Consider the following 57,199-nt stretch of genomic DNA (forward strand, 5'->3'; position numbering starts at 1 on the left):
CGCCCTTCTTAATGCGTGCGAGCAGCTCATTCTCATAAGTGACGATAACATCGCCAACCCCGTATTCAAAGGCGGCCATCGATGCGCGTCCGCTTTTGTCGAGCGATTCCACGTTCGCGTGAACGGCTTTTAGGAAGCTTTTGGCGTAAGCCTCATCCTTCGTGCCGTTTTTTTCCTCCGATTGCTTCAGACCCGCGCCATAAATGGCATTGATGTCCCACTGCGCCCCGCCGGAGGTTTTCGGATTGGGATAAAGCACCTTAACGCCCTCCCGCGTCAAATCATCCCAATCTTTAATAGCGAGCGGATTACCCTTACGGGTACCTAATACAACGATGGAGTTCGTAATGTTCCCGCCGTTACTCTGAGCCTTCCAATCATGCGTGATGAAGCCGGCATCCGCGATTTTATCCAGATCGCCTTCCATCGCAAGAATAGCGACATCCGCTTCAAATCCGCCGGCAATCGCGCGTGCCTGTGTCCCTGAAGCCTCATACGATTCCTGAAAGGTTACCTTCTGTCCCGTCTCCTGCAGCCAATAATCTTGGAATGCGGGGAGTACGTCAGCAAAAGCGTCCTTCACCACCGAATATGCACCGATTACAAGTGTTACATCGCCGTCCTGTACGGTAGACCCAGCCGCATTGCCGTTCGTCTGCTCTTCTGTGCCGCAGCCTGCTGCGGTGAGCAGCAGGACGGAGGCTAGCAGGAGAATGAACATGCGCTGACTTGTTGCTCGATTGATTTTCATGTTCGCATACAACTCTTTCTACGTAGCTTTTGGTTAGATATGGATAGGCATCGGATCAACCTTCAATTTATTTTCCTCAATCCAGCTTTCGTTGTCATTGAATAAGTAGGCACGGTGCACAAGCACGCTGACCTGATCCCCCGGATGAAGCACTTCCTTCTCGAGCGATCGGTACGTAATCAGCTTTGTATCGCCGACAAGCAGCTCAACCATCCACTCGCTGCCGCGGAAATGCAGATGCTTCACTTTACCTGGGAGCGTTGCGGAGGCAAGCTTGATTTCCCCCGGCTTGCCGATCTCAATATATTCCGGACGGATAAGCGCTTTGGTTCCAGGACGGCTTCCCGCATCTTCAAAGCCCTTAAGCTCCGAGATATTGTCCACGATCGTGGATTCGCCGATAAAGCTGGCGACGAACGGCGTCTCGGGATTTTTGTAAATATCCCAAGGGCTGCCCTTCTGTTCAAGCTTGCCTTTGCTGATGATCATGATCTCATCGGCGACTTCAATCGCTTCCTCTTGGTCATGCGTAACGAAAATGGAAGTGATGCCGACACGCTCGATCATTTCCTTAAGCCAAGTGCGAAGCTCTGTCCGGATCTTTGCATCGATGGCCGCGAAGGGCTCATCGAGCAGCAGCAGCTGCGGCTCCGGCGCAAGCGCACGGGCGAAGGCAACGCGTTGGCGCTGTCCGCCGGACAGCTGATGCGCATACCGATGCTCGAAGCCCTTCAAGCCGGTCAGTTCGACCAGATACATGACACGCTCGCGAATTTGCTCCTTGGATTGCTTCTTCACCTTTAAACCGAAAGCAATGTTGTCAAAAACGGTCATATGCTTGAACAACGCGTAGTTTTGGAAGACAAACCCGATCCCGCGCTCCTGCGGCGGAAGATCGTTAACGCGTTTGCCATGGAAAATAATATCGCCCGAGGAAGGAGACTCAAGCCCCGCCAGCATACGAAGTATGGACGTTTTACCGCCGCCGCTCGGTCCGAGCAAGCCGATCAGATGACCTTTTTCGATTTCAAAGCTAACATCTTTCACTGCATGAAAATCGCCAAAGTTTTTGTTTAAGTTCCGTACTTCAATATGCATGGCTTAATGCACTTCCTTTCGTTTTTTCGCCCATTCCATTAGCAGCAGCAGTCCGACGGAAAATGCCGCAAGAACGAGCGCCACGCCGTTGGCGGCAACCACGTTGAAATTTTCTACATCCTGATACACAAGCGTTGTTGCCGTTTGCGTTTTATTCATAATATTTCCGGACACGACGAGCACCGCGCCAAATTCCCCCAGCGAGCGTGCTACCGTCAGAACAACGCCATAGATAACTCCCCATCGGATCGAGGGCCAGGTTACCTTCCAAAACGTATACCAAGAGTAGGCGCCAAGGGTGGATGCCGCTTCCTCCTGCTGTGCTCCGATCTCCTGAAGCACCGGCATCACCTCGCGCACCATAAGCGGGAACGTTACGAACAAGGTCGCAAGAATCATCCCCGGCAGCGCGTATACGATTTTGAAGCCCGCATCTTCAAACAACGTGCCAATCACCGTATTCGGTCCTAGAATAAGCACGATCATCAGACCGCCAATAACCGGCGATACCGCGAACGGCAAATCGACCAAGCTGTTGAGCAGGCGCTTCATCCGCCGACCGATCCACACGGCACGGACAAGATACATCGCCAGCATAATGCCAAATACCGTGTTCAAGCCTGTAACGACCACGACGATAATTCCTGTCATCATGAGCGCGTGCAGCGACTGAGGTCTTGTAATCCCCTCGATAAATCCGCTCCAGCCGTCAGCCCAAGAGCCGGTAAAAATCTTGATCAGCGGGGCGATCAGCAATAAACCAAAAACGATATACGTTAATGTAATCCACAATCTTCTCATCATTGGTCGCTCCTCCTGCCTTGAATGAGGTTAACCGTCCAGAGGATGAGGAAGGATAGCGTCAGCAGCAGCACTGATACGGCAGCCGCTCCCTGCGGATTACTGCTTTCGATTTCTCCAAAAATATAAACCGATGCGATAAGCGTCTTTCCCGGAATATTACCGGCTACGAGCACGACTGCGCCAAACTCCGCTAGTCCGCGGGAGAAGGCCAGCATCGCGCCGCTTAAAATACCTGGCAGCATAGTAGGAAATATAACGCTGAAAAATGTTTTCGCACGCGTTGCGCCTAAAGTATAGGCCGCTTCTTCCTCCGATTTGTCCATTTCCTCAAGCAGCGGTTGAATGGCCCGGATTACGAAGGGAAACGTAACGAACAGCATCGCTACGATAATCGCAGGTTCATGAAACACGATCTCGATGCCTATTTTCTCCGCCAAGCCCCCAACGAAGCTATTTGGGCCAAGCAGCAGCAAAATCATCAGTCCGCCGACCGCTGTCGGCAATGCAAACGGCAAATCGACTAAGCTATTGAGCAGGCGCCGTCCCGGAAAACGATAACGAATAAGCACCCATCCGATCATCGTGCCCAAGAATACGTTTAGAATCGTTGCGATGACGGCCAGCTTCACCGTAAGAAGCACGGCCTTCCAAGCTAGTGGATCAGTGACGCTTTCCCAGAAAGGAGTCCATCCAAGCGAAAAGGATTGCGTATAAATACCGAGAATTGGTAATACGATTAGAATGACAAAATAAAGCATAATGGCGCTTCGAAAACCGAAGCTCCACCCTTTTCCGCGAAACAAAGCATTCACTGTGACTTTACCTCCCAGACCATCGGCTCGTGCCGCAGGTGTAGCAAAACAAGTAAAAACATAATTCCTATTAAGTTACTAGGTATTAATAATGTAGCATCCAAACTGGGATTAAGTCAATAAAAAATTTAGAAAAACTAATCGCTTTCATAGCCATTTCTTATGAACCCCCGAGCTGCAAGCACCCCTATCTACAAAAAGAGAGGAGACCAGCTTCCGCTGATGCTCCTCGTCTTCTTATTCGCCTTCAATATAGTAAGCATTCTCGCCTTCTGAAACGATCGCCTGCCCCTGCGTCAGATCGGTTATCCAAGCGATAAACGCCTCTGCCTCGGGCGCTTCAGGCAGGCAGCGCACGATGACGCGGTCCGTAAAATCCGTTCCGCCTACGCGCGTCCCCTTACCGTGCAGCTCGTTCTCCAGCTTGCCGTACCATGTATAATCCACATCCACGAACACTTCGCGATGAAGCACGTTTACGATTTCATCAGCCGCCTCGATGCCGGCAACCGCGCCGTCCGTGTACGCACGGACGAGCCCGCCTGCTCCAAGCATAATGCCTCCGAAATACCGCGTCACGACGACGGCGATATTTTTCAGCCCTTTATGCTTAATGACCTCTAGAATCGGCTTACCCGCCGTACCGCTTGGCTCCCCGTCATCTGACGCCTTCTGGAACTGATCGCGCTCGCCCACCATATAAGCAGAACAGTTATGCGTCGCCTGTTTATGCAGCTGCTTGATTTCGTTAATAAACGCGACGGCTTCCTCTTCCGATTCCACTGGCTTCGCGTATCCGATGAATCGCGATTTCTTGATCACGATCTCGGCGCTGGCCTGCTGCCTGACCGTTTTGTATTTCTCCAGCATAGGCTATGGCTCCCGTATCCCGATCAAGCGGGCCTGTTACAGCCTTGCTTCCAGCTCGGCTTTTTCTTTCTCAAAGCCCGGCTTGCCAAGCAATGCGAACATATTCTTCTTATAAGCCTCAACGCCCGGTTGGTCGAACGGATTAACGCCAAGCAGGTAACCGCTGATTCCGCATGCTTTTTCGAAGAAATAGACAAGGTAACCAAATGTGTAAGGCGTCATATCGGCAATGTTCACGATAAAGTTCGGAACTTGTCCGTCCGTATGCGCAAGAAGCGTTCCTTCGAAAGCTTTCTTGTTAACGAAGTCCATCGTTTTGCCGGTCAGGAAGTTCAGACCGTCAAGATCCGCATCGTCATGCTCGATGGAGATGTGCTCTGCCACTTCTCTTACTTGAATGACGGTTTCGAAAATGTTCCGGTTACCCTCTTGGATAAACTGGCCCATCGAGTGCAAATCCGTCGAGAAATCTACCGCTGCCGGGAAAATGCCTTTAAAATCCTTGCCTTCGCTTTCGCCGAAGAGCTGTTTCCACCACTCCGATACAAAGTGCAGCGACGGCTCGTAGTTCACGAGAATTTCGGTTGCTTTGCCTTTGCGGTACAGCGCGTTGCGGGCTGCGGCGTACTGGTAAGCTTCATTCTCGGCAAGGTTAGGGTTGCTGTATTCTTTGGATGCGTCAGCCGCGCCCTGCATGATGGATTCGATATTGATTCCGGCAGCTGCGATAGGCAGCAAGCCTACAGCCGTAAGCACGGAGTAACGGCCGCCGACATCGTCTGGAATGATAAACGATTCGTAGCCTTCCTCGGACGATAGCTTTTTAAGCGCGCCCTTCTCGCTGTCTGTTGTTGCATAGATGCGCTTGCGTGCTTCTTCTTTGCCGTATTGCTTCTCAAGCGCTGCGCGGAATACGCGGAAGGCGATAGCCGGCTCTGTCGTTGTTCCTGATTTGGAGATGACGTTGATCGACCAATCGCGGCCTTCAACCAGTTGCAATAGGTGAGTAACGTAAGTGGAGCTGATGTTGTTGCCGGCGAACAATACCTGCGGCGTCTTGCGCTGTTCTTTTGGCAAGATATTATAGAAAGAGTGCGACAACGCTTCGATAGCGGCCCGAGCGCCAAGATAAGAACCGCCGATACCGATTACGATCAGCACCTCCGAGTCCGATTTGATCTTGTCGGCAGCCTTCTGAATGCGGGCAAACTCTTCTTTATCGTAGTTTGTAGGAAGGTCGATCCAGCCCAGGTAATCCGAACCCGTGCCTGTACCGTTATGTAATTGCTCATGCGCTAGGCGAACGGATTCCGCCATATAATCGATTTCATGCTGGCCAATAAATGTCAGCGCTTTGCTGTAGTCAAACTGTACTGTTTTGCTCATGTAAATTTAAACCTCCTAAAATTTTGTGAAACAAAAATACTTCGTAAGCAAAAGCCAAACGCCTGCGAAGCCATAATGCTTCTTATAGGGAACGCTTAAAATAAATCCATTCCTTGATAATGCTTTTCAACTTAGCCTCTACAATATCGGATTTACCTTATAAAAACAAGCAACGAACCATGAAAAATAAATGAAGAATCTGTATAATCATACAAGTATACACGGTTGTTCGCGTCTTCTGCGGCAAAAGCAGCTGTTTTGCGGAGATATATAAGAATAACTATATGAGAGAACATATAAATTCTTATATATTAAAATACGTTATGGAGCGGAGGAAATCGATATGAACAAAGTCGGATTTATCGGCTTGGGCGTTATGGGAGTCGGAATGGCGTCGAATTTATTGCGAAAGGGCTACGAGGTGGCGGTATACAACCGAACGCCGGGTAAAGCAGAGAGCTTGCTGGCGCTTGGCGCCAAGGAACTGGATTCGCCTGCCTCCGTTGCAGCGGCCTCGGATGTCGTCATTACGATGATAAGCAACGATGCGGCCATACGCGAGGTATATTGGGGGGAAAACGGTATTTTTGCCGGCACCCGGAGCGGCATTACCCTGATCGACAGCAGCACGATTTCTCCAACGTTAGCCAAAGAGCTTGCTGCAGAAGCAGAAGCGCACGGGGCAGCCTTCCTCGACGCGCCCGTAACCGGAAGCAAGCCGGCGGCCGAGGGCGGAACGCTTGTATTTATGGTTGGCGGGGATACGGATAAAATCAGCGAGGTCGAGAATATATTGCTTGCTATGGGCCGCAAGGTCATCCCCATGGGCGCAAACGGCAGCGGCTCGATTGCCAAGCTTGCCCATAATACGATTGTCGGCATCAATGTGGTTGCCCTGGCAGAAGGAATGGCCATCGCAGCAAGCGGCGGAATTGACGGCAGCGCGTTCGTTGAGCTCGTTCAATCCGGCGGAGCAGCCAGCAAGGCAGCCGAAATGAAAGGTCCAAAGCTGCTCGAAGGAAATTACGACGTCCAATTTTCGCTGGAGCTGATGCTGAAGGACCTGAGGCTTTCATCCGTTTTATCGGACAGCTTAAACGTGCCTTCGCCGCTTCTTGAAGCGTCTAAAAGTATCTTTCAAGTGGGCGAATCAATGGGACTTGGCGCACTTGACATGAGCAGCGTCGGTCAAGCCTATGAGCAATGGATCGGACGCAAGCTAAGCGGCCGCTCAGATAATTTGCACTAGCGGCGGAACGGAAAAAGCGGTGCAAACGATCGTCCGAGAACGATCGTTTGCCCCGCTTTTTTTGGAGTTTCTTAGTAGTAAGGAGAGATCATCAGATAAACGACTACGCCTGTAATGCTTACATAAAGCCATATCGGCATCGTCCATCTGGCAATTTTGCGGTGCTTGTCCACCTTCATTTGCAGGCCGCGGACCGCAGACAGCAGAGCAAGAGGAACAACCGCAATCGCGAGCAAGATATGACTCAGCAAAATAAAGAAATAGATCGGGCGCAGGATGCCTTCTCCGCCGTATTTCGTTGATTCTGTCAGATAGTGATACGTAACGTAAGAAACAAGAAATAGGGTTGTCGACGTAAAAGCAGCCCCGATAAACGCACGGTGGAGACGGACGTTCTTTTTCATAATCGCAGCCAAAGCAACAACGAGCGCGATAAAAGTGAAGCAATTGAAAATCGCGTTTAGCAGCGGCAATATCGTAACATCGAATCCAATTTCTCCATCGTAAGCTGGCAGAAAGAACAGAATCGTGATGATCGCTACCAGGACCAGCGACAAAATCGCAACCAAGGGCCCAACGTTTTTTTCCTTCAAGTGCATAACCTCCCAATAAACGCACCATACCATAGCATTACTTATGGGCGCTTCCTTCTCCATTAACCTTATCCGATTTGCGCGGCCCAATCAATTTGATTTCAGGCATAGATGTCACGAAAAATCGAATTTTGATTTTTCCCTGCAAACAAATGCCGCCGCGGATAAGCCCTGAGTCGGCTCTCCTGCGGCGGCATTTTATTCCAGGCTGCTTTATGCTTAATAAACGTTCAATATCTCGAATCGCTGCGGATCGCGTCCTTTTCTCGGGTCATGCTCGGCCGCTTGGGTTACAAACACGTATGCATGTTTACGGTCTTTTCCTTCGCCATAACCCGCACTCAGCACTTTTCCGGTCGTGCGGTTTCGAATCCATACGCCGCTTTCGGCATCCGTATCGTAGTCCAGCGACCATTCCGTACAGCACGGAACGTCGCTTCGCTCCAGTATGGCTGGCTCATCGCTCGAGCGGTCTGAAGATAAATTCACAGCAATGCAGCGGCTGTCCGCCTTGCTTCTGATACGAACATATCCTTCATCCCCCGCAGGCTCCACGGTCCATTTCTGCTCTTCCGAAGCGTAAGACAGAACACCGCCGATTACTTCGGCAGCCCCTTCTCTCTCCAGCGCGATGGCCATATACCGCTCTGCTCCGCAGCTTTTGATCCGGTGCAAGCCGCTCGGCTCCAATTGCGGTTCAAGCAGGCCGTTAGAGAGATCCATGGTCAACCGATCCGCCCATTCCAGCTTCAGCTCTTTATCCGATGGAAAGCTTAAAGGCAGAAATACATAGGTGGAATGATGATAATTGGACGGATCCCAACGATCTCCCACATATAAATAAGCAGTTTCGCCCTGCGATTGCAGCGGCACAATGAATGCCGGCTGCGTATCGTAGGTCGTTGCATCACCGAATGGCATAAGCTGCGACCATCTGCCTGTCAAGCTGTCGGAATAGGCATACGCACCCTGGTTCGGAAGCCAGCCCGTACAAGCCGAAGTTACGAGGAAATAGATCCCGTTCCGCTTGAGGACGGCCGGCGCCTCCCGGTACTGCCCGGGCCATAATGTTTTGACATTCTCCTCAATGCTTAAATAATCATCCGATAGCCGATAAACGAGAAGATCGGCATTATCCCTTGCGGCTGAAATGAAATACGCGCTGCCGTCGGTATCCTGAAATACCGTGCAATCCCTCGACATATAGCCAACCGGGTTAAAGCTCCCATGATAGACGTATTCGCCGTCAATCGTATCGCAGGTCGCAACCGCGCAGCGGGCATCGTTATAATTGCGGCCGTTTTCCCAATGCATCCACATGACATATTTGCCTGTCCGCTCGTTGCGAAGCACCTTAGGACGTTCAATTACGGCTCCTTGTCTGAAGCCAATGTCTTCCTTGTCTGACGGAAACAGCTCCAGCGACGTCCTGTAATATATCGGGCGTGCCTTGGATTCAAGCGTAAGCACCGCGCCTCTGCTCTCCCAATGGCATAAATCGCTTGAGCGGTAGCAGGACACCTTCCTGCCCTCTGTCCGATCCTCGCCGAACCAATAAAAATAACCGTTCTGCTGCAGCATCCAGCCGCCGTGTGCCCTTATCGGCTCGCCGTCTTTGTCCATCCATGCCGCTGCGTTGCGAATCGTTGCCCCGTTTTCCATCCCCATCATCCTCCCGGTTAGATCGAATGCTGATCCTTGTATTCCTGCGGCGTCATCCCGTACACCTTTTTGAACTGCTTAATGAAATACGCTGCGTTCTGATAGCTGAATTTCATTCCGATTTCATATATTTTAAGATTCGTAGTTTTCAATAAATAGGCTGATTTCTCCATTCGAATGCGAAGCATATAATCGGTCAAGCTTTCTCCTGTTACCGTTTTATACATTTGAGATACATAAACGGGATGCAGGTGAACGCGGTCCGCTATCATCTGCAGCGAGATCGGCCTATCCAAATGCTCTTCGATAAATCGCTGAACCTTGTAGATCAGCTTGGTATGGCCGTCGGCCGCCTCTCTTTCAAGCGATGAGCGCATAAGCGCCGTCAGACGGAACAGACCGTCCCGAAGCTGCCCGAACGTCTCGAACGATTCGAAGTTCAACGATGCCCGCTCGCTCGGCTTAAGAAATTCGAATAATCCGTATCCGCTCTTGTGGGCAATAAAGGTCAATGCGCCCGTCACGGCGCAGAACGACTCGAAGGCATGCTCGGCAGAGTCACCGAATTCCGTCTCGAGCTCCTCGAATATGAGACCAAGCTTTTCTTCAAACGCGTCCCAGCGTCCCGCTTCCAGCAAATCCTGAAGCATCGGGGGCTCATAGAGCCGCCTGAGCGTTTGCACAGCCGCTTTCTCCTGATGCTCGCCCAGTGAAAGCAGGTAGCCTTTTCCTCTTCCGATATGCTTGCGGAATGCGGCCAGCGCGCTGCTGTAAGAAGCAGCCAAATGCTCGGGAAAGGCGCCTTCTTCACCGATGACAACCGAGACTGCGCCCTTTAAATACGTTTCTACCTGCCGCTGAATCAGCTCGCCAAGTCGCATAAGCTGCTCATTTACTGCGGATTTCGTCCATTCTCGCGATTTGGATTGATTTATTCTTTTTACCGCAAAGGCCAAATATCCATGCGCTTCCTTGCAGGCCCATACCTGGCAGCGCTCGCGCAGCACTTCTTCAGCTACGTTGCTGACCGCGTATTCAAGAAGTGTGCGGTCCTTATAGCCATAATGTACGAACGGCTCCTCCAGACGAATAAGCAGCAAAGCGACCGCGTCATCCGGAGAGAAAGGAATCATAAGCTGAGACAGCTTATCTGCCAGCGCGTCTGCAGGAATCGAATGCCCTTGCAGCAGCTCGATCAATAAATCCCTTCGCAGCAGCGGCAAGTTTTCTCTCATCGTCTTCATGGTATTGTCGCGGGATACGAGCTCCTCCCACTCTCTCCGAACGGTGCCCAGCGCCTTATCGACAGCTTGGATCAAGTCTTCGTCATTTACAGGCTTCAGCAAATAGTCGGAAGCGCCGCCAGTGATTGCCCGCTTGGCATATTCGAATTCAGCGTGGCCTGTAAGCAAAATACATTGCGTGGACGGGGAAGCCTCGTGAACCTTATCCATCAGCTCCAGCCCAGAAATACCGGGCATCCGGATATCCGTAATCACAAGATCAACAGGATGCTGCCTCATAATGGCAAGCGCATCCGTTGCGGAGAATGCCTTGTGTACCGTGCCTATTTTCAGCTCGTCGCATGGCAGCGTCGCGGCAACGCCTTCGACAACCGATCTCTCATCATCGACGATTAAGATCTCATGCATGCTCGTCATCCTCCTTCCACCGTACAATCACTCTTAAGCCGCCGGCAGGTGAATGCTCAAGCTCAAGCCCCGACCGGCTGCCGTATTTATGAATAAGCCGTTGATGCACGTTGCGCATGCCGCAGCTTCCGCTTGCTTCACCCGGCATGTCGATCGTTTCTCTCAGCTCCGCAAGGGATTCCTCGCCCATGCCGATCCCGTCATCATCAATGATAATAATATATTCATCCGCTAAAGCCAGCCCTTTGATGGTTATCGCCCCGGCATCCTCCTTCTGCTCGATGCCGTGAATAATCGCATTCTCAACGATCGGCTGAAGCAGCAGGCGAGGCAGCGATAGTTCTTCCATCGCCTCTGGAATATCAATATCGAATTGGATTCGGTTCATGCGCATGTTTTGGATCGATAAATAATTGCGGATCAGCTTAATCTCGTCTCCGACCGTCGTTTCCTGTTGGTCCACATGCGTAGTGTAGCGGTAATATTCGCCCAGCTTAACCGCCATAGCCATAACGGCCTCTTGCTCGCCAAGCCGCGTCATATTTTTCATGAAAAACAAACAATTATATAAAAAATGCGGATTAATCTGTGATTGAAGCTGCTTAAGCGTTGCTTCCCTGGAGCGCAGCTTCTCCTCGTATACGCGGTCGATAAGATCTTCGATCTGCTCGCTCATCAAGTTAAACTGATCGAATAAATAACCAAATTCATCACGCTTGCCGCTGTCTACTCGAACCGTATAATCGCCCTTCCTCAGACGCTTAACGGCTAGGAAAAGCTCGCGTATAGGCACCTGCACATGTTTATAAAGCAGAAAAGCAGCCAGCACGCTGACGATGGCTATCACGCTCATCGATAACCAAAACCAATTGCGGCTTGACGTGATCGGATCCAAGATGCTTTCAAGCGGCACGTATTCGATTAAATACCAGCCGATTGTATCCGATTTGATAAAATTGACCATATAACGCGCGTCTTGCAGCGATGTGATAAACGTACCTTGCTCCTCTTTCGAATGGCTTCTTGCCGCGATTGATGGAATAAGCTCATCAATTCGGTCCATGTTCGCCGTCCGGGTCACGATTGGCGCATAATCCGGATGGTAAAGAAACGGATCGCCTGAGCTGTCCGACTTGAATGAGGTCAGCATATCCCCGATATTTTTGGCATCCACCCTTATTTCCCCGACAAGGTCCGCTTCCTCCGTGTGATCGTAAGCCGACAAAGGCTCTATCGTCCGAAATGTGAACGAGTCGGGCACGCGGGAATTATCCATAGGCTCGAATTTCCAAATAAAAGGATCAACAGGCTTGCCGACGATTTCATCCCGAAACAGCTTTTTGAACGTGATCGAGCCGTGGGTGCTCACAACCTGATCCGACATAGGTGCGTAAAGCGTATACGAATGGGACCAACCGCCTGTTTTGCCTCGTCTTTCGAGCTCTTCCTGCAGCTCCAGCTTTAGCTCAAAGGAAGCATAGCTGCTCGACTGCGGGTCCATCGCGATAAAAGATTTGACTCTCGGCTCAATGCCCAAGTTGTTGACGGAGGTCATGAATTGGTTGAATTCGTCATCGATCTGCTGGACAAGAAAAGAGAGCTTGTTTCGGTTGTTTTGCTGAATCTCCTCCTGCACGACCTGAACGCTGACTTGATTGGAGTAGGAGTAAAGCGCCACGAACGGAATGAGCAGCAATCCCAGAATGGCCAATATTTTTTTGAAAATATTCGATTTTTCCATTAGGTATGCCGCCCTCTCCGACAAGGAAAAGCACCGATTCCCCCCTTAGGAGGAAAGGGTGCCAGCCTTGAACCCGATGTCACTTATTCATTGGTATTTACTGAATCGTACCATTCATTAATTTCATCCGTAATCGTATCCCCGCCGGATGATTTCCACTGGGCTACATACGTATCGAAGGCATCGATCGGGCTCTCGCCGTAGATGATCTTGTTGAAGGTTTCCTTCTCGCTTTTGCTCAGGAAATCCCAACGCTTCTTATACGTCTTCGTAGGGGAGCCGTTGTATAGGTTCGGCATCGCGTATTGAATCTGGCTAAAGTTTACGGCGCCGCCATGAATGTTTTTGTCCATATCCATCGATGATCTTTTCTCGAATGCGGTTTCCGGCTCCTTGCCGCCGTCCAAATCATTCATCGTCTTCATAACGAGTGAAGGAATCCGCGCGCCGTCAAACAGCAGCGTATATTTGCCTATATTCATGGTAGGCTTGTCTTCCGGGAATTGTGCGGGATCCCAAGTTGGCTGACCGTCTTTGATCAAGTAATCATAACCCTCTTCAAACCCGTATTCAAGCGGGCTTCCAGCCTGCGGGTCGCCTTGATTGTCATAGAGATAGTTGGCATAAAGGAAGAACGCTTCCGGATGCTCGAAATTTTTGTTGATCAAAACAACCCCGTTGCTCACGCCCGATTGGCTGCGGCCAATATGGCCGTCTGGTCCCGCTGGCAGCGGATATGCGCTGTAGTCCGCATTTTTGTCCACTTCCTTAACTGCCGGAAGCGGCCAGCCCCCAGCCCAATAAGGAGCAGCAACAATGCCTGCTTTGCCTGATGAGAACAGCTCTGCTGCTTTGCCTTCATCGTGAAGCCCAGCTTCTTTATGGATGTAGCCCTTATCCATCCAATCCTTCAGCTTGCCGAGCACCGTCTTCACCGCCGGTTGAATGGACCCGTAAGCGAGCTTCCCTTCGCTATCGGCATTCCACTGCGCCGGCATTACGCCATATGCGCCAAAGATGAAGTCGGCATCCGCAAGGCCCCATGTGTTCATACCGTTTTTCAAGCCGACCGCGAGACCTACCGTATCCTTCTTGCCGTTTCCGTCAGGATCTTCGTTCGCGAAAATCTCCATCATTTTCTCCATGTCTTCAATCGTGGCAGGCGCCTGCAAATTATACTTCTTCATCCAGTCGTCCCGGATCCAGAGAACCGTATCGTTATTATTGGAGTAGTCCAATACCGGAATCGCATATTTTTTGCCGTCGCGCACGTACGGATTCCAGACGCTCGCATCCTCCGCCATCGCTGACTTATACGACTCGCTGGCATACTGCTCAAACAAATCGCCAACCTCGACGAATTTTCCCGAATCGATCAACGCATCGACAACATCCTGCGAGCCGCGGTATTGAACGATATCCGGCAGGTCTTCATTGGCAGACAGCAGAAGCCTGATTTTTGTATCGATGGAGCTGCTGTCAGCCGTCCACACGTAATTCAAATCGATATTAAACGTTTCTTTCGCCCAGGTTACATGCGGGTTATTGTTGATATCCTCCCCGCTCCGGAACTTAACGTCGCTGGTCATTTGACGCACGATATCCATTTTTACCGGCTCGCTGAATTTCCCCGTCTCCAGCACGTTTTTCACCTCGGCCTGCTTCTCGGGATCAGCCGAAGCTTCCCCTGCGCTGCCGTTGTTTCCGTTCGAACTTGCGCATGCGCCCAGCAGGCCCATGCAAATGACGAGCGACGTCATTAGAGCAACCAGCTTCATCCATCTTTTATTCAAAATGAGTTCCCCCTTAGTATTCTTTTATTCATAGCATGCCTTATTCCTTTACGGAACCCAGCACGATCCCTTTCACGAAAAACTTTTGCAAAAAAGGATAAACCGCGATAATCGGCAGCGTTGCGATAAAAATTTGAGCCGTCTTGACCGTCCGGTTGGACAGCTCCTTCATCTCTTCCGCATTTACATTCATGCTGCTCAAATCGCGCTGCACAACCAGCGTCTGCAGCAATGTGGACATGGGGTACTTTTCCGTTTGCGTCATGTAAATGAGGCCGTCAAACCATGCGTTCCAATGTCCAACCATCGTGAACAACCCGATCGTGGCAAGCGAAGGCAGCGAGATCGGCAGGTAAATGCTCCACAAGGCCCGAAAATGGCCCGCTCCGTCAATAAATGCGGCTTCCTCCAACGCCTTCGGCACCGAGGTCCGAAAAAAATTCATCAACAAGATCGTATTATACACGCTAACCGCGCCCGGAAGCACCAGCGCCCAAATCGAATTCAGCAAGCCCAGCTTCTGAACGACCATATACCCGGGAATGAGGCCGCCGCTGAACAGCATCGTGAAGACAAAAAACCAAGCATACATATTGCGGCCCTTGAACTCATTCGTTTCCTTGGACAACGAATAACCGATTAGAACGGACAAGCCGACAGCAATGGCTGTACCGATTACCGTACGCAGCACAGAATTCGCAAACGAGCCTACGAAATGCTCATTTGAGAGCGTCACCTTATAGGCCTCGAGCGAAAATCCGATCGGCCACAGCTTCACGATATTCGCATCCGCGGCCGCCGACGAGCTGAATGATACCGCAAGCACGTGAAGTAGAGGAGCAATACACAAGAATGACAAAAGTGCTAGAAACACTCCGTTTCCCACGGAGAAAATACGATAAGTTAACGAACGATGATGCATGTGGCTCCCCCCTTTCAGAAAATGCGGTAATTGGCCAGCTTATAGGCGAGCCGGTATGAAATAACGATCAGAACAAAGCTGACAAGCGACTTGAACACGCCTACTGCGGTACCGAAACCAAAGTCTCCGCCGATTAGGCCAACGCGGTAGACATAGGTATCGATAATGTCGCCTTTTTCATACACCAATGGATTGTACAGATTGAAAATTTGGTCAAAGCCTGCGTTTAAAATATTTCCGAGTGAAAGCGTCGCAACGACGATCGTTATCGGAATCAGCGACGGAAGCGTGATCTTCAGCACTTGCTGCCAGCGATTAGCCCCGTCAATGAGCGCAGCCTCGTAAAAATCAGGATTAATGCCGGACAGAGCGGCTAGAAAAATGATTGTCGAAAATCCGAAATCCTTCCAAACATCGCTGACGATTACCGTAAACCGGAACCAATCCCCGTTGCCGAGGAAAAAAATCGGCTCGATGCCAAGCCAGCCGAGCGCTTGATTCACCAGTCCGCCGTCGGTCGACAGCATGTCCAGCAAAATCCCTCCGAGAATAACCCAGGATAGAAAATGCGGCAGGTAAACGAACGTCTGCACGAACCGTTTAAACACCATTTTCCGCACCTCGTTAAGCAAAAGCGCGAACACCAGCGGGACGATGAGATGAGCAACGATCTTGATGACCGCAATAAGCAAGGTGTTCCATATCACTTGCCTGGCATCCGGATATTCAAACATCAGCTTAAAGTTTTCAAATCCGATCCATTCCGATCGAAAAAAACCAAGCTGCGGCTGGAAGTCCTGAAAAGCCATGACAAGTCCCAGCATCGGCAAATACGAGAAGATAAGGACGAGCGCTATACCAGGCACCAGCATGACATGCAGCGGCCAGGTAAGCTTAAAATTCCACCTCCGTGCAATCCGTTGTTTCAATAGGTTCTCCCCCTTTCACCCTTTTCGTTCTGTCTATGTTAGCGATTACAGAACTAATTGTAGCCCCGAGCACCTCATTCCTTATATAACAATGTTTTAAGATTGGTAGCACGATATTAGGGGATTAGGGCATTGCCATCCTATTCGGCACAAACAGCAAAAAAAAAGAGGCCTTCCCGAAGGCGATTGCTCGACAATTCGGGAAAACCTCTTCTTCATTTGATCAGAAATGTTTTACTCGTAGATATACGAGCAGCAATAGTCTGTAAGTTCAGCAACCTGAAGCTTGAATTTCGTGTTCGCTGGCACTTGGAATTCGCCTTCGCCTTGAATGTGCAGCCATTCTGTTTCGCCAGGTAGGAGCACTTTCAAATCGCCGGCCAAAATCTCCATGATTTCAACGCAGTCTGTTCCAAACTCATAATCGCCCGGCAGCATGATGCCGAGTGTTTTTTTGGTTCCGTCCGCGAACAATACAGCGCGGCTCGTTACTTTGCCGTCGAAGTAGACGTTAGCCTTCTTGACGATGGATACATTATCGAATTGAGACATGGTAGCCGTAATCTCCCTTATCTGTCGGATGTTAAGCTTTGAGGCGTTATTACAGCAATGCTTTCACTTTGCTAACAACGTTCTCAACCGTGAAGCCATACTCTTTGATTACGCGGTCGCCAGGCGCGGATGCGCCGAAACGGTCGATAGCAAGGATATCGCCTTGGTCTCCCGTGTAACGCTCCCAGCCGAATGGATGAGCCATTTCGATCGCAAGGCGAGCTTTAACCTCTGGAAGGATAACGGAATTTTTGTATTCCTTCGATTGTTTCTCAAAGAGATCCCAGCTCGGCATGCTGATGACACGAACTTGAATGCCTTCCTCTGCCAAAGCTTTTTGAGCTGCAACCGCCAGTTGAACCTCGGAGCCTGTTGCAAGAATTTGAGCTTGCGGCTTGCCGTTAGCAGCATCAGATACAACATAAGCGCCGCGGCGAAGATTCTCATGAACGCCGTCTACTGTGCCTTCAAGGATAGGCAGGTTTTGACGAGTAAGCACAAGCGCAACCGGGTTGCCTGTGTTCTCAACCGCATATGCCCAAGCAGCAGAAGTTTCGTTAGCGTCAGCCGGACGGATAACCGTAAGATCAGGGATGATACGGATCGAAGCAAGCTGCTCGATCGGCTCATGCGTAGGACCGTCTTCGCCGACTGCGATACTGTCATGCGTAAGCACGTATACGACTGGCAGCTTCATCAATGCAGCAAGACGAACGGCAGGACGAAGGTAATCCGTAAATACGAAGAACGTACCGCCGAATACTTTCAAACCGCTGTGAAGGGCAATCCCGTTCATTGCAGCAGCCATACCGAATTCGCGAACGCCGTAATAAAGGTTGCGGCCGTCATAGCTGCCTGGTTTGAACTGCGTCAAACCTTTCAGATGCGTCATCGTTGAGCTTTCAAGGTCAGCAGAGCCGCCGAAGATAGTCGGAACGTTTTTCGCAAGTCCGTTTAACGCGTTGCCGGAAGCTACGCGAGTCGATACTGCGCTGTCTCCTACTTTGTAAGCAGGAAGGTCAGCATCCCAGCCCTCTGGCAATGCGCCGGAGATTGCAAGTTCGAACTGAGCCGCCAATTCAGGGAAAGCTGCTTTGTATGCTGCGAAAGCCGCATCCCACTGTGCGTTTGCTTGCTCGCCGCTGCTTTTTACATCAGCAAAATGCGCGCGAACTTCATCAGGAACGTGGAACTGAAGATCTTCTGACCAGCCGTATGCTTGCTTCGTCAATTTGGTCTCGTCAGCGCCGAGCGGTGATCCGTGAGGACCTGCATGTCCGCCTTTGCCGCCTTTGTTCGGGCTTCCGTAACCGATAACCGTTTTAACTTCAATCAAAGTCGGTTTGGACAAGTCTGCTTGCGCCTCAGCTACTGCTTTGGTCAGCGCTTCGAGGTCGTTGCCGTCCTCTACGCGAAGAACCTGCCAGCCGTAACCCTCAAAGCGTTTTTGTACGCTCTCGGAATACGATAGGCTAAGCTCGCCGTCAAGCGAGATATCGTTTGAATCATATAGAACAACCAATTTGCCAAGCTGCAAGTGACCTGCGAAAGAAGCTGCCTCGTGGGAAACGCCTTCCATCAAATCGCCGTCGCCGCAAATGGAGTAAGTGAAGTGGTTGATTAGATCATGGCCTTCTTTGTTGTAAGTAGCGCCAAGCTGAGCTTCAGCGATCGCCATACCAACGGCCATGGCAATACCTTGTCCAAGCGGACCCGTTGTAGCATCTACGCCTGCCGTGTGGCCGAACTCAGGATGTCCTGGTGTCAATGAGCCCCATTGGCGGAAGTTTTGCAGCTCTTCAAGCGGCAAATCATAACCGGAAAGGTGAAGCAGGCTGTAAAGCAGCATCGAGCCGTGACCTGCAGACAATACGAAACGGTCGCGGTTTACCCAAGTAGGGTTCGAAGGGTTGTGCTTCATGTTTTTTGCAAATAGTTGATAACCCATTGGAGCAGCGCCCATAGGCATACCAGGGTGCCCCGATTTCGCTTTCTCGATAGAATCGATCGCTAGGGTACGAATCGTATCGATCGAAAGCTGTTCAATTGATTTTTGTGTAACCGTCATTCCAATTTCCTCCTATAATCTCATCTAGTCTCATTTCGTTTCGTTATATGGTTTCTCATTAACGATACAGCGTCATACCAGTTCGCAATAACTTTGAATATTGTATCACTGTGCATGCTTGTTTTCCATCATAAAAAATAGAATTCTCGCATAAAAATACAGCTAGTTGAATACAACCGTCTTATTATTATGCACAATTACACGATCCTCGATATGCCATTTCACTGCACGGGCCAGTACGACGCGTTCGATCGTCCGTCCGATCCGCTTCAGATCATCGACGTTGTCGCGGTGGCTTACGCGCTGAACGTCTTGCTCGATAATCGGGCCGCCGTCCAATTCCTCGGTCACGTAATGCGCGGTTGCGCCGATTATTTTCACCCCGCGCGTATAGGCCTGTGCATAGGGCTTGCCCCCGACGAATGCCGGAAGGAAGGAATGGTGGATATTGATAATCCGGTTAGGGAACTGCTCGATAAACTTCGGCGAAATAATCTGCATGTAACGGGCCAAAACAACGATATCCGCTTTATCCGCAACCACTTCAAGCTGTTTGCGCTCCGCTTCGGCCTTTGTGGCAGCCGTTACCGGAATGTGATGATAAGCAATGCCGAAGGATTCCACAAGCTCGCGCATGTCGGGATGGTTGCTGATTACCATGGAGATATCGGCATCCAAGTCTCCCGCCTTCCACTGCCAAAGCAGCTCAAGCAGGCAATGATCCTCTTTGGAAACAAAGACTGCCAGCCTTTTCTTGCGGCTGGCGCGGAAGGTATGCCACTTCATGTCGAAGCGGTCAGCCACTCGCGCGAAATCCTCCACCAGAACAGGAAGCTCTTTCTCCAGATCATTCAGATCGAATTCAAAGCGGATAAAAAACATGCCGCCTTCAGGATCCATTGTATATTGATCCGATTGCACGATATTCGCTCCGTGCTCATATAAGAAATGGGAAACAGCCGCAACGATGCCCGAACGGTCCGGACAAGATATAAGCATGCGTGCGCGGCCGCTTTTTCCGCCGGATTGATTCTGTACCTCGGACGGGTTGGATTGTGATGACATGGACTCTTAACTTCCTTTCACAACGATATAAATAATATGGAGGGAATAGCTTGGATACTAAATTCTAGCAAGCAGCTCTTTGCCGCCAAACCAAGCCGTAATACGCTGGTTCACTTGTTCCTCCGTCAGTTCGGAAGACAATGCATCGCCTGCCATTACAAGATCGTAAAGCCGCTCCATCGGCTCACGCGGATCTGCTTTTTTCGCTTTCGCGTCGGTTTTCAATAAATCCCACGTAGACAGCACGAATACTCTTGGATCGATTTCTTGCTTGCCGAAGAAATGGTGGAGACGCTCTACGTCCTCGAAGAACGGTTCTCCCAAACGGCTTCTGCCATTGTCGCCAAGCAAAGCGATTTCTACTTCATACATCGGACGTTCCGTTTTATCTTCTTTGCCGATCCACGGCGTTTCAAGAATAAACGGACGGCCCTTGAGACCGTCATGGTGAACGATCCGCTGGATCGCATCATGTCCCAGCCAGCCTGCGCCAACCGGGGCATGCCTGTCCTTGCCGGCTCCGCGTGAATTTTTGCTGTCATTGACGTGGACTACAGCTACGCGGTCAAGTCCGACCAAACGGTCAAACTGCTCGAGAACGCCATCCAGATCATGAATAAGATCATAGCCTGCATCATGCATATGGCATGTATCCATGCAGACGGTAAGACGGTGATTGTCTTGAACCTTGTCAATAATGGCAGCCAGCTCTTCGAAGCTGCGACCGATTTCCGTGCCTTTGCCCGCCATTGTCTCAAGGGCGATGTTCACATTCGTTTCCTTCGTTCCGGCAAGCACCTCGTTAAGGCCCTCCGCTATGCGCGCAATGCCATATTCGGCGTCCTTGTCCGTATAAGCGCCCGGATGAAGGACAATATTACGTACACCGATGTAATCCGTCCGGCGAATTTCTTCCTGCAAAAAGGAAACGGCAAGCTCGAACGTCGAATCCTTGTAAGAGCCCAGGTTTACGATATAAGGCGCATGGACGATAATCTCATTGATGCCCGATTGCTCCATAAGCGTCTTGCCTTCTTCAATATATAGCGTATCGATCGGCTTCCTTCTCGTATTCTGAGGTGCGCCGGTGTAAATCATAAATGTGCCTGAGCCGTAGGATACGGCTTCCTGCGCTGCAGTGAGCAGCCCCTTGTCCGAAAATGATACATGGGAACCTATTTTCAGCATGAATCTTTCGCCCCTTTCGGTTGATCAAACCTTATTTTACAAGGAATGTCGAAATAAATCTAGGAATACGGTATAATTCATTATTGAGGTGAAAGACACTTATGAAAGTTGCGCCTGATTGGTTTATGTACTTTATCGTTTTTTGGGCGATCGTCATGGTTGTTGCTATGTCGATTGGCGGATTTTTCATGTTTCGAAAATTTCTCAAAGTGCTTCCGATGCGAGACGGCAAGTCCAAGCTCGATTGGCAAAACTACTGGGTAGAACGCAGCCGCAGCATGTGGAACGACGATTCCAAGTCTTTGCTCGATGAGCTCGTATCCCCGGTGCCCACCGCTTTTCGCGATATCGCAAAACATTCGATCGCAGCTAAAATCGGCCAAGTCGCGATTGAACACGGCGCATCGTCCGTCACGCGCGAACACTGTATCGAAGGCTACATAAGAGCCACCCCAAAACGTGATTACCGCAGCCTGGTATCATTCCTTGATCGCCAAGGAATCGACTATGCTCCCTATAAGCATCTACTTAATAAATGAGTTTAAGCCGCATCCGTGCGGCTTAAACTCATTTATATTTTTCATCATGTTTTAGCGCGGCTAACCTTGCGATGCTTCACAGCTTTGTAACACGGTTAAATATAAAAATGTAACCTATCCCACGTCAATCTCGTTATAACATGCAGGAGGTGTTCACATCATGAACTCATCAAAGCGAAGAAAAAACAAAACATCAGCAACAGCAGCAGGAGCGGTTCTTTTAGCTGTGATGCTAGCAACGGCAGCTTGCAGCGGAACAAATGCCAATCCGAATACTACGGGCGGAAACAACCAGCAAGGCAGCGTGGAGGAATCCCCGGTTGTCAGCGATTTGCCTGAAGAAAGCGGCGTACTTGAACCCGATGTATCTTCACCGGAGCCGACTACGGAAGCAACCGACAGCCCTGATAACAGCACCGCAACGGAAGAACCCGCGGAAACGGTTAAAGTTAACGAAGGAATTTACAGCGGTCTAAGCGACTCGCACTCAATAGAAATAGAAACAGCCTCGGAGGTAATCCCCTTGCAAATTACCGATGAGTTAAAAACGGTATTAGAAGCTTTGCCCGATGACGCGAAAGTGAAATTCGAATATATAGAAAAAGCAATCGAGGGCGATCCGTCCGTCAAACAAAATTGGCTCGTGAAGATTGAACAAGTAGAGTAAAGAGTTAATTGAAGGAGCGATTGGATATGCGGGTTGCTATAGCCGGAGGAACCGGCTTTATCGGAAGCGCACTGACAAAGGCGCTGCTGGAGAGAAAAGACGAGGTATGGATTATTTCTAGAAAAAGCTCGGAGAACCAGCCCAAGCGCCCCGGTCTAAACCGATTGACCTGGAGCGAGCTTGAAGCTTCTCCCTCCTTGCTGGAAGGCATCGATGCCATAGTCAATCTCACAGGCGAGTCCATCAACCAGCGATGGACATCGGCTGCAAAGCAGCGCGTAATGGATTCCAGGATCACGGCAGCGGCCCGCATATCGAAGTTGGTTACGTCGCTCAAGCATAAGCCGCCGCTTGTCCTTAATGCATCGGGCATTTCAGCTTACGGCATTTCGGCAGACGGCATATTTGATGAAGAAAGCCCGACGAAGGTGACCGACTTTTTATCCGAGGTGGTTCAAAAATGGGAGCAGGCGGCTGATCTTATCCCTGCAAAACGGCTCGTAAAGCTCCGCGTTGGCGTCGTTTTGGACAAGAAGGAGGGCGCCTTTCCTTTAATGGCTATGCCTTATCGCTTGTTTGGCGGAGGAAAAATCGGCAGCGGAAAGCAATGGCTGTCATGGATCCATCTTGCGGATATGATTGGCTTGATCTTGTTTATTTTGGACAATGACAAGATACAAGGCGCAGTTAACGGCTGCTCGCCCGATCCCGTAACCAATGACGATTTTGGACGCGCCATCGGCAAAGCTATGGGTAGGCCGCATTGGTTTCCCGTTCCTGCCTTTCTCATGCGGACTTTATTCGGCGAAATGTCAACGCTGCTGCTGGACGGGCAAAGAGCCCTGCCGCGCAAGGCGCTTGAGAACGGCTTCACCTTCCGTTACCCGACAGTTGACAGCGCCATGAATGAATTGGTAGGTCGCGTATAAACGTTCCTAACTTGATTTTAGCTCATACGCAGGTCCTTGCTCGCCTGCTAGGTGAATCAGATCCCCTATCGAAAGCTTGTAGCTTTTATAGGGGATCATTGTTTGTCCATTGAGCAGACTGCCGTTTCTGGACCCCAGATCCTTAGCCTTATGCTCACCCTCGCTGCTCTCGATCTCCAAATGAAGACGCGATATGCCGTTCGCGCAATCCGCATAATCTACCTTCTCGCCGATCCGGCCGATTTTAAAACATTCAACGGTTAATTCCAGTTTTGTTTGCTCCCCTTCCCAGCTTCGTTGAAGCCAGATTACCGGCTTCATGTCATGCTCCTGCTTTTGTTCGCGGCTTAGCAGAACGGTCGGCTCTCCAATACGGGAAACCGGATTTGCGGCAACGACATGCAGCGGCGCAGCAGACGGATCGATCCATCCTTCAAAAACACCAGCAGAAGGTTTGTGGGATGCCGATTGATTATCCTCGCCCTGCGCATATAAATGGGCCATTCCTTGAAACATTCCCGGGGTTTGCTCCAGTAGATCCTGCTCGCATGCCCTCTCAGCCGAAGTATCGTTGGGATTTGCTCCTTTTAACCACACCAATATGAACACGGCAATCATTAGCAAGGTTATGCCTGAGCTGAGGAGCAGGCTTTGCCTCGTCGCGGCTTCAAGATAGACAAAACGCCAAGTACAGGCGATTACGATAAACAGCGCTGCGGCTAAAATCCACTTTTTCTTCGCATCAGGCTTTTCCTCCCCTATGTATGCAGGCATATCAGTATATTCAAGTGAAGACGCTTGCTGATGCCTTGTTTCGCCCAATAGACCAGATATAAATGTAGACACATCCTCCTCGCCCGCTAGCGGCTTTGGCGGTTGCGGAATGGGCTCTTCTGGATATGCAATCCGAGGCTGATGCCCTGTCCATGCATATTTTTCCGTAACATCCGCTTTTTGTTCTTGCTGCATTTGCTTTGTTTGGTGTGCCGAGCTGCTTTGTTTACGCGGCGCTTCTCCTATTAAATCCAATAGAGTAGAACGAAGCTCTTCCAGCGGCCATTTCTTGCCCGTTAAATGATGAAGCACCCGCTTCAGGCCATCTCCATCTATTTGTTCAATGTAGGAAGTGAACCTTACAATCAGCGATAAGAGATCGCCTGCTCCCATCGATTGCGTTCCTCCACTGGCTTTGATCGGCAAATAAGCAAGCCTTATATCATGAAGCTTCTCTCCCACAAAAATGAATTGCTCGTCCAGCAGACAACCCTCGGGCCGCAGCATATAATGCTTGCACTCATAGAGTGCATCTGCTACGCCTAAAATCAGCGTATAATATTGCTCCATCGTAAGCGGATGCTGCTGAAGCCTGTGAAGCAGCATTTTCATCCCCGACAGTTTGTAGCGGAACGTTACTTTAGTGTCCAGTTCAAACCAATCCATGGGCAGCAGGTAAGGTATTCGTTCGTTCTGAAGCATATGAAGCTCTATATCATCAAGCTCGCTCCTATATATGCCGCTTTCGCGGTCAATAATCATTTCATGTCCCTGATTCATGGCAAAATCAATTCGAAAGCGTTCCATGCCACTATTCCCCTTTCCCTGTCTACCGCTTAACTAAACATAGACCATACCGTAACGGCCGCCGGAGCAACCGCCAGCATAAACGGAAACTTTTTGCCTGACTCCGACCATTGCAGCCACTGCTGCTTTTTTGAACCTGCCCCAGGAGTCAGAAACGCCGATACGCCATTCGTTACTCTCTTTCCGAAAGGACGATTCACGAGGATTAGAAATAATCCTATGACTCCCGCGTACAAAATGGCATAAAGCATCATTTGCAGTACGAGCAAAACGCCAGTCCAAGCGCCTAAAGCGCCGAACAGCTTAACATCCCCGGCACCTATTCCTTTTGCTAAATGCAGAAGCATCAGAGGAACAAAGCCTGCGGCAGCCCCGGCCGCAGCGGCCGCAGCTCCTTCCAGTCCATTCATCGCGAACTGATAAACAAACGCCGCTATAAAAAAGCTTGCCGTAAGCCGGTTCGGAATAATTTGTGCTTTAATATCCGTTATGAAGGCCCCTAACAAAAGTATTACGATTGCAGCTATCTGAATGAATTCCATTCGTGTTCCTCCCTGCCGCAGTTCCTTTAGCTGGCTAATTCCCCCCGCTTTTCTCCACGACAAAATGCATCGACACTTGGTTTGTTTCTTTGCTTGCCTCGGAGGCCGCAAGCTCCCACACGCCTGGCGTGGTGTTGCCGGATACATGCCAGGTCCATTTGATGTACCCGTCGGCATCGGCAGCCGCTTCTCCCAGATGTTTGGCTTTGCTTGACCCGCTCTTATACGTAACCCCTAGGGAAATGACGGCCCCCGGAGCTGTTTTTACGGTTACGGAGGCCTTCCTGCCCGGCCGAAGCGGCGATGGCTCGATAGACACGATTTGAATCGGAATGCTTTCTTGTTCGCCGATACTCTCGCCATATCGGGCCGCGGCGGCATCGCTTATCCAAACCCGCTCGGCCGCTTGTTCTTTTAGCACAATCGGCTTCCCGTAAAAAGGCAGCTTTAACGGGAAATCATATTCTACAGCAATAGCCACATAAGGTTCGTTTTCCTTCTCCAAATCGGGCAGAGCCAGCCAGCTTAGCCTGATCCGCTCAGGATCAATAATCGCGGCATCCGCAAAGTCTCTTACCAGCGGTTCAACAACGGCGCGTCCGATCTCCGAAGCCGCCATATTTTGAAGCGGACGGAAGTCTCCTCTCAGTGTGGAAGATAGGAGCGGACCGGCGGGTGCCGGCAGCCATTCCATCGCTTCCGCCGCAATTTCGCTCCATGAAGAAAGCGGGAAAAGCGTTGGCGTTGGCGATGGAATATGGGCTGCTGCTTGCTGCCAAGCCAGCTCTACCGGATGAATATGGGCCGCAATCTGCCTGACCGATTGTGAGGCAGCCGAATGCAAGGCCATTTGCACCGCGCATAGACGAATAAGCATAACAAACACAAGCAGGACCACGATGACCATCGGCATGACCAATGCCGCTTCTACAACGATCGAGCCTTGCTCACCCGCGGAATGACGGCGTTTAATAGGACCAGCCAATGGTTTGCGTCGTCTCATAACGGTTGCCGTCAACCTTTCCGTCCAAAAGTCCAAATCTGCCAAGCACCCTCATCAACCCCGGTACAAACCAAAGCTCCGTAGAAACGCCCGCCTCGCCCGTCACCCCGCTTGGCACTGCAGACAGCACCGTCCCGCTGTTTTGTTCGATGACCGCGATCATCCGGGCTAGGCTTGCGCTGTCTCCAGCGTCATGCATCAAAGCAAAAAGCCGCAAATAATCTTTGTACGATAGCTCAACCTTTACGTATTTAGATAAGGGTGCCGAGCCTCGTTCGGTAAAGGCAAGCATATCCTCCATGGTTTTCTCCAAACCGTAAATTAACGCCGCTGATAAAATAAGCAGGGGATGCCCGAGCGTTCTGCTTTCCAGCAGCCCTTCCATCGTCCGCACGGCAAGCCTTGCAGCAAACAGTTCCCCGTATGCAGCGGCTATGTTTCCCATTGCGTCGTGAAAGCCGTAAATGATATATTCCGCTTCCTGATTGTTGAAAGAAACCGCATGCGACAGCTCCGATACGTTGCCCTCCGTCAGCATGGAACGAAGATGCTGCGGCGCAAAAGCGGGATACTTATTGACCACATATTCACCGTAATACAGCGTATCTCTCGTCTGCTCCAGCATCCCGGCCATACCTGTGAATATACCGTCCATAACGGAGGCAGAGCGATTCGCAGCTTCATGGGCCTCGCCTGCCTGCTCCAAATCCAAGGGAGCAGCATCTGACTTTTCATTGAACAAAAGATTGTCGCTGTAATGCTGCTTCACCTGTTCAAAAACCTGCTGATGCTCTTCGGCCTGCGGAATAGCCGTTAGGCCATGGAGCAAGCCGCGTGCCTGTTTCCAAAGTGATTCAGCCTGCTCTCCCTGCTGCTTCAGCTTGGCTTTGACCTCTCCTTGTTCGAGCGTACTCTTTCGGCTGGCAATGATTGCGGCTGGACGAATATAATTCTCCTCGTAGTTTCCGTAAGCAAGCCGCAGGCTTGCAACGCCTTCAATCAGGGTATCCGCCGTTTGATCCGCGACCGGCTTCGCCAATGAAGCAATGCTGCTCGTTTGATAACTTCCCGCTTCGAGATCAAGAGCCGCCGCAGACGAGCCATGCGCCTCCAACTCTTGCCGGTAAGCTGTAAACCACGCATCCGTTTTGACAAGCTCGTCTGCTTGCTTCCTTATTTCTTCAATATCGCTAGCCGCATCGGCAGGTACTTCAGACTGTACCGCTCCTGACGATTTTTGCCTCGCTACGGCATCATAGCCTCCACGGTCAGCTTGCTGATTCGCTTGCTGAACAAGACGCTGCATATCCTCATTTAATGCTCTTGCAGCTTCCAACTCCCGAATGGCATCGCCCTGCAGCTTCACATGGCGTTGAAGCATTTCTGAGCTGATTCGGCGAAGCTCTATTGCAAATGCTCTCGCTTTATCCTCATAAGCTTCTATTGCTTCAGAGTGGTCTGCTCCCCCCGCATGTTCCGCATTTTGCTCCTGCATGACCCAGGCTGCATAATCGCGATATTCCCCGGCAAGGCTTAAGGCAGTGTCTCCCGCTGCTGCGACGGCATTCGTCTGCGCCGGAATCATCGCTTCTATTCCGCTGTCTCTCATTATGCCTGCAGCCAGCTCCTGCAAGTGTAGCACCTGGCTTAAATGGGCTTCACGCCTTTCATAAAGCTTGCGTATGCTCTCAAGCAGGCCGATTGTCACGGAAGCCTCCTTCATTACGCCTGCCATTGGCGCAAATCGTGCGGCAAGCTCCAAAGTAAAGTCAATAGGCGCTTTATATTTCATTTCCTCCAGCACCTGCCGCTTAAATACATCATGGCTTCCCAGAAACGATGCCGTATGCAGTTTCGAGCTTTCTGCTTTCATGCGTACCAGCTTCATTCCTCGTTTGGGTAAGCCTTCTATGCCTTCGATATTCGCCGCCATCGTATCGGTGAAGATCATCTCTCCCTCTGTCCCTCCGCGGCCAAACAATCCATATCGCTCGTATAAAGCAGCGTCATAAGCCGACAGGACAGAGCGTACGCTTGACCGCACGGCATCCTCCGTCAGCTTGTGCAAAGCCGCAATACGCGCATAATCGATAAGCAGAGAAAAAAACAATAATAACGAGGATAAGACAAGAACAGAAAACACGGTTACCGCTCCGTTCTCTTCAAACCATAAGCGGCGATTGATGTCTAACCATCCGTACCTTGATTTCTTTTTTGCATTCACAGCCGCCTTTCACCTCCATTGCTGCCACCCTACCGGATGTAGGGTTGAATCACTGCGGCTTCTGCGCCTCGGCTGCATCCTTATAAGAAGCTAGCGCCTGCCCGGCCTGCTGCTTCGCCTGCCCCGCTCCGCCCGGCCGGTTGGCGTATTTCGCAGAATAATAACGTACGAGATCGATGCTTCTTATAAATTCAGCCGGGTCAACGATCGAAGCCGAAGATACCGTCTTGGGTTCCCGCCCCAGCCCGCTTTGATCAGCAAGCCCGCTTGCCAAAGGAGACTTCAGCCTAACCGTGATCTCTCTCTTTAGGGCATCCCGCGAATAGCTGATATGCCCTTCATACGCTAAGTCCGCTTGTCCGATCCATTCCGAGGCCTGCGCCATTTTCCGCGCGGATAGATCTTCCTTTGCCGCCTCACCCGGCATTGCCGGAGGAATCGCAGCTTCCGCGGAAGCGCGATTCCCGCTTGTTCCAAATAGGCCGCTAAGCAGCTCGTCCTCTCCTATTCGCCAATACAATCCGTCATAGGCTGTATTATTCAGCATACCGTTTTTTGCCTGGCGAAAGCTGTTATCCCAGCTAAATGCAGCACGTTCAGCCGTTGCCGACGCGGCATAATAAAGCACAACCTTCTGATACATATACATGCCAAACAGAATAAACAATAAAATGAGCCCGAAAAGCATTGGAAATACGATCGTTGATTCCAGCGTAAAGCTGCCCTGCTCCCCTCTCAGCCATTGCGGCAGCCTTGCTCCCCTCCTCCGCTTGCCCATACGCGCCACCCGCTAACTAAATATTTTGTCCGCCTCATCATCCGCCTTACCCATTAGACGTTCGATTAATTCAATAATCCAATCCTTAAAGAGCAGCGCAATAATAATGACAACCGCAATAATCAAAATGATCTCCAGCGTACCCAAACCGTCTTCCTCGGCCCAAAATGATCTTATAGCTTGACCTAGCTTTTTCATATATCCTCATCCTCTCTATTGTTGGTTAAGACATGAGCAGCACCGCAGGCGCAGCTACCAAAACCATAAGCACTAATAATATGCCGACTAACGGAAACACCAGCTTTGAGGAAGCTTCTTCCCCCCGGGCTCTCGCGATCGCTTTGCGTTTTTCCCACAGCGTATAAGAGAGCTCGCGCAGAGCGAGTACAAAATGCTCCCCGCCTCTGCGGTAATTGAGCAGCAGCACCGTCGTAAATACGGAAACTTCCTGTACTGCGCAGCGCCGGTTAAAGCGCTCCATGGCCGTACTGAATGACTGCCCGTTCCGCAGCATCGATACCGCATCCCCCCACTCCTTATAGAGCGGATGCAAATCATCCTCTTTCCCTTCCAAGCATCTTGCCAACGCTTGCTGCACGGTTTCACCCGCGCCTACGAGCAGCATCAGCTTACCCAGCATGCCGGGGAGTTCAATGATCATTTGCTGCTTGCGCCGCTCGACCCTTTTGCCCGCTTCCGCAAAGGGACGAATGGTCAGCACAATGCCGAATACGGCTCCCATTGCAAGCAATATGGGCTCCTGCCCCAGCAGACTCAGCCATGCACAGCCCGTTAACGCGGCGTAACCTGTGCCTAAGGCGGCTGCAGCTTGCGCTTTCGTTCTCTCTATCGTCCAAGCGTTATCCATCAGCAGGAGCAGCCTCATATGATAGCTGCCCATTGGCAGATGCAGCATATCAAACAACTTATACCGCTCCAGTGTCCGCATGAAAGGGTCGATCAAGCTAAGCTGCTTGAGCTGGCTCCCCGAAAAATCACTGCCGGTTTTCTTGTTTCTTAACTGATTCCAAAGGGAATACAGCGCCTCTTTGCCGGCCAGATAAAGCCAAATTGCCGTTAAAGTAATGGCGGCTATCGCTGCGGTCATTCCAAGCTCTCCCTTCTCTGCTACATCTGAATACGCATCATTTTCGCCATGGCCCAGAAGCAGAGGAGCAGCAGCAGCAAAGCAGCCGTCAGCAATAAATAACCGATTCCCCCATATAAGGGAGCCATATAGTCAGGGGCAGCCAAGCTTAGAAAAGCGAGAAAAACAAACGGCACCGCCATCATGATTCGTCCTTCGAATCTTTTCTGTGCGATCATAACTGTAATCTCTTGTTCAATCTCCAGCTTTTCTCCGATGATGGCCGAGGTTCTTTTCATTACCTCCAGCAAATCTCCGCCCGAACGCTTGCAGGCTGCCAACGCATCGGTAAATTGAGTGATTTCATCAATACCGGCTCGATCCGCGAAGTTCCGCAATGCATATTCAAGCGGCTCGGCGTTTTCTAACCGGAAGCGAATAATTTGGAACTCGAGCAGCAGCTCCGTGCGCGGATCCGGATACAGCAGCTTTAAATCATCAAGGGTTGCAAGAAAAGCATTTTCAAGCGAACGTCCTGCCGCAAGAGAGGAGGTCAGCGAGAATAATGCCTCCTTGAATTGCAGCTTCAGCCGCTCTTTACGCTGCTGCAGGAGCGATCTTCGCCTGAAACGAGGCGCGATTATGCCAAGCCCCGCTGCGGCAATAGATACTAGAACAGAATGATAGAACAGATAGGCTGCCAAATAAAAAGCCAAAGCGGCTGCTATCGCTGCGAATATAAACTGTTTTCTGCTTAAGTGATATCGACCATAATCCGTAAGCATTCGCCCCGCCCGGATATTGGCCATAACCTGCCCGTTCTCCCATCCACACCAGGCAAACGCCCGCTGCAGCCGCCCGCTCTGCGAACGGTACAACTGCGCCTTTTTAACCAAACCGCTGACGCTGCTCATAGCACTGCGCCTCCGCTCTTGTTTTTCCCCGCCATGATCAGCTTGTCCAGTCGTACCAGCGGATTCGCCGTTCGTTTGAGCCCGCCAATCACTTTACCGTCCTGCTCCCCTTCTTCCTCAAAAATGAAAAGGGGATTCAACATGACTTCACCGTCAGCCATGCCAACGATCTCACATATTTCCGTGACTCTGCGCGAACGATCCCGAAACCTCGACAAATGAATAATGAGATCGATCGCGGACGCGATCTGCTGCCGAATGACCAGAACAGGCAATTCGGCTGCGCTGAGCGTCATCGTTTCAAGGCGCGCCAGCATATCCTTTGCTCCGTTACTATGGCCCGTCGACATGCTGCCCGAATGACCGGAGTTAAGTGCTTGCAGCATATCGAGCGCCTCACCGCCCCGCACCTCGCCTACGATAATCCGGCTCGGACGCATCCTGAGGGAGGCGCGGATAAGATCCCGGATCGTAATTTCGCCTTTTCCCTCCGTATTTGCATTTCTCGTCTCCATCGCCACCAGATTCGGAATCGATCGTATCTGCAGCTCCGCCGAATCCTCGATCGTTACGATTCGCTCATCCGCTGGAATAAATTGCGATAATGCATTGAGGAAGGTCGTTTTTCCTGTTCCCGTTCCGCCGCTAATAAACATGTTGTATTGCGCTCCGACCATCTCTTGCAAGAAAGCCGCCGCATCTTCCGACAGCGATCCGATCGCAACCAGCTCTTCCATTAAGAGCGGCTGCTCAGGAAACTTTCGAATGGTCATGCAGGGTCCCTTCAATGCCACCGGCGGCAGCACAACATGAACCCGGGAGCCGTCCTTCAACCGCGCATCCACGATCGGAGATGATTCATTTACGACACGGTTAACGCTTGCAACGACCGTCTGAATCAGATCCTCCAGCCGTTCCCTGCTCTCGAAGGACACGGGCAGCAGCGACATCCCCCCTCTCCGTTCAACGAAAATTTCCGCATGGTGATTAATCATGATTTCGCTGATAGAGGTATCCTCCATAAGCGGCTGCAAGATATCCAGACCCCGAAAGGAATGAAACAGCCTGCGAACCAGCTGTACTTTACCGGCTGCCGTTAACGGATTCCGCTCGCACCATTCGAATACGATCTCCTCAACGATGCGCATGAGACCGTCATCCGGCAAAGCGCCGCTGAAATCTATTTTCGACCGGATTTTATTTCGCAGCTCCAATACCGTTCCGTCACTCAGCAACCATGCCCACTCCTTCTGGAATCAGCTGCTTGAACAATTGGTCTGCCGCAGCTCTGTATAACGGCGATGACAGCAGCTTTACGCTGCCCGCCCCTCGCCATTCCGGTATCTCCGGCAGCTGAAAAGCGGCATGGTTCATGCGATCCGTCTCGCCTTGAAGAGCGGTCTGTCCGACTCTCGCGGCCTGATTGTTTACATCTATGAATTTCCGGGCTAACCCTTTAAATCGCCCGTTCCATTTCTGCTCCCCGTAGCTTCGGGCCATTTTTTGTTTGTTTTTAACCGAAGCATTGCCATTCATCACCCAAAGCACCTGATCCGACTTCTCGAAAACGGCTACATGCATACCATCCATGTCGCTATCCAAATCAACAATGATGACATCATATTGGCCGCTTCGTGAAATCGCGTCTATCAAGCCCTGCGCATCTTCCTCGCATAAGGTCAATCGATCCTCCAAATTGGTGCACACCGCCAAATAATCCCCCTTAAGCTGCGAATCCCGTTTCCGATGCTCCATGATCCACTGCACCGCCTGCTCCGGCTGCGCTTTAAGACTGTACAGGAGCTCGGACAATCCCTCCTCTTTTGCATCCTCAATAGGATCGCCATTGCCGTTTGGCAGCGTGCCAAGCCAAGCCGCCGACGAGTTCCAACGCTCGAGGTTTAAATAAAACGTTCGGCGGCGATGCGCCCCCGCAGCATGCGCAAGATGCAGCGCCAACGCCGTTTTGCCTGTACCGCCGGATGCCGAGTAGACGGAAATCACTCGCACGCCGGCAGACGTTTCCTCACCAATTGCCATTTGCCTCGCAGCAGCCCGCGCATGAATCTCGGATAAACGCTGCAGCAGCTGAGGGAGCGGCTGATATTGATGCAGCTCATGCTCCTCGTCGCTTTCCCCAAGCTTCAATACGAGCGCAATAACGGGCAGCTTCGGGAGCTCTGCCTTCAGCCCGGCAAGCAGCTCAGGCTGAGCCGCCAATACATCCATTTTGTAGCCTTGCTGCACATAGCGCCTGCATGCCTCCGAATTCGTAAACGCAACGACCTGCCATTGCTCGCCGAGCTTGCTGTCACGAATATAATCGGCTAACCGCTTCAAATATTCCGGGTCCTTCACCGCTACTCCCAGCTGGTATTTGTTCAAGCCGAATCTCCTCCCTTCAGCTACGCAAACACAAAAAAAGCACCGTAGAAGGCGCAGTTACCTGCGTCCTTGTACGGTGCTTCCGTGTTTGTTCGTTAACTTTGTATAAAATTTACCATACCCTGATTCCATTCGTCAACCAAGGAATTTACTTCTGTTTTCCCCAATCGCTTAAAAACTTCTCGATCCCGATGTCGGTAAGCGGATGTTTCCAAAGCGACGGAAGAAGCGAGCCCGGGATTGTCGCGATATGCGCACCGGCTATAGCAGCCTGTTCAAGATGGCCGATATGACGGATACTGGCAACAATAATTTCGGTTGAATATCCATAGTTACGAATAATGGCATTCAGGTCACGTACCAGCTTTAAGCCTTCTACTCCGATATCATCCAGCCTGCCTACGAAGGGGCTAATAAAGGTTGCGCCCGCTTTTGCCGCCATGAGCCCTTGCGCTGCCGAGAAAACGAGCGTTACGTTCGTTTGAATACCCTTCTCTGCGAGCGCATGGGTGGCATACAAGCCGTCCTCCGTAAGCGGCAGCTTGATGACGACGTTCGGAGCCCATTCCGCGATTTCGAAAGCTTCTTTAAGCATATCATCGGCTTTCGTGCCTATAACCTCAGCGCTGACCGGACCGGACACTATACTGCAAATTTCTTGGATGACTTGTTTAAAATCCCGTCCCTCCTTCGCAATGAGCGAAGGGTTAGTCGTAACTCCGTCAACGAGTCCAAGCTTGGCAATCCGTCTAATTTCCTCTACGTTCGCTGTATCCAAGAAAAATTTCATATCCGGTCATCTCCCTTTGCCTATTGGAAAAAAAGTTTGATTTCCCGTTCCGCGCTTTCTATGGAGTCTGAGCCATGGATGATATTGCTTGCCACGTCGATCGCAAAATCGCCGCGAATCGTTCCGGCAAGCGCGTCAGACGGGTTCGTTGCGCCAATAAGCCCGCGCGCGTTTTTGATTGCATCCTTGCCTTCCCATATCATTGCGAATATAGGTCCGGAAACAATAAAATCGACCAGCTCGTCAAAAAACACCTTGGAGCGCAAATGCTCATAATGCAGCTCTGCATGCTCCCTCGACAGCTGCATAACCTTGGCGTCGATCAACTTAAAGCCTTTTTCTTCAAAGCGCGCGACAACCCGTCCTACCAAACCTCGGGCATAGCCATCCGGCTTAACCATTACAAACGTTCTATCCATTTAGAATCCCCCTTGTCTTTATCGGTATAGCCATTTATTTGTTAAGCCATTCAGTAATAATGCCGGCAGTCTCTTCAATTGCCCGATTTGTAACGTCGATAACGGGACAATTCAATGATTTCATAACCGATTCGGCATAATCCAGCTCCTCTTGAATCCGCTCAGTCGTTGCATATTGAGCTGTGGCCGGTAGCCCAAGCGTCTTCAGCCGCTCGGTTCGGATTTCAAGCAGATGCTCTGCTTGCATCGTCAATCCGATAACAAGCCGTCCGGGTGCAGGCTTTAGCTCCTCGGGCGGATTGACCTCCGGCATCAACGGCAAATTAGCCGTCTTAATCCCTTTATGGGACAAAAAGATGCTCAGCGGCGTTTTCGACGTCCGCGATACGCCGATCAGCACGACCTGCGCCTGCATAAAGCCGCGCGCGTCTTTGCCGTCGTCGTATTTTACCGCAAATTCGATCGCATCCATCCGGCGGTGATAGGCATCGTCAATCGAATGCAGCAGTCCAGGCTCCCGCTTCGGGAAGCTGCCGAACGTATCCACGTAAGCCTGCATCATCGGTCCCATGACATCGACGGCTCGGACACCCGCTCTCAGCGCCTCTTCCTTCATCAGCTCCCGCAGCTCCGGCTGAACGAGCGTATAGCTGATAAAACCGCCCGTGCTGAGTGCTTCGGCGACAATCCGCAATATTTCATCTTCGGACTTGATGTGCCCGAAACGTTTGATTTTTACATGCTCCGACGAAAATTGACGCAGCGTTGCCTTAGCTACCGCTTCCGCCGTTTCACCGACTGCATCGGAGCATACATAAATGATTTGCTCTGTCATAACTCTGGCTCCCCCAATTCCCCATTCATCGTGATGTCCGCCATCATACGTATGATACTCGACTTCGATACCCAGCCGGTTACTTCCGGATCAGCGGCTTGTTCATCGCGAGGAACAATGACCGGCAGGCAATCTACCTGGTGGAGCGACATTTTTCGGATCGCATCCATTACGGAATCATCGGGCATCAGCGTCACGATATTCGGATAACGGGTCATTACCATGCTGACTGGGATCGCCGCAGCGCCAGCGTTGCCTAGTGTTATTTTGAGCAAATCCTTAGGGGTAACGATTCCGACAAACCTCTTCTGTTCATTGACGACTAAGAGGGTATCCGCATTCTCGGTAAACAAGGTTATGACGGCATCATGCACGGATAGGGAGTCAGGCACATTCACAGGAACGCCCTGTACCTCTCTTACCTTCATATTGTTGAATTGCTGTGTAGGCTCGCTGTTTGCCCGATAGGTGTTGCCGAGAAAATAACCGACCTTTGGCTTCGCATCAAGCAAGCCCAGCATAACGAGAAGCGATAAATCCGAGCGCAGCGTCGGCCTGCTGACGCCTAAATATTCTGCTAATTGTTCACCGGTAATCGGCGCACGCCTCTTCACAAGCTCAAGAAGCTCCAATTGCCGCGTGGATAACTGAATCGGACTCGCCTCCATCCTTTATATGAGTCATATTAAAACGAAATAGTACCATTATTCGAGAAATAATATATCATATTAGCGCAATGTGTACAATAAATAGTCGTTTCACTCTTTGAAAATGACTTTGTACAAGGCCTGCGTTCCGCTATTTTCTTCGCCAAGCGCTATGACCTGCTCGTACAAGGAACGTGCCAATGCGAGCCCCGGTAACGGAAGTCCCAGTTCATCGGCCGATTCGATGGCAATTTTGATATCCTTCATAAAATGCTTCACATAAAAGCCCGGCGCAAAATCCCCGTTAATGATGCGCGGCCCAAGGTTGGAGAGCGACCAGCTGCCTGCCGCGCCTGCCTCAATGCTTTTCAGAACCCTGCTAGGTTCCAGTCCCGCGCGCTTCGCGTAGGCCAGGGCTTCGCTGATGCCAATCATATTAGAGGCGATCGCGATTTGATTGCACATTTTAGTAAATTGTCCGGAGCCCGCCTCGCCTTGGTATACGATATTTTTGCCCATCAATTCAAATAAAGGCAGTACGGTATCAAAGGTATCCTCCTGGCCTCCTGCCATGATCGATAATCTAGCTTCTCTAGCTCCCACATCGCCTCCGGAGACAGGAGCATCAAGCGCCGCTAACCCTTTGTTTCTAGCTTCCTGCTCGATGCGTTTTGCCAGAGACGGGCTTGAGGTCGTCATATCGATAAATATCGCATTTGGCCGCGCATGCCGCAGCAAACCCGAAGCTCCGAAATACACCTCCTCGACATCCGCGGGATAACCCAGCATCGTAATTACAATATCCGATTGCTCGGCTGCCGATTTAGGCGAATCCTGCCATACAGCTCCCTTTGCCAGCAATCCGTCTGCCTTCGATTTCGTGCGGTTATACACATTTACCTTATATCCGTGATCAATCAAATGCCCAGCCATGCTTGCTCCCATGATCCCTGTTCCGATAAATCCGATTGTGCTGTCTTGATTTATTGCCTGCTTTGCCATTACCATCCCGCCTCTCCGATTACGTTTTAAGTTAGATTCATTGTAGCAAAAAAACAGCCGGAGACAAGAATGCTCCCCTTGTCTCCGGCTGTCCGGTCGATGCTGAAAATTCAATAATAGCCTATTCGTTTGTCATTTGGATAAACTGCTCTACATCGACTGCCGTCAGCGCTACGGCTTCCTGCCAGAAATCCTTTTCCTCTACGTTGACGCCAAGATGCGCTTCAGCCAGCTGCTCGACGGACATTCTGCCTGTATCGCGCAGCAAGGCGACATATTGGTTTTTGAAATCCGGCCCTTCCTTCAACGCTTTGGCATAAATGCCCGCGCTGAACAGATAGCCGAACGTATAAGGGAAGTTGTAGAACGGCACGTCCGTTAAGTAAAAATGCAGCTTCGACGCCCAAAAATGCGGATGGGCCTCTCCCAGCATATCGCAATACGCTTCGCGCTGCGCTTCCTCCATCAATGCGTTCAGCTCTTCGACGGGCACCAAACCCTCGCTCCGGCGCGCATAGAAACGGGTTTCGAATAAGAACCGGGCATGGATGTTCATAAAAAAAGCAACCGACCGCTGAATTTTATCTTCCAGCAATCCCAGCTTTTCCTCCGGGTCTACCGCGGCCTTGAGCGCTCGGTCCGATACAATCAGCTCCGCGAACGTCGAAGCCGTCTCTGCTACATTCATTGCGTATTCCTGCGACAGCGCCGGCAAATCATTCATCACATGCTGATGATAGGCATGGCCGAGCTCATGGGCCAGCGTGGAAATATTCGATGCGCTGCCGGAATAGGTCATGAAAATACGGGTTTGGCCGCTTTTTGGAAAAGACGTGCAGAAGCCGCCCGGACGCTTGCCGGGGCGATCCTCCGCTTCAATCCACCCTTCCCGGAAGGCCATTTCCGAGAAATCCGCCAGCTCCGGACTGAACGAGCGGAACTGCTCGACAATGAAGGCAGCCGCTTCGTCATAAGGAATTATTTTTGTCGCGGAGCCGATCGGCGCTTCCACGTCATGCCAATCCAGCTTCCCGACTCCGAGCAGCTTCGCTTTGCGCTCTAGATACCGCACGAGCACCTGTTTGCTTTCCTGTATGGCATCCCACATCGCTTGCAGCGTGGCTTCGCTCATGCGGTTCATTTGCAGCGGCTCTTGGAGCACCGATTCCCATCCGCGCTTGCCGTAAAGCTTAAGGCGGAACCCGGAAATCCGATTCAAAGTCTCGGCGCATAGATCCGCTTGCTCCGACCATTCGCGCTCCCACTCTGCAAATGCAGCCTTCCGCACCTCGCGGTCGCCGTCAGACAGGCGGTTGTGCATTTGTCCCGCGGATAAAATATTTTTTTTGCCGTCCTTGCCGACTTCGGTAAATTTAGCCCGCGACACGATTACGTTATAATAATCGCCCCAGCCGTGATAACCGTCAACCGCCAGGTCTCCTGCCAAAGCTTCCAGCTCCGGAGCCATCTTTTGTTTCGCAAGCTCGCGTCGTTCAGCCAGGCTAAAAGCTACCTCTGCCAGTTTTTCGTGCTCAAGCAGCTTCGACCATTCGAGGTCGTCCATGCCGCGAAGCCTGTTGTCAAAGCGCGTAAGTACGCCGAGCAGCTTGGCACCGAGCGTCTTCACGCGGTCGCCGCGCGCATTGGCTGCGGAATCTTTGATGTCTTGTGCCAGGAGGCATGACACAAACGACTCCGATTGCCGCAGCCTGATGATGACGCTTTGCAGCAGCTCCGTCATTGCGGCAATGTCTGATGCCGACGTGCTGTTCTCGCCCGACAAGGCGGCTGCCAACTTCGCAATGTCTGCATCCAGGCCTTTCAACTCTTCCTGAAAGGCTGCCGAACTTGAGCCTCCCTCGTAAAACACATCCAAATCCCAGCTTTGCGGATATCCCTGCTTCATCTGCTTCCATCCTCTCTTTAGCTAACGTACACGGCTGTTGCCATATACTGCGGCATAAAAAAAGCCAAGATGAGGCCGCGTTTTTATTTGCGCAAACCTTCTCGGCAGTGTATAACTTAATTATATCCAGATTGGAGGAATTTCACCATGTCTAAACCGTTGCAAATTTCGGCTGATACTGCCGTTAAGCTATCTGAGCAGCTTGGCGTACCGATAGAGCATCTCATGCATATGCCGCGCCATATCTTATTGCAAAAGCTTGCAGAGCTGGCTAAGACCGATACGCCCGCAGCTCCCGAAAGCGATAAGAAGGAATGATTCCGTTCGAAAAAGCATGGCCTTATGACGTCATTATGGGCGACCTTTATGTATCAAGCTGTCCTTTTTGCGGTGCGGATAACGTACTGCTTCCCGTAAGGCCAGCTGAGCTTCAAGACATACAGGATGGCATGAAACGGCTGCTCGTTTTCCCATGCTGCCGCAACAAAGTTACCATTGTGGACGCAGACCGCGACTACTTGTTAACGGACCGCGTCCTTCGGAAAGCGTTGCGCTAAGCGGATGTAGAAATCGTCTGCTCCGTTAAGCCTTTGTTCTCGTTTGTAGAGGTGTCGCCGGATCCGTTTTTCGATCTGGCTTCCATCTCCTCGCGGATAAACTGCCACTGTTCGCGGCTGGCGCGAATCATGGCGGCATCGACGATCTTCTTATCATTCACGACGCGGGAAAACCACCTTACGGCATCGTTTAATTCCCCGACTCTGCGATTCAGCTCCCCGATCAGGAACATCAGCTTCGCATTATTAAGCGCTACGCCTTCTGCTTCATATACCCTTATGTAGGACTGAAGCGCAAAACGCAGAAACCTTATCTCCTCGTTTTGATTCTCTTCATAACGGTAGAGCCACGCAATATGATGCAAAATGCCCGCAATCACACGGTCTTTCTCCCCAACTGCTTGTGCCGAGAGGAGTGCCAGCTTGTAGCTCGCCATAGCCTGCTTCGCGTTACGCTCGCCGCAATAATCTTGGTTTTGCCAACGAAATCCGATTTTTTCGAGGTATTGCTTCTTTTGTTGATCGTTCAACCGCTCTAGTCCATTTTCAGTCGACGCAAAGCCGCAATTTGGGCAAACCCGAACCACATAAAAGTCAGGGTTCACATCTATTTTATAATATCCGCAAAAGTCAGAATCCACCCTGGCTGCTCTTTTAAAGCTGGGTCTCACGCGAGATGTCATAAACGTATTTTCACAGCAGATGCATACGATTTTGGATTGGTAGAGCGGTTCCATACGATCACGTCTCCTCTTCAGATGTATTTACAAAATGGTGTGCAGGCCCGGATAGTCTATCTATAACAATGAGCTGAAGCTCTTCATGTATACCTACCTCCTGCAAAGCTCTTCGCATGCAGTCCAGCCATGCTTCAGCCCGCTCAGGGGTTATGGGAAATGGCAAATGCCTTGCTCGCATCATCGGATGCCCGTATTCATCTGAATACAACGAAGGACCTCCGAAAAACTGTGTTAAAAATAAATATTGCTTCTCTATTACGGGATCTATATCTTGCGGGAACAAAGGCCCAAGCAATGGATGAGCTTGTACCTTCGGATAAAAAGATTCAACAATTAGTCTTAAAGTCTCAGGTCCGCCTAATGCTTCATAAAGGCTTATATTCCTATTCATCGTCCAAACCATCTCCAATTTGTAGGTATTTAGTATTATATCATAAAAAATATTTTTCAGGTAACAAAAAAAAGCCCGCAATATGTAATTGCGAGGCTCATCATATAGTGCGTATTACCCTTCAACCTTCATAGTCCTCTTCCCCAGGTGCTGTAAGAGATTCTCGAATGACATAGACGAAAGCACAAACCAAGATGCCAGCGATTATACTCATACTCATCACTCCAACTGTTCTAAGGTAATTCTATTGTACCATAAAAAATTCAGGAATCCAGTATTTTGCAAGCGTTTTCTTTTTTGATTGTTATTATTTTTAACTTACCGGTGGTGATGGATGTCCACATTTGAACATATATGTGTAGGAAGGGTTGTACGGCCTCACGCATTCTTGCAGACTTACCCTTTCCCATTCAATAGGAGGCGGTCTTTTTGCTGCGTACATTTATCCATCCGTTATCCATAACCGCCCTTTGTGCTCTCGTTATCGCGCTGCTGATGACCGTCTTTCCAACGGAGACGCTTAGCTCCTCGCTGCGCGGCTTATCGATCTGGTGGCAGGTGCTTTTCCCAGCGCTTTTTCCTTTCTTCGTTATCTCGGAGCTGGTGCTGGGCTTCGGCATCGTGCACTTTTTCGGAAAGCTGCTGGATCCGCTGATGCGCCCTTTGTTCCGGCTTCCAGGCATTGGCGGATTTGTCGTGACGATGGGCTATATATCGGGATACCCCGTAGGAGCCAGGCTTACCGCTCAGCTCTGGGAACAGCGGCTCGTCAACCGCGCGGAGGGCGAACGGCTCGTCGCTTTTACGACAACCTCGGATCCCATATTTCTAATCGGTGCCGTATCGGTAGGCTTTTTCCATAACGTCGCCCTTGCGCCTGTGCTAGCTGCAGCCCACTATGGGGGCGGACTTCTGATCGGGTTCCTTATGCGCTTTCATGATCGGCACGCCGCGCCTTCGTCCGCCAAAAAAATCGTCGATGTTGCAAACGGTTTGAGAAAACGCAGGCCTTCCCGGATCGCAGAGGCGCTTAAAGCGATGCATGAGGCGCGTTTGCTGGATGGCCGGGGATTAGGCAGACTTTTACAGGATTCCGTTCAATCCGCGCTCCGGCTGATGATCGTTGTGGGCGGACTTGTTGTTTTTTTCTCCGTTGTCATGGAGATGCTCACCCATGCCGGCATCGTAGAAGCCATGGCGGAAGCGCTGCGTTATTTGTTTACCCTTATCGGTCTGCCAACGCCCCTTGCAGACGCAGGCATCTTTGGTTTATTTGAAGTAACGCTGGGCTCTCGCGCGGCAGGGGCTGCAGGCACGGGACTTATGCATCAAGCAGCGATTGCTGCCTGGGTCCTTTCTTGGGGAGGTCTTTCGGTGCACGCACAAATTGCCAGCCTGCTCAGCAGAACCGATTTGCGTTATCGCCCCTTGTTTTTTGCCAGACTCCTGCATGGTTTTATTGCGATGGCTCTAGTTTATATTCTTTGGGGCTGGCTCGGTCCTTGATTTGCCCATTTTAATCTGCTGGAGCACCGCGGCGCATTGAATTAAAAGGCATTTTCCTTTATCATCTTAAGTACTATGGAGATCGGAAGGAGATTTACCTTTGAAGTATGCGGTTATTGATCGAGGCGATGCTTTATCCCAATCGTTAGCGGAGAAATTTCATACCTTAGCTGCGGAGCGCGGCTTCAATCGGAATGACGAAGCACCGGAGATTGTCATTTCCATTGGAGGAGACGGAACGCTTCTTCAAGCTTTTCATAAATATGTTGACCAAATTACGGATGTTGCATTTGTCGGGATCCACACCGGCCATCTTGGTTTCTATGCCGACTGGCAGGCAGACGAGCTCGAGGAGATGGTGAAGATGATGGCCGAGGAAACCCCTCGCATTGTCAGATATCCGCTTGCTGAGATTGAGCTTGAGACGCCGACCGAATCCCGCCATTATTTATCATTGAATGAATTTACGCTCAAGGGCGTAGACGGCACGCTTGTGGCTCAGATCAATATCAATGACGAATTGTTCGAAATGTTCCGCGGAGACGGGATCGTCATTTCGACCCCTTCGGGAAGCACCGCATATAACAAAAGCTTGGGCGGCGCCATCGTCCATCCATCGATAGAATCGCTGCAAATCGCCGAGATTGCTTCAATCAACAATCGTGTATACCGTACGCTTGGTTCCTCCGTGCTGCTGCCGCAGCATCATCATTGCGATATCATCTCGAAGAAAGAGCAGCGGCTCCAGCTCACCATTGACCATGTCAGCATCATGCGCAGCGATATTCTCTCGATTCGCTGCAACGTATCCAGCCGCAAAGTCAGCTTTGCAAGATACCGTCCCTTCCCTTTCTGGAATCGGGTCCGGGAAGCTTTTCTCGGCTACGACGTGCGTTAAGCGCTTGGCCGTTCCGTTTTCGTTTAAACCATTGCAAAAAAAAGACACTGTAGCGCCAGCTAATGGCGCTCCGTGTCTTTTTTATTTGGTCGATTCGTTTCAGCCGATGCGGATGCTGCTGCCGTCTCGATTGCCGCAAGCCGGAACGGCTTTTTGCCGCGATGGTCATTGCCTTTGTAGCCGCCTTTGCGCTGCTGTTCGCGTTTGCCGCTGCCCTGCTGATCATTTTGGGTTCGGGCTTCGCCTGCATTAACGTTATCGTTCCCGCTTTTGTTTTCATTGCTGCTTCGGTTGGAGCTTCTGTGACGATTTTCACGGCTGTGATTTCGGCTATGCCGTTCATGCGATGGAAAAGCAGCTTCTTCCTTCGCGCTTGCAACCTCACCATTCTCTGTATCCGCGCTGTCAGAAGCCTCTACCAATCCTGCAGCCGCCGCGAGCAAATCAGCCGCTTCAATACGTGGGCGCTGGTCATCCGCATCCAAATCGTAGTCATCCGGCTCACGCTGCGTGCTCTGCGTCTTCTCGAGAATGAAATAGGCGCAGCCAAAATTACAATATTCATTGATATAATCCGACATGCCGGATAAATTGCTGTCTTTAGTAGCCTTTTGATGATTATCGCGGAAAAAGCCCTTTAGCCGAAGCTGGCTGTAGCCCCAATCGCCAACGATGAAATCGTAACGCTCCAATACCTCGCTGTAACGGTCGCGAAACGCTTCAGGATTCCAACCGTTCCTGTTTTCTTGTACGATTTCGTATGATTTTCCTCCGATATGAATCAAAGCCATGGTCTCCACCTCATCTTGAGCGTCAGTTACATGCTGCTCGAGCAAGCGCCGGAGGATATCTCACGGTCGAATCCCGCTTCTACGGTATCTGCAGCAATCGCTGCGTGTGCCGAATCGGTCTGCTCATGCGCATGGTAAGAGCTGCGTACTAGCGGCGCGGATTCAACATGCCTGAAACCGCGCTTCAGCCCTTCTTCTTTCAATTTTGCGAATTCGTCCGGGTGAACGTAACGCACGATCGGCAAATGATTCGGCGACGGCTGCAAATATTGGCCCAACGTCAAAATATTCACGTCGTTGGCCCGCAGGTCATCCATCGTTTGCAAAATTTCATCCCACTCTTCGCCAACGCCAAGCATAATGCTTGATTTCGTAGGGATTTTGGGTTTCATTTCTTTAGCGCGTCTTAGAAGCTCCATCGTACGGCTGTATTTAGCTTTGGCCCGAACGCGGTCAGAAAGACGTTCCACAGTTTCTACATTATGGTTCAAAATGTCCGGATTCGCATCCATGACGATCTGAAGGGCATCCTTGTTGCCGAGGAAATCCGGGATTAGCACTTCGACGCGGCAAAATGGCATGCGTTTGCGGATAGCATGTACGGTTGCCGCAAATATAGATGCGCCGCCATCCTTCAAATCATCGCGGGCAACCGAGGTGACTACGCAGTGCTGAAGATTCATTTGCTCCGCTGCTTCCGCTACGCGTTCCGGTTCGTCCAAATCCAGCTCGGTCGGCATGCCCGTCTTAACGGCGCAGAAACGGCATGCGCGCGTGCAAATATCGCCCAAAATCATGAATGTCGCCGTGCGATTCGACCAGCATTCATAAATATTCGGACAACGCGCTTCCTCACATACGGTATGTAACGTTTTGGTGCGCATCATATTTTTAATTTCGGCATAGTTGCCGTCTGTCGCTAATTTTATGCGAAGCCAGTCAGGCTTTTTGAGTGTTTCCTTTTGTTTCATTAGGGATTACCTGCTTTCAAGTTCATTTATAATTCCTAAACTCATGGGGTTATTATAACATGTTTCCAATAAAAATAGCACTTTCTCGCGATTTCGTTTCCAGGCGGAAACACTTTCCTCAAGCCGGCTTTCATGCTTGACCCGCAACTTCACGGCCTGCTGCCCAACAATGGCTGATCACCATTCGTATAAAAACCAATGTTTTGCAAACCATAACGTTATAACCGTCATGCTTTTGGAAGGGTGAGACGTTTGAAACTGACTATACCTGTTGTTGTCGCAGCATTAACCGCAGCATCGCTGCTACTGGTCTTCCCGGTCAGCCATGCAAAAGCCTCTCCTGCTGTTAAAAAGCAGAACGTAGCGGCAAATGAGCAAATGGCAGCAGGGGAGCCCGATCCTTTGCCCGCAAGAAGAGGCTTATACGAGAAATTGAGCTTGTTTACCGAGGTGCCTTGGTATTGGATTGCGGCGATCGATCAGTATGAGCGCTCGATGTCCAAGGCACGACCGAAGGCTCGGCCCATGCTAGGAAGCACGGTAGGCGTATTTATTGACCAAGAACGCTGGGCTGGACCGCTTAATCCGAATACGGAGGACAGCACGCCAGCATCGATTCGTTTTTTCAACGGCATCGGCCAAGACGGCGACGGCAACGGCCAAGCGGAGCGGACAAGCGACATTGACCTGCTGTACTCACTCGTAAGCCGCGTTGCTTCCTATGGCATCTCCGATGATGATTTTTCAATCGGACTGTGGGAATATTACCAAAATAACCGTTCCGTGCAGCGCATTCAGCAATTTGCCCGTATTTATGCGGCATTCGGCAAGCTCGATTTGTTCGATCACGCTTTTCCGGTTCCCATCGGCACCCGTTATTCGTATAACAGCACATGGGGAACTGGCCGCAGCTGGGGCGGCAGACGCACGCATGAAGGAACGGATATATTCGCCAGCCACGGACTGCCCGTCCGGAGCACCTGCTATGGCATTGTCGAAGTCAAAGGCTGGAATCCGTATGGCGGCTGGAGGATCGGCATTCGCGATCTCAACAACTTTTACCATTATTACGCGCATCTTTCCGGCTTCGACAAAACCGTCAACATCGGCGATGTCGTCAAACCAGGTCAGGTCGTTGGCTGGGTAGGCAGCTCGGGTTATGGCAAACCGGGCACGTCGGGAAAATTCCCCCCTCATTTGCATTACGGCGTATACAGCGACCGCGGACTGATCGAATGGTCGTTCGATCCTTATCCGATGCTTCGCCGCTGGGAGCAGGCCGAACGTCAACGGATCCGTGCGGGAAAATAACCGGTAAGCGTATCGGCTTCGCAATGAAATATTAAAATCCCGATCAGCTTCGATAACTTCAAATTCTTATATGTTCACAAAAAAACGACTTTATCATCCTTCTTTTCAGAGGACAATAAAGTCGTTTTTGATTTTGCGGGTTACTCCCCGCCTCCGCCTGTATCCCCCGTATTGCCTGAGGCGTTATTCGCAGCATTGGAGTGCCCGGAATCCAAATCCTCGTTGGAAGCTTCCGTTGACGCTTCTGCGTTCGTAGATTCGGAGTCCGATGACTCCGCGTTTCCGCTGTTTTGCGGATTCGTCGTGACGCCGCTGCCAGAATCTTGCCCGAGCGGCACGGATATGTTCGGTGCCTGCGCGGCCGAATCGCCCACCGGCTTACCCGTATTGTCGTAATAATACATCGGCACATCGCCCACTACGAGCAAATACGAGATCGGTATATCCGTTTCGACGATCTCCGGCTCGGTATCGAACGGAATGATGATGGTTACCTCCGCAATAATCCGAATATAAACCTCGACCAAAATCATATTGATACCCGCATCCTTCTGGCGCGTGCTAAGGTCGACCTTGACGGCGCCTACCGGCTCAAATTTAACCGGCACCCTTGGGCCGAAAGAAGATATGATGGCACTGTTCAGCGCATGGCCGATCGGAATATGCTCCGGTATGTCCTTCATTTCGTTCAATGTCTCTTGCACCGTATTAATCGTCTGCGAGGTGATGCTCATATGCTCCGCGTAATTCAGCATGAAGCCTGATATTTTACCGTTGCTGTTCATTTTCCAGTCAATGAGCTTATCGGTATCCGAGCGGCTGGCAACCTGCTCCGTTATCGCTTTGTTAATCGCCTGCGTAGCGACCTGCTTTACTCTGATTTTGGCAATATTCATAAGCGGCGGACGCAGGTTGCGTTCGATATAGACGAAGGATTGAATCGAAAAGATCATCATTACGATAAGCGTAATCAATAATATCGTCCTGCGCCGGATGCGCGGCCTAGCCGGTCTGGCTCCCCATACTCCGCCTGTGCCGCCGCTGCCGGCGCTTCGGCTTCGGGTGCCGCCGAGCTTTAGCGATGGCCGCCGAATGCCCCATTTTCCGCTGCTTGCGCTTGCCCTTGTGCCCCATCTCTTCGGAGCTGGACGCGATGAAGCTGTGCTGCTGCGGCTTCCCCAGCTTACTGTTCTGACCTTAGAGAACGGTCGGCCTGACCAAAGCTGCATCCGGCTTCCGCCAAACGGCCTGAACCGCCAGCCTCTCCTTCCCCATTTCGCCAATCCGATCCCCTCCCGCATTGCTGCTCGCTGCCAATACCCATACTTATGCGGAACTCGGCCAAAAAAGAAGACGACCATGGGCAGCGCCATCGAAAAGAGAGGCTTCACGAAAAAAGGGGCAATCCGTCATTGGCCTGCCCCTTTTAGGTGAAATTTACTTCGCAAGCGTTACGGTAATGCCATCGCCCGTTGCCCACGGGGCAGCGGCGTTCACCTTATACGTCATGCCCGCAACCAGTTTCGCACCATTCGTAAGCTCGAAAATTCCCGAAGCGCCTTTGCGCGAAGTCAGCTTGTAAGCTGCCGTCAGCTTGCTTCCGTCCGTGCTGGTCAGTTCAATGCTGCGGACCGCAAACAGTTCATCCTTCGGATCAGCCGTTAACGTCAGCTCAAGCGAGCTGTCATTCAGCGCTTTAGCAGATTCAATTTCTAGGGGCGCGATTTCTTTCGCCACAAACGTGGAGCTGGCGATATTCGCCCACTCCGACGATACCGTATATTTGACGCCCGGCTTAAGAACCTCTCCGTCCGGCAAACGGAATTTCGGAGCTTGGCGGCCATCGGTTGCCTGCGTAAACAATACATACGTCGCAATCATCGGTGTCCCGCCCTCGGGCGTAACCGTTACTTGCTTTGCGCGCATGGAGGAGATAATTTCATACGTCTTTCCATTGTACTGATTGTTCTCGTCTAACACGAAGGCCGTAGCTGCGCGTCCGACCGAATACGCCGAAATGACATTGCCGTAATCCGTAACGCCCTTGGACAGTTCCGATACCGCCTCGAACGTATCATAGGATACCTGGGCCACGCTGCTCATTTCAATTTTTTCGCCGCTTCCGGTAAACGTTCCCGCCGCATTTCCTTTGTAGGCCAGCTCGTAATTCGTTCCTGCCTTTTGCGGAGAGGTAGGCACGATGTAGGTTGAAATCGAACCGGTCTTCAGCTGAGGCACGTTCAGCATCGAAAGCCCGTTATTAAAGCTGAAGTTTTTCAAGGCTTGCTCCAGAGCCGCGTCCTCCGCGGTCAACGGCGCCGAGAAGGTAACTTCTAACGTGATGGTGTTCAACGCTTTAACTTGAACGATCTCGGCATCAGCCGAAGGCTTCGCCTTTTGCGAGGTTACTACCAGCTGCGCCAGCTCGCCGCGCTTTACGGATTGCGGCTTAACGCCTACGCTGTTTGCCCAATATTTTACGGAAGCTGCATCCCGTTTCAATGCTTTGGCGATAATGTCGGTCAACTCCGCAGCGGTAACCGGCGCATTGGGCTTCAGCTTTCCGTCTTCGGCTTGCATCACGCCAAGGTTGGCTAATGTCGCAACATATTGGAAGTACCATTTATCCGCAGAAAGATCCGTTACGCCAGCTGGCTGAGCCGCATTGACCGGAAGCCCAAGGCCGGTTACGACAAGCTTCGCAAGCTCGGCGCGGGATACGGCAGCATTCGGCTTGACCAGCCCGTTTCCGTAACCGTTCATGACTCCTTGCTTCAACAGCTCCTGAATAGCCGCTGCCGATGCGCCTCCGTCATTTATATCCTGAAAGCCGGCTGCTGCCGCCTTAGCTTGTACGCCGCTGCTTGCCCATACATTCACCGGACCAGCCGCTGCGGCCGAACCCCCGATTGCTGCTGCCAATACGATCGCTGCCACTTTATTCGAAACGAAATTCATCTTTGTTTCCTCCTCATGAGTTCTGTAGATTTGCTTGACCTCATGATAAAACACAAAAATAAACCTCTGGCAAACAAAACATTAACAAAAGATAAACAGCTTCGAAACTTTTCCGAAACAGGTGCTTGGCAAGCTTTAAACCGTCAGACGGTAACCTGCTCCCCAGATGGTCTCAATGTATTGGGGATTAGACGGATCCGCTTCGATCTTCTCCCTTAATCTGCGTATATGGACCGTCACCGTGGCGATTTCTCCAAAAGAATCCATTCCCCAAAGCTGCTCGAACAGCTCCTGCTTGCTGAATACATGATTCGGATTTAGCGCCAAAAACGAGAGCAGATCAAATTCCTTCGTCGTGAACTGCACCTCTTGCTCATTCACATATACACGCCTGGAGGAAGCATCAATTTGCAGGCCGCGGATGCGGATTTTCTCGGATGCCTTCGTCTCGCGCTTGCCGATCAAGCGCTGATAGCGCTGCAGATGGGCCTTCGCGCGGGCCACCAGCTCGCTTGGGCTGAACGGCTTGGTGATATAATCGTCGGCCCCGAGACTTAGGCCGCGGATTTTATCGATTTCTTCTTTTTTGGCAGAAACAATAAGGATCGGCACTTCCTTCTCCGCCCTGATCTGACGGCATAGCTCGTAGCCATCCATACCCGGCAATTGCAAATCAAGGACGATTAAATCATAATGGCCGCCCATTGCAGCGCGAAGGCCATCGGTCCCGGTCAAGCATATATCCGCCGAGAAGCCATGCAGCTCAAAATAATCCTTCTCCACCTCGGCTATGGTCACTTCATCTTCAATGATGAGAATTTTAGTCATCGCTATCCTCCTGTTGCTTGGCGCGGGGCAGCCGGATGATAATCGAGGTTCCTGCCCCGAGCATGCTTTCGGCATGAATCGATCCGTCATGCCCCTCAATGATTTGCTTCGAAATCGCGAGCCCGAGGCCGCTTCCGCCCGTTTGCCTGCTGCGCGACAAATCCTCGCGGAAAAACCGTTCAAAAATAAACGGGACCGCTTCCGCGGAAATACCGGGACCGTTGTCGCGGATCGTTAAACAAATGAAATCCGTCTCCGGTTTGAGCGTGATCTCGATCCGCTTCGGCTCGCTTGTCATATACTTCACGCAATTATCCATGATATTAACTAAAACCCGTTTCAGCTTATCCCGATCGGCAAGCACGCGCGAAGCTGATGAAGTATCGATGCTCCATTCCAGCCCGATTCCTTGATCCTGCAAATCAAATTGCAAATCCTCTGCATAATCCTGAATGAAATGTCCGAGGTTGATCGTTTCGAACGTAAACGGAAGCTGCTTCAAATCCAGCTTGGAATACAGAAACAGCTCGTCGATCAGCTGATCCATATCATCGGCCTTCGTCAAAATCGTATTTACATACCGCTCCATCTTCTGCTCCGTATCCGGAACGCCGTCCCGTATGCCCTCTATGCTCGCTTTAATCGACGTAATCGGCGTTTTCAGGTCATGCGTGATATTCGCAATCAGCTCCTTTCGGTTTTGCTCGAACTGAAGCTGTTTCTCGACTGACTGTTTCAGCTTCCCGCGCATGTCCTCAAAAGCCTCGCTCAGCCTTGAAATCTCGTCATTGCCTTCCGAATGCAGCTCAAATTCCAAATTGCCTTGCTTAATCCGCTCCGTCGATTTACGCAGCAGTTCAAGCGGCTTCACGATACTCCGGGTTAAAAAATAGTAAAGCAGCATGTTCATAAGCAGCAGCACAATAAACAGCACGCCGAGAAAAATCGGCAGCAGCGTACGTACGACCTCTGCAAACGGACTTCGCTCCCGGATAACGAGCACGCTTCCCTTCGCTTGATCGGGAAAATAAAAATCAAACTTGGCATACGCGTAAAAATGGTCTCCGATTTGAAGCGTATCGCGAATCGCATTGTTTTCCATTTCATAGCCAGGCAGATATTTTATCAAATCAGGCTGCTTAACCGACAACGAGGAATATAGCTGTTCGTCTTCCTTCCGGATGAACAGCTCCGCCTGTTCCGCGCGCAGCTTATAATTATATTGATCCAGCAGCGTCTTATCCAGCAGCGAGTCGGGTTCATTTTTGGCTAAATACTTCAGGTCGAGAAAGATGGTCTCTTCCTGCTTAGACAGCGGGTTCACCGAATAATGAATGTTGTAGAAGTCCTTCACGCTTCGCACATCGCCTGTGACAGCAACCACAAACAGCAGTGCTGCGGCAAGAAATAATACGATCGTGACAATAAGAATGCAGGTGTAGGAAAGCAGCAGCCGAACACGTATGGACATGCATGTAACTCCTTCTCGATGTTCTTCTTTCGTGACTACAATGTATCATAGGTTTGGGCGGGGCGACAAAGAGGACTTTGCAACGCCGTCATTCATGCGATAGACTAAAAGAAATGATTTCCCTGGTGAAGGAGCTTACCCATGGCCATAAACCGAAGGCTTAGCAGCGACCTTGATTTTGAAGAGGTCATCGCGCAGCAGCAGCGCATTCGGGTTTTTCAAGACAATCAGCTCATCGATTCAAGCTCGCTTGTCGTGCGGTTTGACGATAGCGTTGTCGTAACCCAGTCGGGGGTTAGCGATATTGCTTACCACAACCGGAAGGCATGCGAGTTTTTCGTACTGAGGAAGCGCTAGTTGAAAAACGGAATAAACGGTGTCAGCCTGAACGCTATCGAGCGGCAGGCTGGCACCGTTTTTCTGTTGCTAGCACCTGGTACCATAATAAGTTGGTACTTTTGGGAATAGGAATATGCTGTAAACTAAAGACATCAACAACCACAATAACAGCTCGATTCGGGAGGCCTTTACCAATGGAAAAAATGGAAACGACGCATGTACGCAAACCGGCTAACTTTTACCGCCGCCGCAATACCCCTACCTATACCTTTATGGCTTGGGCAGCTTTTCTTCTCGCCTGCGGCTTTGAATTTGTCGGCATCTATACGCTTAAGCAGCCGATGTCCGTACAGGGCTATTACGCCGTAACCGGCGTGCTCTTGATCATCACTTCCTTCCTGCTGCAAAAGGTAGCGCGAGACAACGATGAGGACAAATTTTTGAAAGACTACAATCCCGGGTACAGAAGCCGCAACACCTCCGCCTTCTCGTTTATGGCTTGGGCAGGCTTTATCCTTGCTGTTCTCGCCCAATATATCGGGATCTATGTGCTTGAAGAGCCGCTTTACGTAAAGGGCTACTACGCCATTGCCGGCGCCTTTCTCATCGTAGCCTGCTTAGTCCTCCAGAAAACGATCAGGGATAACGAGGAAGACAGCCTGCATGCAAATGCCGCTGAGGATTTCGAAGGCTAAACCAAGCGTCAACGGGTTGACATATACGTGCTAAATACGAAAAAAAGCGCTGCTAAACAACGTAGGTTGTCGGCAGCGCTTTTTCGTTTATTTTAAGCAATGATTGTTTGGATATGAACATCGCGCTCTTGGCTTAAATCCAAGAAATAATCGGCCAGTTTAATTAACGGCGTCTCGATATTATGCGGGTTGATATAAACAACCTCTCCGGCTCGTCCATCCGTAAGCAGTACTTGCTTCCCGACCAACCGTTTCATCATGTTCTCGATAAACACCGAAACGATGTGCGGATTTAGGGCGCCAAACCTTCCTGCGCTCATTTGGCCGACAATCTCATGAAAGGACAAAGGCTCATGATAGGGCCTCTTCGAGGACATCGCATGGAAAATATCCGCGACCGATACGATGGAGCTGAATAAATCTATGTTTTCTTTCTTTAATCCCAGCGGATACCCGTTGCCATCCTCGCGCTCATGATGCTGCAGCGCAACCCTGGCGATTCGCAAGCTCAAGCCCGTCGTTCCCTTGAGCAATTCGTAACCAAATATCGTATGCTTCTTCACGAGCTGGAACTCAACCTCGTTCAGCCTGCTTGGTTTATTTAATATTTCGAGCGGAAGCTTCACTTTCCCTACGTCATGCAAAGTCGCAGCCAATGACAGGATCGACAGCTCCGAATTATCCATATTCATCCATCTGCCAATGAGGGTCGAAATGACGCCGACACCGATATTATGCTCGTAGACGTAATCATCCTTGGCTTTCACCGCTTCGAATAATTCGAATATGTCCGGATTTTTGGAAAGCTGCAAAATAGCGGGCAGCACTTCGTTACGAATCTCCATTAGCGGAACCTTGCGTGACAACAAAATCGATTCAAAAAGCTCCTTTGAGACGGTGACGGTTTGCTGCACCAGTTCCCCGATTTGAATGCTTTTCTCTTGAACGGGTTTTCTATCCGAAGCAAACACAATTGAGTTTATGTCTATTCGATGATTTATTAGGATTTGCAAGGATTCCGGTGTTAGGACGGCTTCTGCGGGAACTACCGTAACGCCGTACGCATTCAAAATATCATGTTTTATTTTTTTGCCTATCAACTGCTCCATTGCTCCACTCCTTCGGACTTAGCGCTTCCAATATTTAGTTTATCACAACTTCCTTAAGCGTGGCTTATTAACAGTCAGAAAAGATTGGCAAATAATCCTCATATCGATGAATAAAAATTATGTTTGTGTGAATCATATTGTCAGTACCGTTTTAGAAAAATATGGACGGAAAACCATTAAGCAGGAGGACTATATGAAGAAAATCGTTACCTTGATTGGTTTGTTATTTCTGACGCAATCGCTTGGAGCCGCAATGGCGATGTCGAGCTCCGAGCCCTCGGCCCTGTTAATCCCCATCAATAACGGTGAGGGCAAGCAAATCGGTTCCGCCCAGCTTGTGCAAAAAGCAGACAAAGTATTTATTCACATTGAAGCGGAGCAGCTTGCGCCAGGCACGCATGGCGTCCACTTCCACAATATCGGCAAATGCGAGGCGCCTGACTTTAAATCGGCTGGCGACCATTTTAATCCTATGAGCAAGCAGCATGGCTTTAACAATCCCAAGGGGTATCACGGCGGCGACCTGCCGAATATTGCAGTTGGCGCAGACGGCAAAGTAACGGCGGATATCGCCAGCGCCGACGTTACTCTCCTTAAGGGCAAACCGAACTCCTTATTAAAGGAAGGCGGCACGGCGCTTGTCATTCACGAGAAAGCTGACGACTACGTAACCGATCCCTCCGGTAACTCCGGCAACCGTATTGCTTGCGGTGTTATCAATTAACTTAGTGCTTAATAATTTGGAGGCCATCTCATAAAAGCCATAACATAATCGAACGAAAAAGTGGTTGAACAGAAATATTTTCTGTTCAACCACTTTTTTACTAATTGTGAGGTATACTTCATTTTTGTACTGCCGACCAGATGTTAATTCCCTTTTTTATAGCGCTATATTCCTACTTAAATGAACTGTATTGTTCCGAATTCGTCGGACACATGAAAATTAACGGCACCCGTCGGCTGCCATGCTTGATATTCGCGCAATCCTTCCGGATTCTCGTCAATCCGGTAAAAGTTCGCCCTCCACTGCATCCCCGCACGAAACGGACGGTCAAAATTATAAGCCGGAATTTGAATTTCGTAGACTAGTCTGTCCGGCGCATCCAAATAGACATTCGTCTGTAAGCCGACAAAATCCCACTCTTTATCGACCCGCACCGTATTGCCGAAGCCGTCATTCTCAATACGGGCGTCAAACACGACGTTGTGAGGACTGACCTCTAGCTCTAAATAATGAGTGCCGTTACCATACTCATCAAAAAACAGCTCGACAACATCCTGTTCGTATAAGGGATCATCCCGGTTCAAAAAATCCGAGGCAATATGCCGATCCTCGCAAATAAATTGGATGAACAAAAAATTCGGACTCCAGCAGGCACGGACGACCGTTTGCTCCAAGGCCTGCATACCGGTGACCGTATCAACGAGCTCGAATGGCTCGAAAAGATGCCATGGCACAGCGTCTTGTACTCCAGTGTGCCATTCCTTCGGAATCTCCTGACAGAAGTAGGTCATCTTCCCTGGAGTAGTTTCTTCAGCCACTTGCATCATCTCCTTTTGTTGACTCATGCGATCTCCCGTTTAGAGCTTGTGTCCAAAGCTCCAAACGGGTAACAAATAACGATATTGTTATTGATACCAAACGAACGTTTAAGAGCCTAAATCAGGTTGATCCAAAAAGGTCACAGTACTGTCAGAGGTTCCATGCAATTCAAAAATGACAATTTCATTATCGCCTTGCTGCAATAAAGGTCCCGGCACATACAATCTTTTTTGCGGCCCTGTATTCCAATAACGTCCCAAATTAAAGCCATTAATAAACACGACCCCTTTGGTCCATCCTTCCAAGCTGATGAAAGTATCACATGGCTCATCGACAACTAACGTTCCTCGGAAGAAGCTTGGTTCCATTTGTTCCGAGATGACTCCGAATTGCAGACCGGATAAGTCAGTCAGCGGTAACGTATACGTCTTCCAATCCGACAAGAACTGTCGTCCATAACGCGCGCCCTCCGTAATTCCTTTACGATCCTTCATATAAGGTCCATAGTTGACACGGCCCAAGTTCTCTACAAGCACAGTCACTTGCAAACCTTCAGCGGGTACATCAAACGCTAGTTTAGCATTCGCATCCGTACGATCCAGGATGCCAGCCAGTTTGCCATTAAGAAACACTTGAGCACGGTCATGCAGGTCCTGTATGAAGAATTCTTCCTTCGGACGAGGTCCACTAATGAATGTCGCATAATGAATAAACCCGTAATCCTGCCCCAATTTTTCCATCGTCTCAGGATATGCGGTGTATATAGGTGTAGAGATGTTGTCTAGGTTAGCCGTTAATGAAGCCTGCTCGGTCATTTCCATCCGTCCATACGCCTTCTTCGCGATCGGAGCTGGCAATTCACATTCACCTAGATCCGCATATTTAGAGATGACATCGCGCACAGCATAATATTTAGCTGTCGGTTCACCGGATTCATTCAGCAGAGCATCATAATCATAGCTTGTAACCGTCGGCTCATAGCTATCCGCTGTATGACCGTTCGCTCCGTTAAAAAAGCCAAAGTTCGTTCCGCCATGAAACATGTAGAAATTAACGGATGCGTTTAGACTAAGCATTTCATCCAACACACCCGCGACATCCTCAGCGGGACGGGTATGATGCTCTTCATGCCAATGATCAAACCAACCGTTCCAATATTCCATACACATAAACGGCGCATCCGGTTGATATTCTTTAAGCTTCTCGAAAGCTTCTGCTGCACGGGATCCAAAATTCACCGTTGCCAGAACACCATCGATCATACCGCCTTGCAGCATCGCATCTTCAGGCCCGTCAGAAGTGAATAACAGCACGTCCATTCCGCGAGCAATCATGCTTTCTTTTTGATGAATCAAATACCGTTTGTCATTGCTGTAGCTTCCATATTCATTCTCGACCTGCATCGCGATTATCGGTCCGCCATTGGTGCATAGGAGTGGTTTTAATTTCGGAAGCAGCACATCATAGTAAGCATCCACATGATCTAGAAACGGCTGATGGTAGCAACGGAGACGCATATCCGAGTCTGCCAGCAACCAAGAAGGGAGTCCGCCAAATTCCCATTCCGCACAAATATAAGGTGCAGGCCGAACGATGACATGCAGCCCGATCTCTCCAGCCAGCTCAATAAAACGAACGATATCCGCCATGCCTTCAAAATGAAATTGGCCCTTCTTCGGCTCGTGAAGATTCCATGGGACATACGTTT

General features: G+C 50.6%; 56 protein-coding genes and 1 pseudogene (2 of these 57 cut by a window edge). 13 read left to right on the forward strand and 44 right to left on the reverse strand.

Features of this window, described 5'->3' with window-relative positions; all coding sequences use genetic code 11:
• The 6 genes from MRBLPE1_RS08845 to MRBLPE1_RS08870 all read right to left on the reverse strand — a co-directional run.
• Positions 1-751, reverse strand: partial view of a sulfate ABC transporter substrate-binding protein gene (locus MRBLPE1_RS08845; RefSeq protein WP_364144159.1) — the 5' portion only. The gene continues 320 nt to the left of window position 1, outside the view; only the first 751 of its 1,071 coding nucleotides appear in the window; the start codon lies at positions 749-751; its stop codon lies off the left edge, out of view.
• A 33-nt stretch (positions 752-784) separates the two neighbouring features.
• A complete protein-coding gene (locus tag MRBLPE1_RS08850; RefSeq protein WP_364144162.1) occupies positions 785-1,849 on the reverse strand; it encodes a sulfate/molybdate ABC transporter ATP-binding protein in 1,065 nt (354 codons plus the stop codon).
• Between the two features lie 3 nt (positions 1,850-1,852).
• Positions 1,853-2,650, reverse strand: a complete 798-nt coding sequence (locus tag MRBLPE1_RS08855) for a sulfate ABC transporter permease subunit (RefSeq protein ID WP_364144585.1) — start codon at positions 2,648-2,650, stop codon at positions 1,853-1,855.
• Complete coding sequence (cysT, locus tag MRBLPE1_RS08860) at positions 2,650-3,411, reverse strand: sulfate ABC transporter permease subunit CysT (protein ID WP_414698858.1); 762 nt, start codon at positions 3,409-3,411, stop codon at positions 2,650-2,652. Before cysT ends, MRBLPE1_RS08855 begins: the two co-directional genes overlap by 1 nt.
• A 291-nt stretch (positions 3,412-3,702) precedes the next feature.
• Positions 3,703-4,335 carry a YigZ family protein gene (locus tag MRBLPE1_RS08865; RefSeq protein WP_364144167.1) on the reverse strand — a complete coding sequence of 211 codons (633 nt, stop codon included), beginning with the start codon at positions 4,333-4,335 and terminating at the stop codon, positions 3,703-3,705.
• A 36-nt stretch (positions 4,336-4,371) separates the two neighbouring features.
• Complete coding sequence (locus tag MRBLPE1_RS08870; RefSeq protein ID WP_364144169.1) at positions 4,372-5,721, reverse strand: glucose-6-phosphate isomerase; 1,350 nt, start codon at positions 5,719-5,721, stop codon at positions 4,372-4,374.
• Between the two features lie 316 nt (positions 5,722-6,037).
• Here MRBLPE1_RS08870 and MRBLPE1_RS08875 point away from each other — a divergent pair, with 316 nt between their 5' ends.
• Entirely contained in the window at positions 6,038-6,970 is a 933-nt protein-coding gene (locus MRBLPE1_RS08875) for an NAD(P)-dependent oxidoreductase (protein WP_364144587.1), read from the forward strand.
• Between the two features lie 71 nt (positions 6,971-7,041).
• Here the strand turns inward: MRBLPE1_RS08875 and MRBLPE1_RS08880 are convergent, their stop codons facing one another.
• The 11 genes from MRBLPE1_RS08880 to MRBLPE1_RS08930 form a co-directional block, all read right to left on the reverse strand.
• Complete coding sequence (locus MRBLPE1_RS08880) at positions 7,042-7,569, reverse strand: DUF420 domain-containing protein (RefSeq protein WP_364144171.1); 528 nt, start codon at positions 7,567-7,569, stop codon at positions 7,042-7,044.
• Between the two features lie 213 nt (positions 7,570-7,782).
• A complete protein-coding gene (locus MRBLPE1_RS08885; RefSeq protein WP_364144174.1) occupies positions 7,783-9,225 on the reverse strand; it encodes a family 43 glycosylhydrolase in 1,443 nt (480 codons plus the stop codon).
• Positions 9,226-9,242: 17 nt separating this feature from the next.
• Positions 9,243-10,877 (reverse strand): response regulator, encoded by a 1,635-nt coding sequence (locus MRBLPE1_RS08890; RefSeq protein WP_364144177.1) that lies wholly within the window; start codon positions 10,875-10,877, stop codon positions 9,243-9,245.
• The gene (locus MRBLPE1_RS08895) at positions 10,870-12,618 is read right to left on the reverse strand and encodes a sensor histidine kinase (protein ID WP_364144180.1); all 1,749 of its coding nucleotides are present in this window, start codon (positions 12,616-12,618) and stop codon (positions 10,870-10,872) included. The genes MRBLPE1_RS08890 and MRBLPE1_RS08895 overlap by 8 nt, the downstream gene beginning before the upstream one ends.
• A gap of 83 nt (positions 12,619-12,701) precedes the next feature.
• The gene (locus tag MRBLPE1_RS08900; RefSeq protein ID WP_364144182.1) at positions 12,702-14,411 is read right to left on the reverse strand and encodes an extracellular solute-binding protein; all 1,710 of its coding nucleotides are present in this window, start codon (positions 14,409-14,411) and stop codon (positions 12,702-12,704) included.
• Positions 14,412-14,451: 40 nt separating this feature from the next.
• A complete protein-coding gene (locus MRBLPE1_RS08905; RefSeq protein ID WP_364144185.1) occupies positions 14,452-15,333 on the reverse strand; it encodes a carbohydrate ABC transporter permease in 882 nt (293 codons plus the stop codon).
• Positions 15,334-15,347: 14 nt separating this feature from the next.
• Positions 15,348-16,205 carry an ABC transporter permease gene (locus tag MRBLPE1_RS08910; protein ID WP_364144589.1) on the reverse strand — a complete coding sequence of 286 codons (858 nt, stop codon included), beginning with the start codon at positions 16,203-16,205 and terminating at the stop codon, positions 15,348-15,350.
• A 291-nt stretch (positions 16,206-16,496) separates the two neighbouring features.
• Positions 16,497-16,814 (reverse strand): pyrimidine/purine nucleoside phosphorylase, encoded by a 318-nt coding sequence (locus MRBLPE1_RS08915; RefSeq protein WP_308997175.1) that lies wholly within the window; start codon positions 16,812-16,814, stop codon positions 16,497-16,499.
• 49 nt (positions 16,815-16,863) lie between these two features.
• A complete protein-coding gene (gene tkt / locus MRBLPE1_RS08920) occupies positions 16,864-18,882 on the reverse strand; it encodes a transketolase (RefSeq protein WP_364144188.1) in 2,019 nt (672 codons plus the stop codon).
• Between the two features lie 162 nt (positions 18,883-19,044).
• Positions 19,045-19,947, reverse strand: coding sequence for a formyltetrahydrofolate deformylase (gene purU / locus MRBLPE1_RS08925; protein ID WP_364144190.1), 903 nt, complete (start codon positions 19,945-19,947; stop codon positions 19,045-19,047).
• A gap of 57 nt (positions 19,948-20,004) precedes the next feature.
• Positions 20,005-21,135 carry a deoxyribonuclease IV gene (locus tag MRBLPE1_RS08930; protein ID WP_364144192.1) on the reverse strand — a complete coding sequence of 377 codons (1,131 nt, stop codon included), beginning with the start codon at positions 21,133-21,135 and terminating at the stop codon, positions 20,005-20,007.
• Between the two features lie 101 nt (positions 21,136-21,236).
• Between MRBLPE1_RS08930 and MRBLPE1_RS08935 the strand changes: the two genes are divergently transcribed.
• From MRBLPE1_RS08935 to MRBLPE1_RS08945, 3 genes are all read left to right on the forward strand, one after another.
• Positions 21,237-21,674, forward strand: a complete 438-nt coding sequence (locus MRBLPE1_RS08935; protein WP_364144195.1) for a DUF2621 domain-containing protein — start codon at positions 21,237-21,239, stop codon at positions 21,672-21,674.
• 160 nt (positions 21,675-21,834) lie between these two features.
• The gene (locus MRBLPE1_RS08940) at positions 21,835-22,341 is read left to right on the forward strand and encodes a hypothetical protein (RefSeq protein ID WP_364144197.1); all 507 of its coding nucleotides are present in this window, start codon (positions 21,835-21,837) and stop codon (positions 22,339-22,341) included.
• Between the two features lie 26 nt (positions 22,342-22,367).
• Positions 22,368-23,270 (forward strand): TIGR01777 family oxidoreductase, encoded by a 903-nt coding sequence (locus tag MRBLPE1_RS08945; protein WP_364144199.1) that lies wholly within the window; start codon positions 22,368-22,370, stop codon positions 23,268-23,270.
• A 6-nt stretch (positions 23,271-23,276) separates the two neighbouring features.
• Here the strand turns inward: MRBLPE1_RS08945 and MRBLPE1_RS08950 are convergent, their stop codons facing one another.
• The 16 genes from MRBLPE1_RS08950 to MRBLPE1_RS09025 form a co-directional block, all read right to left on the reverse strand.
• A complete protein-coding gene (locus MRBLPE1_RS08950) occupies positions 23,277-24,851 on the reverse strand; it encodes a DUF6382 domain-containing protein (protein WP_364144201.1) in 1,575 nt (524 codons plus the stop codon).
• Between the two features lie 29 nt (positions 24,852-24,880).
• Positions 24,881-25,393, reverse strand: a complete 513-nt coding sequence (locus MRBLPE1_RS08955) for an A24 family peptidase (RefSeq protein ID WP_364144204.1) — start codon at positions 25,391-25,393, stop codon at positions 24,881-24,883.
• Positions 25,394-25,427: 34 nt separating this feature from the next.
• On the reverse strand, positions 25,428-26,396 hold the full coding sequence (locus MRBLPE1_RS08960; RefSeq protein ID WP_364144206.1) for a TadE/TadG family type IV pilus assembly protein: 969 nt from the start codon (positions 26,394-26,396) through the stop codon (positions 25,428-25,430).
• The gene (locus tag MRBLPE1_RS08965; protein WP_364144208.1) at positions 26,362-28,620 is read right to left on the reverse strand and encodes a hypothetical protein; all 2,259 of its coding nucleotides are present in this window, start codon (positions 28,618-28,620) and stop codon (positions 26,362-26,364) included. Before MRBLPE1_RS08965 ends, MRBLPE1_RS08960 begins: the two co-directional genes overlap by 35 nt.
• Positions 28,621-28,669: 49 nt before the next feature.
• Positions 28,670-29,398, reverse strand: a complete 729-nt coding sequence (locus MRBLPE1_RS08970) for a TadE/TadG family type IV pilus assembly protein (protein WP_364144209.1) — start codon at positions 29,396-29,398, stop codon at positions 28,670-28,672.
• 12 nt (positions 29,399-29,410) lie between these two features.
• Positions 29,411-29,596 carry a Flp1 family type IVb pilin gene (locus tag MRBLPE1_RS08975; RefSeq protein ID WP_056630584.1) on the reverse strand — a complete coding sequence of 62 codons (186 nt, stop codon included), beginning with the start codon at positions 29,594-29,596 and terminating at the stop codon, positions 29,411-29,413.
• A 25-nt stretch (positions 29,597-29,621) separates the two neighbouring features.
• Positions 29,622-30,506, reverse strand: a complete 885-nt coding sequence (locus MRBLPE1_RS08980) for a type II secretion system F family protein (RefSeq protein ID WP_364144213.1) — start codon at positions 30,504-30,506, stop codon at positions 29,622-29,624.
• A gap of 20 nt (positions 30,507-30,526) precedes the next feature.
• Positions 30,527-31,399: a type II secretion system F family protein gene (locus MRBLPE1_RS08985; protein WP_364144216.1), complete on the reverse strand. Its 873-nt coding sequence runs from the start codon at positions 31,397-31,399 to the stop codon at positions 30,527-30,529.
• Positions 31,396-32,631, reverse strand: a complete 1,236-nt coding sequence (locus MRBLPE1_RS08990) for a CpaF family protein (protein ID WP_414698859.1) — start codon at positions 32,629-32,631, stop codon at positions 31,396-31,398. The genes MRBLPE1_RS08985 and MRBLPE1_RS08990 overlap by 4 nt, the downstream gene beginning before the upstream one ends.
• On the reverse strand, positions 32,624-33,784 hold the full coding sequence (locus MRBLPE1_RS08995; RefSeq protein WP_364144221.1) for a hypothetical protein: 1,161 nt from the start codon (positions 33,782-33,784) through the stop codon (positions 32,624-32,626). Before MRBLPE1_RS08995 ends, MRBLPE1_RS08990 begins: the two co-directional genes overlap by 8 nt.
• A gap of 148 nt (positions 33,785-33,932) precedes the next feature.
• Positions 33,933-34,574: a fructose-6-phosphate aldolase gene (gene fsa, locus MRBLPE1_RS09000; protein WP_308997159.1), complete on the reverse strand. Its 642-nt coding sequence runs from the start codon at positions 34,572-34,574 to the stop codon at positions 33,933-33,935.
• A gap of 20 nt (positions 34,575-34,594) precedes the next feature.
• Complete coding sequence (gene ndk / locus MRBLPE1_RS09005) at positions 34,595-34,993, reverse strand: nucleoside-diphosphate kinase (RefSeq protein ID WP_364144225.1); 399 nt, start codon at positions 34,991-34,993, stop codon at positions 34,595-34,597.
• Between the two features lie 34 nt (positions 34,994-35,027).
• Positions 35,028-35,828: a pyruvate, water dikinase regulatory protein gene (locus tag MRBLPE1_RS09010; RefSeq protein ID WP_364144228.1), complete on the reverse strand. Its 801-nt coding sequence runs from the start codon at positions 35,826-35,828 to the stop codon at positions 35,028-35,030.
• Entirely contained in the window at positions 35,825-36,496 is a 672-nt protein-coding gene (locus tag MRBLPE1_RS09015; protein ID WP_364144231.1) for a CBS domain-containing protein, read from the reverse strand. Before MRBLPE1_RS09015 ends, MRBLPE1_RS09010 begins: the two co-directional genes overlap by 4 nt.
• A 90-nt stretch (positions 36,497-36,586) precedes the next feature.
• Positions 36,587-37,483 (reverse strand): NAD(P)-dependent oxidoreductase, encoded by an 897-nt coding sequence (locus tag MRBLPE1_RS09020; RefSeq protein ID WP_364144234.1) that lies wholly within the window; start codon positions 37,481-37,483, stop codon positions 36,587-36,589.
• A gap of 115 nt (positions 37,484-37,598) precedes the next feature.
• Positions 37,599-39,383 carry a M3 family oligoendopeptidase gene (locus tag MRBLPE1_RS09025; protein ID WP_364144237.1) on the reverse strand — a complete coding sequence of 595 codons (1,785 nt, stop codon included), beginning with the start codon at positions 39,381-39,383 and terminating at the stop codon, positions 37,599-37,601.
• Between the two features lie 147 nt (positions 39,384-39,530).
• On the opposite strand from MRBLPE1_RS09025, the gene MRBLPE1_RS09030 reads away from it, so the two are divergent.
• Both MRBLPE1_RS09030 and MRBLPE1_RS09035 read left to right on the forward strand, forming a co-directional pair.
• The gene (locus MRBLPE1_RS09030) at positions 39,531-39,701 is read left to right on the forward strand and encodes a YycC family protein (RefSeq protein ID WP_364144240.1); all 171 of its coding nucleotides are present in this window, start codon (positions 39,531-39,533) and stop codon (positions 39,699-39,701) included.
• Complete coding sequence (locus MRBLPE1_RS09035; protein ID WP_364144243.1) at positions 39,698-39,940, forward strand: hypothetical protein; 243 nt, start codon at positions 39,698-39,700, stop codon at positions 39,938-39,940. Before MRBLPE1_RS09030 ends, MRBLPE1_RS09035 begins: the two co-directional genes overlap by 4 nt.
• Here the strand turns inward: MRBLPE1_RS09035 and MRBLPE1_RS09040 are convergent.
• Both MRBLPE1_RS09040 and MRBLPE1_RS09045 read right to left on the reverse strand, forming a co-directional pair.
• Positions 39,937-40,677, reverse strand: a complete 741-nt coding sequence (locus tag MRBLPE1_RS09040; RefSeq protein WP_364144245.1) for a DUF2225 domain-containing protein — start codon at positions 40,675-40,677, stop codon at positions 39,937-39,939. The two genes, MRBLPE1_RS09035 and MRBLPE1_RS09040, sit on opposite strands and share 4 nt — an antisense overlap.
• A 4-nt stretch (positions 40,678-40,681) precedes the next feature.
• Positions 40,682-41,071 carry a globin gene (locus MRBLPE1_RS09045; RefSeq protein WP_364144248.1) on the reverse strand — a complete coding sequence of 130 codons (390 nt, stop codon included), beginning with the start codon at positions 41,069-41,071 and terminating at the stop codon, positions 40,682-40,684.
• A 429-nt stretch (positions 41,072-41,500) separates the two neighbouring features.
• On the opposite strand from MRBLPE1_RS09045, the gene ylbJ reads away from it, so the two are divergent.
• A complete protein-coding gene (gene ylbJ / locus MRBLPE1_RS09050) occupies positions 41,501-42,577 on the forward strand; it encodes a sporulation integral membrane protein YlbJ (RefSeq protein WP_364144251.1) in 1,077 nt (358 codons plus the stop codon).
• Positions 42,578-42,677: 100 nt separating this feature from the next.
• On the forward strand, positions 42,678-43,475 hold the full coding sequence (locus MRBLPE1_RS09055) for an NAD kinase (RefSeq protein ID WP_364144252.1): 798 nt from the start codon (positions 42,678-42,680) through the stop codon (positions 43,473-43,475).
• 59 nt (positions 43,476-43,534) lie between these two features.
• Here the strand turns inward: MRBLPE1_RS09055 and MRBLPE1_RS09060 are convergent, their stop codons facing one another.
• Positions 43,535-44,266, reverse strand: a complete 732-nt coding sequence (locus MRBLPE1_RS09060; protein WP_364144255.1) for a YutD family protein — start codon at positions 44,264-44,266, stop codon at positions 43,535-43,537.
• 26 nt (positions 44,267-44,292) lie between these two features.
• A complete protein-coding gene (gene lipA, locus MRBLPE1_RS09065; RefSeq protein WP_364144257.1) occupies positions 44,293-45,237 on the reverse strand; it encodes a lipoyl synthase in 945 nt (314 codons plus the stop codon).
• Positions 45,238-45,480: 243 nt separating this feature from the next.
• Between lipA and MRBLPE1_RS09070 the strand changes: the two genes are divergently transcribed.
• A complete protein-coding gene (locus tag MRBLPE1_RS09070) occupies positions 45,481-46,548 on the forward strand; it encodes a M23 family metallopeptidase (RefSeq protein ID WP_414698838.1) in 1,068 nt (355 codons plus the stop codon).
• Positions 46,549-46,688: 140 nt separating this feature from the next.
• Here the strand turns inward: MRBLPE1_RS09070 and yunB are convergent, their stop codons facing one another.
• From yunB to MRBLPE1_RS09090, 4 genes are all read right to left on the reverse strand, one after another.
• Entirely contained in the window at positions 46,689-47,831 is a 1,143-nt protein-coding gene (gene yunB / locus MRBLPE1_RS09075; RefSeq protein ID WP_364144262.1) for a sporulation protein YunB, read from the reverse strand.
• Between the two features lie 154 nt (positions 47,832-47,985).
• Complete coding sequence (locus MRBLPE1_RS09080; RefSeq protein ID WP_364144265.1) at positions 47,986-49,506, reverse strand: S-layer homology domain-containing protein; 1,521 nt, start codon at positions 49,504-49,506, stop codon at positions 47,986-47,988.
• Positions 49,507-49,641: 135 nt separating this feature from the next.
• Positions 49,642-50,334: a response regulator transcription factor gene (locus MRBLPE1_RS09085; protein WP_364144268.1), complete on the reverse strand. Its 693-nt coding sequence runs from the start codon at positions 50,332-50,334 to the stop codon at positions 49,642-49,644.
• Positions 50,327-51,805 (reverse strand): sensor histidine kinase, encoded by a 1,479-nt coding sequence (locus MRBLPE1_RS09090; protein WP_364144271.1) that lies wholly within the window; start codon positions 51,803-51,805, stop codon positions 50,327-50,329. The genes MRBLPE1_RS09085 and MRBLPE1_RS09090 overlap by 8 nt, the downstream gene beginning before the upstream one ends.
• Positions 51,806-51,946: 141 nt before the next feature.
• On the opposite strand from MRBLPE1_RS09090, the gene MRBLPE1_RS09095 reads away from it, so the two are divergent.
• The 3 genes and pseudogenes from MRBLPE1_RS09095 (at position 51,947) to MRBLPE1_RS09105 (ending at position 52,839) form a co-directional block, all read left to right on the forward strand.
• Positions 51,947-52,162: a hypothetical protein gene (locus tag MRBLPE1_RS09095; RefSeq protein ID WP_364144274.1), complete on the forward strand. Its 216-nt coding sequence runs from the start codon at positions 51,947-51,949 to the stop codon at positions 52,160-52,162.
• A gap of 254 nt (positions 52,163-52,416) precedes the next feature.
• Positions 52,417-52,554, forward strand: a pseudogene (locus MRBLPE1_RS09100) (YiaA/YiaB family inner membrane protein); the annotation flags it as partial.
• An 84-nt stretch (positions 52,555-52,638) separates the two neighbouring features.
• Positions 52,639-52,839 carry a YiaA/YiaB family inner membrane protein gene (locus MRBLPE1_RS09105; RefSeq protein ID WP_364144591.1) on the forward strand — a complete coding sequence of 67 codons (201 nt, stop codon included), beginning with the start codon at positions 52,639-52,641 and terminating at the stop codon, positions 52,837-52,839.
• Between the two features lie 92 nt (positions 52,840-52,931).
• Here MRBLPE1_RS09105 and MRBLPE1_RS09110 read toward each other — a convergent pair whose 3' ends face one another.
• The gene (locus MRBLPE1_RS09110) at positions 52,932-53,948 is read right to left on the reverse strand and encodes an HD-GYP domain-containing protein (protein ID WP_364144277.1); all 1,017 of its coding nucleotides are present in this window, start codon (positions 53,946-53,948) and stop codon (positions 52,932-52,934) included.
• Between the two features lie 193 nt (positions 53,949-54,141).
• Here MRBLPE1_RS09110 and MRBLPE1_RS09115 point away from each other — a divergent pair, with 193 nt between their 5' ends.
• Positions 54,142-54,672, forward strand: coding sequence for a superoxide dismutase family protein (locus tag MRBLPE1_RS09115; protein WP_364144279.1), 531 nt, complete (start codon positions 54,142-54,144; stop codon positions 54,670-54,672).
• A 176-nt stretch (positions 54,673-54,848) separates the two neighbouring features.
• Here the strand turns inward: MRBLPE1_RS09115 and MRBLPE1_RS09120 are convergent, their stop codons facing one another.
• Both MRBLPE1_RS09120 and MRBLPE1_RS09125 read right to left on the reverse strand, forming a co-directional pair.
• The gene (locus tag MRBLPE1_RS09120) at positions 54,849-55,517 is read right to left on the reverse strand and encodes a carbohydrate-binding family 9-like protein (RefSeq protein WP_364144281.1); all 669 of its coding nucleotides are present in this window, start codon (positions 55,515-55,517) and stop codon (positions 54,849-54,851) included.
• Positions 55,518-55,598: 81 nt separating this feature from the next.
• A protein-coding gene (locus MRBLPE1_RS09125) for a glycoside hydrolase family 35 protein (RefSeq protein ID WP_364144283.1) crosses the window boundary here: on the reverse strand, positions 55,599-57,199 show its 3' portion. Its footprint extends 151 nt past the window's final position; the window shows 1,601 of its 1,752 coding nt (coding positions 152-1,752); its start codon lies beyond the right edge, outside the window; it ends in the stop codon at positions 55,599-55,601.

It is taken from the genome of Paenibacillus sp. LPE1-1-1.1, assembly GCF_040676435.1.
Classification (GTDB): domain Bacteria; phylum Bacillota; class Bacilli; order Paenibacillales; family Paenibacillaceae; genus Pristimantibacillus.

Excerpts from the sequence above, each read along its gene's own strand:
- MRBLPE1_RS08850 (WP_364144162.1), bottom strand. The coding sequence starts at position 1,849 with ATGCATATTGAAGTACGGAACTTAAACAAAAACTTTGGCGATTTTCAT.
- MRBLPE1_RS08855 (WP_364144585.1), bottom strand. The coding sequence starts at position 2,650 with ATGAGAAGATTGTGGATTACATTAACGTATATCGTTTTTGGTTTATTG.
- cysT (WP_414698858.1), bottom strand. The coding sequence starts at position 3,411 with ATGCTTTATTTTGTCATTCTAATCGTATTACCAATTCTCGGTATTTAT.
- MRBLPE1_RS08865 (WP_364144167.1), bottom strand. The coding sequence starts at position 4,335 with ATGCTGGAGAAATACAAAACGGTCAGGCAGCAGGCCAGCGCCGAGATC.
- MRBLPE1_RS08870 (WP_364144169.1), bottom strand. The coding sequence starts at position 5,721 with ATGAGCAAAACAGTACAGTTTGACTACAGCAAAGCGCTGACATTTATT.
- MRBLPE1_RS08880 (WP_364144171.1), bottom strand. The coding sequence starts at position 7,569 with ATGCACTTGAAGGAAAAAAACGTTGGGCCCTTGGTTGCGATTTTGTCG.
- MRBLPE1_RS08885 (WP_364144174.1), bottom strand. The coding sequence starts at position 9,225 with ATGGAAAACGGGGCAACGATTCGCAACGCAGCGGCATGGATGGACAAA.
- MRBLPE1_RS08890 (WP_364144177.1), bottom strand. The coding sequence starts at position 10,877 with ATGCATGAGATCTTAATCGTCGATGATGAGAGATCGGTTGTCGAAGGC.
- MRBLPE1_RS08895 (WP_364144180.1), bottom strand. The coding sequence starts at position 12,618 with ATGGAAAAATCGAATATTTTCAAAAAAATATTGGCCATTCTGGGATTG.
- MRBLPE1_RS08905 (WP_364144185.1), bottom strand. The coding sequence starts at position 15,333 with ATGCATCATCGTTCGTTAACTTATCGTATTTTCTCCGTGGGAAACGGA.
- MRBLPE1_RS08910 (WP_364144589.1), bottom strand. The coding sequence starts at position 16,205 with ATGCTGGTGCCTGGTATAGCGCTCGTCCTTATCTTCTCGTATTTGCCG.
- MRBLPE1_RS08915 (WP_308997175.1), bottom strand. The coding sequence starts at position 16,814 with ATGTCTCAATTCGATAATGTATCCATCGTCAAGAAGGCTAACGTCTAC.
- tkt (WP_364144188.1), bottom strand. The coding sequence starts at position 18,882 with ATGACGGTTACACAAAAATCAATTGAACAGCTTTCGATCGATACGATT.
- purU (WP_364144190.1), bottom strand. The coding sequence starts at position 19,947 with ATGTCATCACAATCCAACCCGTCCGAGGTACAGAATCAATCCGGCGGA.
- MRBLPE1_RS08930 (WP_364144192.1), bottom strand. The coding sequence starts at position 21,135 with ATGCTGAAAATAGGTTCCCATGTATCATTTTCGGACAAGGGGCTGCTC.
- MRBLPE1_RS08935 (WP_364144195.1), top strand. The coding sequence starts at position 21,237 with ATGAAAGTTGCGCCTGATTGGTTTATGTACTTTATCGTTTTTTGGGCG.
- MRBLPE1_RS08940 (WP_364144197.1), top strand. The coding sequence starts at position 21,835 with ATGAACTCATCAAAGCGAAGAAAAAACAAAACATCAGCAACAGCAGCA.
- MRBLPE1_RS08945 (WP_364144199.1), top strand. The coding sequence starts at position 22,368 with ATGCGGGTTGCTATAGCCGGAGGAACCGGCTTTATCGGAAGCGCACTG.
- MRBLPE1_RS08950 (WP_364144201.1), bottom strand. The coding sequence starts at position 24,851 with ATGGAACGCTTTCGAATTGATTTTGCCATGAATCAGGGACATGAAATG.
- MRBLPE1_RS08955 (WP_364144204.1), bottom strand. The coding sequence starts at position 25,393 with ATGGAATTCATTCAGATAGCTGCAATCGTAATACTTTTGTTAGGGGCC.
- MRBLPE1_RS08960 (WP_364144206.1), bottom strand. The coding sequence starts at position 26,396 with ATGAGACGACGCAAACCATTGGCTGGTCCTATTAAACGCCGTCATTCC.
- MRBLPE1_RS08970 (WP_364144209.1), bottom strand. The coding sequence starts at position 29,398 with ATGGGCAAGCGGAGGAGGGGAGCAAGGCTGCCGCAATGGCTGAGAGGG.
- MRBLPE1_RS08975 (WP_056630584.1), bottom strand. The coding sequence starts at position 29,596 with ATGAAAAAGCTAGGTCAAGCTATAAGATCATTTTGGGCCGAGGAAGAC.
- MRBLPE1_RS08980 (WP_364144213.1), bottom strand. The coding sequence starts at position 30,506 with ATGACCGCAGCGATAGCCGCCATTACTTTAACGGCAATTTGGCTTTAT.
- MRBLPE1_RS08985 (WP_364144216.1), bottom strand. The coding sequence starts at position 31,399 with ATGAGCAGCGTCAGCGGTTTGGTTAAAAAGGCGCAGTTGTACCGTTCG.
- fsa (WP_308997159.1), bottom strand. The coding sequence starts at position 34,574 with ATGAAATTTTTCTTGGATACAGCGAACGTAGAGGAAATTAGACGGATT.
- ndk (WP_364144225.1), bottom strand. The coding sequence starts at position 34,993 with ATGGATAGAACGTTTGTAATGGTTAAGCCGGATGGCTATGCCCGAGGT.
- MRBLPE1_RS09010 (WP_364144228.1), bottom strand. The coding sequence starts at position 35,828 with ATGACAGAGCAAATCATTTATGTATGCTCCGATGCAGTCGGTGAAACG.
- MRBLPE1_RS09015 (WP_364144231.1), bottom strand. The coding sequence starts at position 36,496 with ATGGAGGCGAGTCCGATTCAGTTATCCACGCGGCAATTGGAGCTTCTT.
- MRBLPE1_RS09020 (WP_364144234.1), bottom strand. The coding sequence starts at position 37,483 with ATGGTAATGGCAAAGCAGGCAATAAATCAAGACAGCACAATCGGATTT.
- MRBLPE1_RS09025 (WP_364144237.1), bottom strand. The coding sequence starts at position 39,383 with ATGAAGCAGGGATATCCGCAAAGCTGGGATTTGGATGTGTTTTACGAG.
- MRBLPE1_RS09030 (WP_364144240.1), top strand. The coding sequence starts at position 39,531 with ATGTCTAAACCGTTGCAAATTTCGGCTGATACTGCCGTTAAGCTATCT.
- MRBLPE1_RS09035 (WP_364144243.1), top strand. The coding sequence starts at position 39,698 with ATGATTCCGTTCGAAAAAGCATGGCCTTATGACGTCATTATGGGCGAC.
- MRBLPE1_RS09040 (WP_364144245.1), bottom strand. The coding sequence starts at position 40,677 with ATGGAACCGCTCTACCAATCCAAAATCGTATGCATCTGCTGTGAAAAT.
- MRBLPE1_RS09045 (WP_364144248.1), bottom strand. The coding sequence starts at position 41,071 with ATGAATAGGAATATAAGCCTTTATGAAGCATTAGGCGGACCTGAGACT.
- MRBLPE1_RS09060 (WP_364144255.1), bottom strand. The coding sequence starts at position 44,266 with ATGGCTTTGATTCATATCGGAGGAAAATCATACGAAATCGTACAAGAA.
- lipA (WP_364144257.1), bottom strand. The coding sequence starts at position 45,237 with ATGAAACAAAAGGAAACACTCAAAAAGCCTGACTGGCTTCGCATAAAA.
- MRBLPE1_RS09080 (WP_364144265.1), bottom strand. The coding sequence starts at position 49,506 with ATGAATTTCGTTTCGAATAAAGTGGCAGCGATCGTATTGGCAGCAGCA.
- MRBLPE1_RS09085 (WP_364144268.1), bottom strand. The coding sequence starts at position 50,334 with ATGACTAAAATTCTCATCATTGAAGATGAAGTGACCATAGCCGAGGTG.
- MRBLPE1_RS09090 (WP_364144271.1), bottom strand. The coding sequence starts at position 51,805 with ATGTCCATACGTGTTCGGCTGCTGCTTTCCTACACCTGCATTCTTATT.
- MRBLPE1_RS09095 (WP_364144274.1), top strand. The coding sequence starts at position 51,947 with ATGGCCATAAACCGAAGGCTTAGCAGCGACCTTGATTTTGAAGAGGTC.
- MRBLPE1_RS09105 (WP_364144591.1), top strand. The coding sequence starts at position 52,639 with ATGGCTTGGGCAGGCTTTATCCTTGCTGTTCTCGCCCAATATATCGGG.
- MRBLPE1_RS09110 (WP_364144277.1), bottom strand. The coding sequence starts at position 53,948 with ATGGAGCAGTTGATAGGCAAAAAAATAAAACATGATATTTTGAATGCG.
- MRBLPE1_RS09115 (WP_364144279.1), top strand. The coding sequence starts at position 54,142 with ATGAAGAAAATCGTTACCTTGATTGGTTTGTTATTTCTGACGCAATCG.
- MRBLPE1_RS09120 (WP_364144281.1), bottom strand. The coding sequence starts at position 55,517 with ATGAGTCAACAAAAGGAGATGATGCAAGTGGCTGAAGAAACTACTCCA.